This is a genomic window from Parasaccharibacter sp. TMW 2.1888 (assembly GCF_023167265.1).
Lineage (GTDB): Bacteria > Pseudomonadota > Alphaproteobacteria > Acetobacterales > Acetobacteraceae > Bombella > Bombella apis.
Genome location: NZ_CP030979.1, coordinates 1,596,082 through 1,653,752, shown reverse-complemented (window position 1 = coordinate 1,653,752; position 57,671 = coordinate 1,596,082). Strand labels below are relative to the sequence as shown.

Annotated in this window: 50 protein-coding genes and 1 pseudogene (2 of these 51 only partly in view); 18 read left to right on the top strand and 33 right to left on the bottom strand. The window is 60.7% G+C overall.

Features of this window, described 5'->3' with window-relative positions; translation table 11 throughout:
- The 6 genes from era to rpoZ form a co-directional block, all read right to left on the bottom strand.
- Nucleotides 1-287 carry the start of a GTPase Era gene (gene era / locus DTQ13_RS07490; RefSeq protein ID WP_052349102.1) on the bottom strand. It extends 640 nt beyond the left edge of the window, so 287 of the gene's 927 nt are visible here — the first part of the coding sequence; it begins with the start codon at nt 285-287; its stop codon lies beyond the left edge, outside the window.
- Nucleotides 280-1,032, bottom strand: a complete 753-nt coding sequence (gene rnc, locus DTQ13_RS07485) for a ribonuclease III (RefSeq protein ID WP_154981595.1) — start codon at nt 1,030-1,032, stop codon at nt 280-282. The genes era and rnc overlap by 8 nt, the downstream gene beginning before the upstream one ends.
- Complete coding sequence (lepB, locus tag DTQ13_RS07480) at nt 1,029-1,871, bottom strand: signal peptidase I (protein WP_248460463.1); 843 nt, start codon at nt 1,869-1,871, stop codon at nt 1,029-1,031. Before lepB ends, rnc begins: the two co-directional genes overlap by 4 nt.
- A gap of 123 nt (nt 1,872-1,994) precedes the next feature.
- A complete protein-coding gene (acpS, locus tag DTQ13_RS07475; RefSeq protein WP_081563005.1) occupies nt 1,995-2,399 on the bottom strand; it encodes a holo-ACP synthase in 405 nt (134 codons plus the stop codon).
- Between the two features lie 4 nt (nt 2,400-2,403).
- The gene (locus DTQ13_RS07470) at nt 2,404-4,725 is read right to left on the bottom strand and encodes a bifunctional (p)ppGpp synthetase/guanosine-3',5'-bis(diphosphate) 3'-pyrophosphohydrolase (protein WP_081563004.1); all 2,322 of its coding nucleotides are present in this window, start codon (nt 4,723-4,725) and stop codon (nt 2,404-2,406) included.
- A 108-nt stretch (nt 4,726-4,833) separates the two neighbouring features.
- On the bottom strand, nt 4,834-5,199 hold the full coding sequence (rpoZ, locus tag DTQ13_RS07465; RefSeq protein ID WP_043560688.1) for a DNA-directed RNA polymerase subunit omega: 366 nt from the start codon (nt 5,197-5,199) through the stop codon (nt 4,834-4,836).
- 340 nt (nt 5,200-5,539) lie between these two features.
- On the opposite strand from rpoZ, the gene DTQ13_RS07460 reads away from it, so the two are divergent.
- From DTQ13_RS07460 to DTQ13_RS07450, 3 genes are all read left to right on the top strand, one after another.
- Complete coding sequence (locus DTQ13_RS07460) at nt 5,540-6,145, top strand: NYN domain-containing protein (RefSeq protein ID WP_043560690.1); 606 nt, start codon at nt 5,540-5,542, stop codon at nt 6,143-6,145.
- Nucleotides 6,146-6,285: 140 nt separating this feature from the next.
- Nucleotides 6,286-7,161 (top strand): NAD(P)-dependent oxidoreductase, encoded by an 876-nt coding sequence (locus DTQ13_RS07455; RefSeq protein ID WP_248460462.1) that lies wholly within the window; start codon nt 6,286-6,288, stop codon nt 7,159-7,161.
- A 167-nt stretch (nt 7,162-7,328) separates the two neighbouring features.
- On the top strand, nt 7,329-7,937 hold the full coding sequence (locus DTQ13_RS07450; RefSeq protein WP_043560695.1) for a superoxide dismutase: 609 nt from the start codon (nt 7,329-7,331) through the stop codon (nt 7,935-7,937).
- A 105-nt stretch (nt 7,938-8,042) separates the two neighbouring features.
- Here DTQ13_RS07450 and yajC read toward each other — a convergent pair whose 3' ends face one another.
- On the bottom strand, nt 8,043-8,399 hold the full coding sequence (gene yajC / locus DTQ13_RS07445; protein WP_043561439.1) for a preprotein translocase subunit YajC: 357 nt from the start codon (nt 8,397-8,399) through the stop codon (nt 8,043-8,045).
- Between the two features lie 85 nt (nt 8,400-8,484).
- Between yajC and DTQ13_RS07440 the strand changes: the two genes are divergently transcribed.
- Nucleotides 8,485-9,360: an ATP-binding protein gene (locus DTQ13_RS07440; protein ID WP_248460461.1), complete on the top strand. Its 876-nt coding sequence runs from the start codon at nt 8,485-8,487 to the stop codon at nt 9,358-9,360.
- A 56-nt stretch (nt 9,361-9,416) separates the two neighbouring features.
- Here DTQ13_RS07440 and DTQ13_RS07435 read toward each other — a convergent pair whose 3' ends face one another.
- Nucleotides 9,417-11,954 (bottom strand): TonB-dependent receptor, encoded by a 2,538-nt coding sequence (locus DTQ13_RS07435; RefSeq protein WP_248460459.1) that lies wholly within the window; start codon nt 11,952-11,954, stop codon nt 9,417-9,419.
- Between the two features lie 218 nt (nt 11,955-12,172).
- Between DTQ13_RS07435 and mutT the strand changes: the two genes are divergently transcribed.
- A complete protein-coding gene (gene mutT, locus DTQ13_RS07430) occupies nt 12,173-12,592 on the top strand; it encodes an 8-oxo-dGTP diphosphatase MutT (protein ID WP_043560701.1) in 420 nt (139 codons plus the stop codon).
- A 63-nt stretch (nt 12,593-12,655) separates the two neighbouring features.
- Here the strand turns inward: mutT and DTQ13_RS07425 are convergent, their stop codons facing one another.
- Complete coding sequence (locus DTQ13_RS07425) at nt 12,656-13,549, bottom strand: SMP-30/gluconolactonase/LRE family protein (protein WP_248460457.1); 894 nt, start codon at nt 13,547-13,549, stop codon at nt 12,656-12,658.
- A gap of 138 nt (nt 13,550-13,687) precedes the next feature.
- On the opposite strand from DTQ13_RS07425, the gene DTQ13_RS07420 reads away from it, so the two are divergent.
- Nucleotides 13,688-14,449, top strand: coding sequence for a molybdopterin-binding protein (locus tag DTQ13_RS07420; protein WP_248460456.1), 762 nt, complete (start codon nt 13,688-13,690; stop codon nt 14,447-14,449).
- 59 nt (nt 14,450-14,508) lie between these two features.
- Here DTQ13_RS07420 and DTQ13_RS07415 read toward each other — a convergent pair whose 3' ends face one another.
- From DTQ13_RS07415 to DTQ13_RS07405, 3 genes are all read right to left on the bottom strand, one after another.
- Nucleotides 14,509-15,477: an acetyl-CoA carboxylase carboxyltransferase subunit alpha gene (locus DTQ13_RS07415; protein WP_043560709.1), complete on the bottom strand. Its 969-nt coding sequence runs from the start codon at nt 15,475-15,477 to the stop codon at nt 14,509-14,511.
- Nucleotides 15,478-15,558: 81 nt separating this feature from the next.
- Nucleotides 15,559-16,512, bottom strand: coding sequence for a tyrosine recombinase (locus DTQ13_RS07410; protein ID WP_248460455.1), 954 nt, complete (start codon nt 16,510-16,512; stop codon nt 15,559-15,561).
- A gap of 12 nt (nt 16,513-16,524) precedes the next feature.
- Nucleotides 16,525-16,731 (bottom strand): hypothetical protein, encoded by a 207-nt coding sequence (locus DTQ13_RS07405; RefSeq protein ID WP_043560710.1) that lies wholly within the window; start codon nt 16,729-16,731, stop codon nt 16,525-16,527.
- Nucleotides 16,732-16,882: 151 nt separating this feature from the next.
- On the opposite strand from DTQ13_RS07405, the gene aroB reads away from it, so the two are divergent.
- The 6 genes from aroB to DTQ13_RS07375 all read left to right on the top strand — a co-directional run bounded on the left by aroB (nt 16,883) and on the right by DTQ13_RS07375 (nt 25,250).
- Nucleotides 16,883-18,559, top strand: a complete 1,677-nt coding sequence (gene aroB, locus DTQ13_RS07400; protein WP_248460454.1) for a 3-dehydroquinate synthase — start codon at nt 16,883-16,885, stop codon at nt 18,557-18,559.
- Nucleotides 18,560-18,770: 211 nt separating this feature from the next.
- A complete protein-coding gene (locus DTQ13_RS07395; protein ID WP_043560711.1) occupies nt 18,771-19,928 on the top strand; it encodes an OmpA family protein in 1,158 nt (385 codons plus the stop codon).
- A 215-nt stretch (nt 19,929-20,143) separates the two neighbouring features.
- A complete protein-coding gene (locus DTQ13_RS07390; RefSeq protein ID WP_166651622.1) occupies nt 20,144-20,560 on the top strand; it encodes a GtrA family protein in 417 nt (138 codons plus the stop codon).
- 143 nt (nt 20,561-20,703) lie between these two features.
- Complete coding sequence (gene alaS / locus DTQ13_RS07385; protein ID WP_248460453.1) at nt 20,704-23,343, top strand: alanine--tRNA ligase; 2,640 nt, start codon at nt 20,704-20,706, stop codon at nt 23,341-23,343.
- 280 nt (nt 23,344-23,623) lie between these two features.
- On the top strand, nt 23,624-24,316 hold the full coding sequence (locus DTQ13_RS07380) for a carbonic anhydrase (protein WP_043560716.1): 693 nt from the start codon (nt 23,624-23,626) through the stop codon (nt 24,314-24,316).
- Complete coding sequence (locus DTQ13_RS07375; protein WP_248460452.1) at nt 24,309-25,250, top strand: endonuclease/exonuclease/phosphatase family protein; 942 nt, start codon at nt 24,309-24,311, stop codon at nt 25,248-25,250. Before DTQ13_RS07380 ends, DTQ13_RS07375 begins: the two co-directional genes overlap by 8 nt.
- Before the next feature lie 64 nt (nt 25,251-25,314).
- Here the strand turns inward: DTQ13_RS07375 and DTQ13_RS07370 are convergent, their stop codons facing one another.
- Together DTQ13_RS07370 and rpsD are read right to left on the bottom strand one after the other, a co-directional pair.
- Nucleotides 25,315-26,856: a peptide chain release factor 3 gene (locus tag DTQ13_RS07370; RefSeq protein ID WP_248460451.1), complete on the bottom strand. Its 1,542-nt coding sequence runs from the start codon at nt 26,854-26,856 to the stop codon at nt 25,315-25,317.
- Between the two features lie 90 nt (nt 26,857-26,946).
- Nucleotides 26,947-27,564: a 30S ribosomal protein S4 gene (gene rpsD / locus DTQ13_RS07365; protein WP_043560719.1), complete on the bottom strand. Its 618-nt coding sequence runs from the start codon at nt 27,562-27,564 to the stop codon at nt 26,947-26,949.
- Nucleotides 27,565-27,894: 330 nt separating this feature from the next.
- On the opposite strand from rpsD, the gene DTQ13_RS07360 reads away from it, so the two are divergent.
- Nucleotides 27,895-29,097, top strand: coding sequence for an MFS transporter (locus tag DTQ13_RS07360; RefSeq protein ID WP_248460449.1), 1,203 nt, complete (start codon nt 27,895-27,897; stop codon nt 29,095-29,097).
- Between the two features lie 16 nt (nt 29,098-29,113).
- On the opposite strand, the gene DTQ13_RS07355 is transcribed toward DTQ13_RS07360, so the two are convergent.
- From DTQ13_RS07355 to DTQ13_RS07335, 5 genes are all read right to left on the bottom strand, one after another.
- Nucleotides 29,114-30,811 (bottom strand): TolC family protein, encoded by a 1,698-nt coding sequence (locus tag DTQ13_RS07355; RefSeq protein WP_052349106.1) that lies wholly within the window; start codon nt 30,809-30,811, stop codon nt 29,114-29,116.
- Nucleotides 30,811-32,673 (bottom strand): FUSC family protein, encoded by a 1,863-nt coding sequence (locus DTQ13_RS07350; protein WP_248460448.1) that lies wholly within the window; start codon nt 32,671-32,673, stop codon nt 30,811-30,813. Before DTQ13_RS07350 ends, DTQ13_RS07355 begins: the two co-directional genes overlap by 1 nt.
- On the bottom strand, nt 32,666-33,718 hold the full coding sequence (gene mdtN, locus DTQ13_RS07345; RefSeq protein WP_043560724.1) for a multidrug transporter subunit MdtN: 1,053 nt from the start codon (nt 33,716-33,718) through the stop codon (nt 32,666-32,668). The genes DTQ13_RS07350 and mdtN overlap by 8 nt, the downstream gene beginning before the upstream one ends.
- 15 nt (nt 33,719-33,733) lie before the next feature.
- Nucleotides 33,734-34,030, bottom strand: coding sequence for a YtcA family lipoprotein (locus DTQ13_RS07340; RefSeq protein ID WP_081562994.1), 297 nt, complete (start codon nt 34,028-34,030; stop codon nt 33,734-33,736).
- Nucleotides 34,031-34,302: 272 nt separating this feature from the next.
- Complete coding sequence (locus DTQ13_RS07335) at nt 34,303-35,700, bottom strand: MATE family efflux transporter (RefSeq protein WP_248460447.1); 1,398 nt, start codon at nt 35,698-35,700, stop codon at nt 34,303-34,305.
- Nucleotides 35,701-35,792: 92 nt separating this feature from the next.
- Between DTQ13_RS07335 and cysS the strand changes: the two genes are divergently transcribed.
- The 3 genes from cysS to DTQ13_RS07320 all read left to right on the top strand — a co-directional run bounded on the left by cysS (nt 35,793) and on the right by DTQ13_RS07320 (nt 39,028).
- Nucleotides 35,793-37,181, top strand: coding sequence for a cysteine--tRNA ligase (cysS, locus tag DTQ13_RS07330; RefSeq protein WP_248460446.1), 1,389 nt, complete (start codon nt 35,793-35,795; stop codon nt 37,179-37,181).
- A gap of 8 nt (nt 37,182-37,189) precedes the next feature.
- The gene (locus DTQ13_RS07325) at nt 37,190-37,972 is read left to right on the top strand and encodes an RNA methyltransferase (protein WP_248460445.1); all 783 of its coding nucleotides are present in this window, start codon (nt 37,190-37,192) and stop codon (nt 37,970-37,972) included.
- A 72-nt stretch (nt 37,973-38,044) separates the two neighbouring features.
- A complete protein-coding gene (locus tag DTQ13_RS07320; RefSeq protein ID WP_103765385.1) occupies nt 38,045-39,028 on the top strand; it encodes an ion channel in 984 nt (327 codons plus the stop codon).
- A gap of 27 nt (nt 39,029-39,055) precedes the next feature.
- Here DTQ13_RS07320 and gltX read toward each other — a convergent pair whose 3' ends face one another.
- The 4 genes from gltX to DTQ13_RS07300 all read right to left on the bottom strand — a co-directional run bounded on the left by gltX (nt 39,056) and on the right by DTQ13_RS07300 (nt 43,619).
- Complete coding sequence (gene gltX / locus DTQ13_RS07315; protein ID WP_248460443.1) at nt 39,056-40,393, bottom strand: glutamate--tRNA ligase; 1,338 nt, start codon at nt 40,391-40,393, stop codon at nt 39,056-39,058.
- A gap of 60 nt (nt 40,394-40,453) precedes the next feature.
- Entirely contained in the window at nt 40,454-40,897 is a 444-nt protein-coding gene (locus DTQ13_RS07310; protein WP_248461242.1) for a hypothetical protein, read from the bottom strand.
- 107 nt (nt 40,898-41,004) lie between these two features.
- Nucleotides 41,005-42,180, bottom strand: a complete 1,176-nt coding sequence (locus DTQ13_RS07305) for a nicotinate phosphoribosyltransferase (protein WP_043560740.1) — start codon at nt 42,178-42,180, stop codon at nt 41,005-41,007.
- Nucleotides 42,181-42,239: 59 nt separating this feature from the next.
- Nucleotides 42,240-43,619: a class II 3-deoxy-7-phosphoheptulonate synthase gene (locus DTQ13_RS07300; RefSeq protein ID WP_043560743.1), complete on the bottom strand. Its 1,380-nt coding sequence runs from the start codon at nt 43,617-43,619 to the stop codon at nt 42,240-42,242.
- A gap of 286 nt (nt 43,620-43,905) precedes the next feature.
- On the opposite strand from DTQ13_RS07300, the gene DTQ13_RS07295 reads away from it, so the two are divergent.
- Nucleotides 43,906-44,352, top strand: coding sequence for a hypothetical protein (locus DTQ13_RS07295; protein ID WP_043560745.1), 447 nt, complete (start codon nt 43,906-43,908; stop codon nt 44,350-44,352).
- 76 nt (nt 44,353-44,428) lie between these two features.
- Here the strand turns inward: DTQ13_RS07295 and DTQ13_RS07290 are convergent, their stop codons facing one another.
- The 3 genes from DTQ13_RS07290 to DTQ13_RS07280 form a co-directional block, all read right to left on the bottom strand.
- Nucleotides 44,429-46,522, bottom strand: coding sequence for an FUSC family protein (locus tag DTQ13_RS07290; RefSeq protein ID WP_086431122.1), 2,094 nt, complete (start codon nt 46,520-46,522; stop codon nt 44,429-44,431).
- Between the two features lie 28 nt (nt 46,523-46,550).
- Nucleotides 46,551-47,942, bottom strand: a complete 1,392-nt coding sequence (gene gorA, locus DTQ13_RS07285) for a glutathione-disulfide reductase (RefSeq protein ID WP_248460442.1) — start codon at nt 47,940-47,942, stop codon at nt 46,551-46,553.
- A 203-nt stretch (nt 47,943-48,145) separates the two neighbouring features.
- A complete protein-coding gene (locus DTQ13_RS07280; protein WP_081562988.1) occupies nt 48,146-49,039 on the bottom strand; it encodes a ferredoxin--NADP reductase in 894 nt (297 codons plus the stop codon).
- A gap of 194 nt (nt 49,040-49,233) precedes the next feature.
- Between DTQ13_RS07280 and DTQ13_RS07275 the strand changes: the two are divergent.
- A pseudogene (locus DTQ13_RS07275) lies at nt 49,234-51,722 on the top strand (helicase-related protein).
- 69 nt (nt 51,723-51,791) lie between these two features.
- Here the strand turns inward: DTQ13_RS07275 and DTQ13_RS07270 are convergent.
- The 7 genes from DTQ13_RS07270 to DTQ13_RS07240 all read right to left on the bottom strand — a co-directional run.
- Nucleotides 51,792-52,898, bottom strand: a complete 1,107-nt coding sequence (locus DTQ13_RS07270) for a hypothetical protein (protein WP_248460441.1) — start codon at nt 52,896-52,898, stop codon at nt 51,792-51,794.
- Nucleotides 52,899-53,092: 194 nt separating this feature from the next.
- Nucleotides 53,093-54,358, bottom strand: a complete 1,266-nt coding sequence (gene serS, locus DTQ13_RS07265; protein WP_248460440.1) for a serine--tRNA ligase — start codon at nt 54,356-54,358, stop codon at nt 53,093-53,095.
- Between the two features lie 79 nt (nt 54,359-54,437).
- Nucleotides 54,438-55,220, bottom strand: coding sequence for a twin-arginine translocase subunit TatC (tatC, locus tag DTQ13_RS07260; RefSeq protein WP_043561487.1), 783 nt, complete (start codon nt 55,218-55,220; stop codon nt 54,438-54,440).
- A 112-nt stretch (nt 55,221-55,332) separates the two neighbouring features.
- Nucleotides 55,333-55,956 carry a Sec-independent protein translocase protein TatB gene (gene tatB, locus DTQ13_RS07255; RefSeq protein ID WP_248460439.1) on the bottom strand — a complete coding sequence of 208 codons (624 nt, stop codon included), beginning with the start codon at nt 55,954-55,956 and terminating at the stop codon, nt 55,333-55,335.
- A gap of 16 nt (nt 55,957-55,972) precedes the next feature.
- Nucleotides 55,973-56,605, bottom strand: coding sequence for an SMC-Scp complex subunit ScpB (gene scpB, locus DTQ13_RS07250; RefSeq protein ID WP_081562985.1), 633 nt, complete (start codon nt 56,603-56,605; stop codon nt 55,973-55,975).
- The gene (locus DTQ13_RS07245; RefSeq protein ID WP_081562984.1) at nt 56,598-57,359 is read right to left on the bottom strand and encodes a ScpA family protein; all 762 of its coding nucleotides are present in this window, start codon (nt 57,357-57,359) and stop codon (nt 56,598-56,600) included. Before DTQ13_RS07245 ends, scpB begins: the two co-directional genes overlap by 8 nt.
- A gap of 18 nt (nt 57,360-57,377) precedes the next feature.
- Nucleotides 57,378-57,671: the final stretch of an SPOR domain-containing protein gene (locus DTQ13_RS07240; RefSeq protein WP_052349121.1), read on the bottom strand. The gene runs 885 nt beyond the window's last position; only the last 294 of its 1,179 coding nucleotides appear in the window; the start codon falls outside the window, past its right edge; its stop codon occupies nt 57,378-57,380.

Below are 57,671 nucleotides of genomic sequence, written 5' to 3'. Positions count from 1 at the left end.
GCATCCTGCGACCCGCTCCAGGCAGCATTGACCATCGCCTGGTCCAGCCGTCGGCGGGGCTTGAAGATGCCCGGCAGGTCCACAAACACGATCTGCGCCGCATCCCGCATCACAATGCCAAGCGTACGGAACCGTGTCGTCTGCGCCTTGGGGCTGACGATGGACAGCTTGGCCCCAGCCATGCGGTTCAGCAGGGTGGATTTTCCTGCATTGGGAGCCCCGACAAGAGCAACAAAACCGCAGCGTGTCTCTCCGCCCGTGGCGGTCTTTTCTGTATCCTCAGGCACGTTCTGTCTCCTGCCCCATCTTCTTCAGCAAATCTGTCGCCGCCGCACTTTCAGCCAGCCGCTTGCTGCCTGCACGGCCAACACCCACCTGCCCCAGTGCCCGGACCTCCACACGGAAGATCGGTGCATGGGACGGCCCATCAGCGGCGGTCAGTTCATAATGCGGCAAGGCCTCGCCACGCCCCAGCAGAAACTCCTGAAGCAGCGTTTTCGGCTCCTTGTGGGGCTGTCCACTCTTCTCGATGTCCCTGTCCCAGAGGCGACGGACCACATGCCGGGCCGGGTCCAGCCCGGCATCCAGATAGAGTGCGCCCAGCAGGGCTTCCATCGCATCGGCCAGAACGCTGGCCAGAACACGTATGCCGGCACTTTCCTCATGCTGGGCAATCTGTATCGCCTCGGAAAGCTCAATCCCTTCCGCAATCCGGGCCAGAACAGGACGGGAGACCAGATGGGCGTGGCGGGCCCCCAGAGCGCCTTCCTGCTCCTCCGGATAGCGCTCAAAGAGCCATTCCGCCATCAGCAGGCCAAGCACCCTGTCCCCCACGAACTCCAGACGCTCGTTGGACCCCTGCCCCCGTGGCGTTTTCCCCGAAGGATGCCCCTTCTGCCGCCCCCGGTTCCGTCCCTGCCGCCGTGGCACGGCGGACCGGTGGGTCAAAGCCTCATGCAGAAGTGCGGGGTCAGCAAAACGGTGTTCCAGCTTCGCCTCGACATGGCGGACAGCCTCATCACGTGTCATCATTCGTCAATACCACGCAGGAAACGGCCCCAGCGTATCTCTGTCGGCCAATACCAGAACTGCCAGGCCGGATGCCGCATATCAACGGAGAACAGCACCATCTTTGCCCGTCCGACCAGATTGATCACAGGCACGAACCCCAGATCATGACCGCCGCTATCCGTCAGATAATCACGCCCGGCCGGGACAGCACAGGCACCGCTCTCATGCCCTCCCTGAAAGCGGCTGTCCGAACTGTCATCCCGGTCATCCCCCATGGCAAACAGGCAGCCCTCTGGCACGGTATATTCAGGCGTATTGTTGGCAAGGTCATCATCCCGCATCTTCAGGATATCATGCGGTACCGTCTTGCCATCCTCCCGGGGCAGCATTTCCCGATAACGGGTCCCAGACAGCACATAGCCCCGCTCATCCATCACGCTGTAATGCCCCCGGTCCTCCCGCAGCACTTCCTGACCATTGATGAAGAGATGCCCCTGTTCCATGCGGATGCGATCCCCGGGCAGGCCGACAATCCGCTTGATGTAATCGACTGACGTATCCTTGGTGAACCGGAACACCGCCACATCCCCACGGTGCGGCATGGAAGCGAACACACGCCCCGAAATGAACGGCGGCGAGAACGGAAAAGAATACCGGGAATAACCGTAGCTCATCTTGGAGACCGCCACAAAATCCCCGACCTGAAGGGTCGGGATCATGGAGGCAGACGGAATATTGAACGGTTCGACCAGCAGTGAACGTACGGCAACCACCAGAATGAGCCATAGAAGAATCTGTCTTATGGAGGCCAGAAGGCTTTCCGGCTTTTCTGTCTGTTCTTCCTGTCTGTCTTCGTTCATGGTCCCTGTTCATCCTGTTCTGGCAAGAAGCAGGCAGACTGCCCTGCCCGTTTCTGCCATAGCCTGCCTGACCCGCCGGGTCATGCGTTAATTCCATCCTGACGATATTTCAAGCCGCCAAGACTAAAGGGCAACAGCCTGTATCAGCACCTGTGCCATGGCCATGGGCGGCTCATCACTCAGGCTCAACAGCAATTCGGCCCGATGCCCTGCTGGCAGGCGCTGGTCCAGAAGGGTCGCCGCTGCGCCCGAAAGGCTGAGCACAGGAGCCCCCAGATCATTCCGCCCCACGGAAATATCCTGAAGCTGCACCCCCTGGGCAAAGCCTGTCCCCAAAGCCTTGGCGCAGGCCTCCTTCGCTGCCCAGCGTTTAGCACAGGCCCCTGCCCGGGCCGCCCCCCGCAATGCCTGCACATACTGACGCTCCTCCAGCGTGAACACACGCTCCAGAAACGCATCCCCATGGCGGGCCAGGGCCCGTTCGATCCGCCCGATGGAGCAGAGATCAACCCCGATCCCCAGAATCATGAGGTCATCCCTTTGTCCGTTCGGCCTGAAGAACACCCTTCTCGGCCCGGAACCCTGCCAGAACCGTTGCCAGATGCCCCTTGCTCCGCACCTCGAGGTCCACCAGAATTTCCATGAAATCCAACTGGCGGTTCACGATCCGCAGATTGATCACGCTGGCCTCGTGCCGTGTGGCCAGGTTGGTCAGCGCTGCCAGAACAGCCGGGTCATTTCCCGCCACGACGGAAAGGCGGGCCGTGTAACGGGGGGCATCCCGCCCTGTCCGCCCAAGGGCCTCCTCACTCCATGAGATTTCAAGAAAGCGCTCGGGCATGTCCGAAAACATGCTGAGATTGTGGCATTTGCGCCGATGTACGGTCACTCCCTTGCCCTGGGCAATGATGCCCACGATGCGGTCCCCCGGCAAAGGACGGCAGCAACCCGCAAAGTGCAGTTCAATACCCCGCCCGACACCATTGACCAACGTGCCCTCATAACTGGAAGGCCGTCTTGGCGGCAGGGGCTTCTGGTCCAGCCTTCCCTCCAGCCGGGGGGACAGGCCGGGCACGATACGGGGCACCTGCCCCTGACGGGACAGCTCCGGATAGGCCGCCCCTACAACATCCCTCGGGTCCAGCTGCCCGGCCCCGACGCTGCCATACAGCTCATCAAGGCTGTTCTGCTTCAGCGTGCCAAGAAGGCCCTCCAGCACTTTCTCCGACCCATCAACACCTTTCTGGCGGAACGCACGGGCAACAGCACCACGGCCATTCTCAACGTTGTTCTGCCGCTGCTGGAGGGCCACGAAGCGCCGCACACGGGCACGGGCCTTGCCCGTGACGACAAACCGCTCCCATGACGGGGACGGCGTGCCCCCCCGTGCCGTCATGATGTCGATCTGGTCGCCATTCTCCAGAACATGCTTCAGCGGGACAAGACGCCCATTGACCTTGGCCCCCACACACCGGTCCCCGACCTGACTGTGTACGGCATAGGCAAAATCCACCGGCGTAGCCCCACGAGGCAGGGAAATGAGCTGTCCCTTGGGGGTGAAGCAGAAGACCTGATCCTGATAGAGTTCGAGCTTGGTATTCTCCAGAAACTCGTCCGGCCCCTGACTGTCCTCCAGAATGTCCAGCAGGTCCTGCACCCAACGCAGCTTGCGGGTATAGGCCCCGAATGTTTCCGAAAGAACGGCCGTCTCATGCTCGCTGGGGCTGCTGCCATCCTTGTAGCTCCAGTGGGAGGCCACGCCATTCTCTGCCAGATCGTGCATCTCCGGTGTGCGTATCTGCACCTCGATCTTCTGGCTGTGCGGCCGATAGAGCGTCACCCCTGTATGCAGGGACTGGTAGCCGTTCGTCTTGGGGGTGGAGATGTAGTCCTTGAAGCGTCCGGCAATCATGGGGTAGGCCCCGTGCACCGCCCCCAGCGCCGCATAGCAGGCCTCTCTCGTGGGCACGAGAATGCGGAACGCCATGATGTCGGAAAGCTGCTCGAAAGCAACATTCCGCCGCTTCATCTTTTCCCAGATGGAATAGGGGGATTTTTCCCGCCCGATGACGGTCGCCCCCTCCACCCCGGCTTCCTTGCAGAGTGTGGCCAGCTCGCAGCGTATCTGCTCGATCATGTCCGCACCCTGCCCACGCAGGTAATTCAGCCGGGCCCGGATGGTGGCATCAGCCTCCGGCTCCAGATTGACAAAGGCAATATCCTGGAGTTCCGTCTTCACCCGGTCCATGCCGATGCGTTCGGCCAGAGGGGCGTAGATGTCCAGTGTTTCCCTGGCGATACGCTGCCGCCGGTCTGTCCGCTGGACATAATGCAGCGTCCGCATGTTGTGCAGCCGGTCCGCCAGCTTGACAATGAGCACACGGATGTCCCGCGACATGGCGAGCACCAGCTTGCGGAAATTCTCCGCCTGCTTGGTCCTGTCGGACTGAAGCTCCAGCCGTGTCAGCTTGGTCACGCCATCAACGATGGCCGCTACATCCTTGCCAAAGCGCCCTGCCAGCATCTCCAGAGAGATGCCCGTATCCTCCACGGTATCATGCAGGAAACCCACCATGATGGACACGGGGTCCATACGGAACCCGGCCAGTATGTTGGCCACGGCAATCGGATGGGTGATGTAAGGATCACCATTGTCCCGGCACTGGCCCTCATGGGCTTTGGCGGCCAGATCGTAGGCCTCCTGCATCAGGGCCAGATCAGCATGGGGATCGTAACAGCGGACCCGCTCCAGCAGGCCGCTTATGGAGGGGTGAAAATCCTGCAAGAGAGCGTCCCCGGCACCAGCCACCGTCTCCGCCGGGAGATCGGTGGAAAGCAGCGTTTCATCAGCCATGGATCAGCCCCCATTCTTCACTGATGGAAGAACCTGCATCCCATCCCCGCCCGAAGGCGAAGAAAAGGGGGCCCTTCCCCAGGGCGCACACCTCAGTTCCTGAAAGGCTTAGCGACGCCCCCGGCCGGAGCCGGCTTCATCAGCTGCCATGTTGGCAGCTTCCTCTTCCGCAGATACATCCTGAAGACCGAAAATGTTCTGGTCTGTCGGGATGAGGTCCATCACTTCCTCATCGGAAGGCTCGACTTCCGGCTGGTTGCTCATGGAGCGGACAATGCCGTTCTTCAGCCCCTCGAGGCTCACATGATCCTCGGCGATCTCACGCAGGGCAACAACGGTATTCTTGTCATTATCCCGCGGAACCTGCATCTCCTCCCCGCGGGAAAGACCACGGGCCCGCTGGGCGGCCAGCAGCACCAGGTCAAAACGGTTCGGAACCTTCTCGATGCAGTCCTCTACGGTCACACGTGCCATAAAACCGGCGCTCCCCACTCACATGCTGAAATGGCCCCTGCAAACGGGCCGGACAGCCCCACCTGCCGAAACAGGCAGCCTGTCCCATTGCTATCTCACAATCTGGACTTTTGTTACCACAAAGGCCTTTATTGACGCAACGCAAAGCTGTAAGAGGGAAGCAGGAGGCTGTCCTGCTTTCTCCACCCGACATGCCTTCCATCATCAAATCTGGTGCTGAGTCCGCCATACATACGGAACAGGGAAACAATCAAAGGGCAGCCCTGCCCGAGACTGACAGGACATTTCTTGATCAACACTCCCCGCACCCAAGACTAACCCAAGACCATATGTGAGCCATATGTCCAACCTTCTCCTACGCAAAAACGATCGCACATCACTTTTCATCAACGGGGCCAGCCTGCACCACGCCGCACGCAACCTGGGGTTCGAGGTCGATTTCCTCGCCCTGCGGGATCTTTTCGAACAGCAGTGTTCCTTCCAGCGGGCCTTCTATTATGCGGCCATGCCGGAGACGGAAGATTACTCCCCCCTCCGCCCGCTGACAGACTGGCTGGCCTATAACGGCTATCATCTGGTCACCAAGACGGCACGGGAATTCACCAACCAGTCCGGCCAACGCCGCGTAAAGGGCAACATGAATGTCGAGCTGGCCGTGGACCTGATCGAACAGGCCCCCCGGCTGGACCATATCGTGATCGTCAGCGGGGATTCCGACCTGCGCCGTGCCGTGGAGGCCGTGCAGTCCCGTGGCGTGCGGGTCACGGTCATTTCCTCCGTCAAGACGACACCACCGATGATTGGTGACGACCTGCGCCGCCAGACAGACCACTTCGTGGAACTGGCTGACATTGCTCACCACTTCACCCGCCGCAATGCGGACAACCGGTCCCGTCCCCCCATCCGCCACCCGGCCGATGCAGAAGATTACGACGACGAGGAATGATCCTTTTCCAACCCCGCTCCGGCGGGGTTTTTTCATGGCGGCTTTCCATCACGCTTCCACCATCCCTCTTTAATCCTTACCCGCCCCGGTCCATCTCCCCCGTAAAGACTGACTCAACAAACCCTGGAAGGAACCCGCCCATGTCCATCAAGACCATCGGCTTCATCGGTTATGGTGCCATGGCGTCCCTCATGGGACGCAATCTGGTCCAGGCCGGATATGATGTCATCGCCCACACGCCATCAGGCCGGAGCAACGGGGCCGAGGCGGATGTCCCCATGCTGGCCTCTCCCCGCCTCGTGGCGGAAAGGAGCGACGCCATCATCATCTGTGTCCCGAATGACGAGGCGGAGAACACGGCCCTGCATGGTCCGGATGGCCTCCTGGCGGGACTGCGGAGCGGGCAGCTCGTGCTGGACACCTCCACCGTCTCACCGGAACAGGCCGACCACCTCGCAGCCCTGCTGGGTGAGCGCAATGTCGCCGTGCTGGACACCCCCATGTCAGGCAGCACGCCGGAAGCCGAAAAAGGGGCCCTCATCATGCTGGTGGGAGGCCCGGAAGAAACCGTAACGCTCGCCCGCCCCATTCTGGACCACATCGGCCGCATCACCATCCATGCCGGTCCGGCCGGGAGCGCAGCCCGGCTGAAGCTCGTCGTCAACGGCATCATGGGGGGCACGCTGAACATCATTGCTGAAGGGATCGCCTATGGCCTGGCCGCTGGCGTGGAGCGCAACGTCCTTTTCGATGCCCTTCAGGAACTGGCCGTCATCAGCCCCCATCACAAGCGCAAGATCGGCATGGGCAAGGCAGGGCATTTCCCCTCACAGTTTCCAACCCGCCTGATGAGCAAAGACATGGGCCTGCTGGTGGAGGCCGCCCGCCGCTGTGGCGTCCCGATGCACGGCATGGCGGCAGCCTCCCAGAATCTGGCCGCCTCCAATCGGAATCATGCTGATGACGATTACTCCGCCCTGATTGCCCGGATGGAACGGGAGGCTGCCAACCACTGAAAGGTACCCAGCGGTCCTTCTTCCCACTATTGGGACTGTTTTACTCTTTTTTTTAAGACACTCCGCCCCACACACCTTGACGTTGCCGCCCGGCAACCATAGCTAGAGGGGGTCATGAATTGGCAGGAGGGATGCCTCCTGCCCCTCATATGTCAAGGAAGATTCACATGGCTTTTGAACTCCCAAAACTCCCCTATGCCGAAAACGCCCTGGCCGATGCCGGCATGTGCCAGGAAACACTGGAGCTGCACCACGGCAAGCACCATCAGGCCTATGTCACAGCCCTGAACGGCTTCGTCGAGAGCAAGCCGGAACTGGCAGGCAAGGCCCTTGAAGAAATCATTGCCCTGTCTCACGCTGATTCCTCCCTGGCCCCGGTCTTCAACAATGCCGGCCAGCACTGGAACCACTGCATCTTCTGGAACTGCCTCTCCCCCAACGGCGGCCGCATCCCCGGTGCGCTGGAGAAGAAACTGACCGAGGATTTCGGCTCCGTTGATGCCTTCAAGGCCGCTTTCAAGCAGGCTGCCACGACACAGTTCGGGTCTGGCTGGGCATGGCTGGTTCTGGGCTCCGATGGCAAGCTCAAGGTTACCAAGACGGCCAATGCCGCCAATCCGCTCTCCGAGGATGAGGGGCGTACGCTGCTGGGGCTGGATGTGTGGGAGCACTCCTACTATCTGGACTTCCGCAACCGTCGTCCGGACTACGTCACCAACTTCCTCGACCGTCTCGCCAACTACGAGTACGCCGAGAGCTGCCTGAAGGGTGCCTGATCGTCCGGCCCACCCGACATGAGAAAGGCCCTGCCACGGTTCATCGTGGCAGGGCCTTTTCTTTATGGTGCCAGCTGGGCATGAAACCCGCTGAGGAACGTTCCCTTACGCCTCGTTGGCAGGCTTGCCCTCACGCCGCAGGATGGTCGTGATCGTACTGCGGATGACCTTCACCTTCACGCCCTGTGCGATTTCCACATCCACTTCCTGCGAATCATCACGGGTGTTCTGTACCGTCCCCACGATGCCACCTGCCGTGACAATCCGGTCACCACGACGCAGGCTGTTCTGCTCCTCCCGCAGTTCACGCTGGCGCTTCTGCTGTGGGCGGATCAGGAAGAAATAGAAGACCACAAAGATCAGCACGAAAGGTGCATACTGCACAAGCGCTGCCGAACTGAAGGCGCCGCCATTGGTACCGGCATCAGCGGCATAAGCCGTGGAAAAAAGAATATTGTGCATAGGTGGTGTTGGTTCCATCTTGATGAGATAATTGCGGACCATATCGTGCCAGACCGTCACGTCAAGCTCATTACACAGGAAGACCATGCCAGCAACCGCTCTTCTCCCTCTCCTGACCCGCATTGCCGAAAGTCTGGAACGCATGGCTCCTCCACCAGCAAACCCTGCCATGCTGGATGACCCCACGCAGGACAGCTTCATCTGGCAGGGCGGGAGCGGCCATCTGCTGCCCATCCCCCACATGCAGGCCGTCCCGCTGAAGCTGCTGAAGGGCATTGACCGGCAGATCAGGCAGGTCATGGGCAACACACGCTTCTTTGCCCACGGACTGGCAGCCAACAACGTGATGCTCTGGGGTGCCAGAGGCATGGGCAAGTCCTCGCTCGTCAAGGCCTGTCTTCTGGCCGTCAATGAGGAACAGCGCAGGAACGGCCACCCCCCGCTGGCCCTGATCGAGATTCCACGGGATGACCTCGCCACCCTGCCGCAGCTTCTGGCCCTGCTGCGCCGCACCTCCCGCCGGGTCATCCTGTTCTGTGACGATCTCTCCTTCGAGACGCAGGATGCGGATTACAAGTCCCTGAAATCGGTCCTGGATGGGGGCATCGCCGGACGGCCTGACAATGTGCTGGTCTATGCCACCTCCAACCGCCGCCACCTCATGCCGCAGAACATGATCGAGAATGAAGCGGGGGATGCCATCAACCCGGGCGAGGCCATCGAGGAGAAAGTGTCCCTCTCCGACCGGTTCGGCCTGTGGATCGGCCTCTATGGTGCTTCCCAGCCCCATTATCTCAGCATCATCGATGCCTATGCGGAGGAGAGGCAGCTCCCCATCGCCAGGGAGGAGCTGCACCGGCGTGCCCTGCAATGGGCCATGCAGCGGGGCAGCCGCTCCGGCCGGGTCGCCTCGCAGTTCATCACCGCCCTGAGTGCCGAACTGACCGAAGAAGCCCGCTGAACAGCAGAACGGCCCGCCTGAAACCAGAGCGGGCCGTTCTTCATGCTGCGGACCAGTCAGAAGGCTGCACTGATCGTTCCGAAATATTCCCGTGTCGCCCCGCGCTCCAGGGACTGGTAATCCCCCACGGGCGGGTTGTTGTTCTCACCCATCATGGCGATATATTTGTTGTTGAACAGGTTGTAGACGTTGAAGCTGACCGTCAGGTCCCGCACGCCTGCCAGTTTCCTGAACGTATAAGTCACCCCCGTATTGGCCAGCCAGTAGCTGCCGATTGAGGTGTCGTTCATGAAGCTGTAATACCGCCTGCCAAAATAGTTGGCATCAAAATGTGCATTCAGCCCACGCCATGTATAGGCGATGGAAGCCTTGTACATCCATGCCGGGTAATTGACGATGTTCTTGCCCTTCAGCGGATAATAGGTCCCGGCACTGGAGGTCACGTTCCGGTCATAGGTGCCCTTGTTGTAACTGAGCGTATTGGTGATGATCAGCCCCGGCAGGGGACGGACGGACACGCTGCCATTGGCCCCCGTCATGGAGATGCGCCCGAAATCGAATTCTTCAGAAATCGGATTGAACATCGTTCCCCGTGCCCCAGCCAGAAGCTCGTGCATCAGGGTGGAGTGATAGACGGTCGCATCCAGCTGCACGATGGAGGACGTGAAACGATACCCCCCCATGTAGGTCCAGGCCCGGGCCGGTTTGGTCTGCGCCTTCTGCCGCAGGAACTCCTGCTGGTTGGGCACGGAGAAGAGCGAGTTGGCCACACCCGTGCCGGAGACCTCATAGGCCCGCATGTTCTTGGAGACGTCGATGTAGAACTCGTTCTGCCGGTTCAGACGCCAGTCCAGATTGAAATGGGGCAGGAAAGCTCCCGTGGCATGAAGGGAGCCGGAGGGCAGGCCACCGGCATCCAGAGCCGCCCATGAGTCGTCATTCTCATGCCCGCCACCGGATGTCTGGGAGATCAGGGAGCGGAAGCCCGCTGTCAGCATCAATCCCTTGAGGATGGTGTAGGTGTCCTGAAGGTGGGTCTGCACCACATTGGTACGCCATCTGAAATTATAGACCCGGTCGGCCGGCCCATACACATTGTAAGGCCCGACCGCCTTGACGGGCGCACCCGCCCCCAGCTCCGGCTCCAGATAATTGTAAAGCCCGGCGGTCTGGTTGTTGTTCTCGTACCAGACACCCGTATTGATCCTGTGATGCCTCCAGCGATAGTCCAGACTGCTGTTGATGCCGAAACGCTGCTGGCTGTTCTTCCAGACTTCCTGATAGAGCGGCACGCCATTCGGCGTGGCGACCTGAAGGTCCGGGTCCTCCGAAGCGGCGGATGCGGCAGCCGTGTAGCTGTAATTGCCGGACTGGGCGTGACCATAGGCCGTGGTATGCCATGTCAGATGGTCCGTCAGGGCAAGATCAAGATTCAGGCCACCCAGAAAGTTGGTCTCATGCTGCCCACCGTCATAATAGGGCATCTGACAGGCATTCACCTGCCCGTTGGACCCCGGATAGGCCATGAAATTGTTCGGGCTGTTATTGCACTGCTGCGCCCACTGATAGGCCCTGCCGTAATCCGGGTAGAGATGCGGGACACGCCAGCCCAGATTGTTGATCATCCCCAATGAGAGGTCCGGATAGTTCTGCTGCTGAAGGTCCGTCCAGTCGAAGAAGGCCGAAACCCTGCTGCGCTCGCCAAGCGGCTGCACCAGCTTGGCATTGACCTGCTGAAGGAACTGGTCCCCCTTCCCCTCCCACATGCCTTCATCCGTACGGGCGTAGGAGGTGTAGAATTTCGTACCGGAGTCATTCAGACGGCCGGAATCAAACCGGGCATAGGTGCGGTAAGACCCGTAACTGCCAAAAGCCTGGCTGACCTTGCCCCCCAGCCTGTCGGACGGATCGCTGGAGGTGAAACGGATGGTCCCGCCCAGCGTGTTGGTGGATGGCACATCCACGCCACCCCCACCCTGCGACATCGTCATGCTGCCGATGTCATCAGGAATGATGGCCGAGGCAAGACTCAGACCATTGACGGACTGGTAGGTCTGGTCATTCAGGGGAATGCCATCCAGCGTCACGCCCAGCTGGTTCATGAAAAAGCCACGGACGTACAGATTCGCCCCGAAACTGTCGATTCCGAACGGGTCCGTGGAGGTGAAGCTCACGCCCGGCATACGGTCCAGTGCCTTGTAGGGGCTGGTCCCGGGCACATATTCCTTCATCACGCTTTTCGGTACGACCAGCTCCGCCGCCCGGCTGACGTGCGAGGCGTGGACGGACAGGCTCTGCACCCCATGAGCAGACACATATTTCGGCCTGTGATGGCTGGCCGCCTTCACACGCCCTGCACCAGTCCCTGCCGCTGCTGCCTGGTTTCCACCCTTGCCTGTCATATCCCGGCGACTGCCATGCCGGTGCCCCGTCAGGGTGTGCCCACCATGCTGTGCGGCAGAAACACCTGCCGTTTTACCAGCGGAACTCACCGGAGTTGATGAACGGGTCTGGGCAAAGGCAGTTCCACTCCCCATTCCCAGAAAAATGGCAGCAGAGGACAGAAGAAGATGGCGGCGCAATGCGTCTGGCACTCCCAACAATATTGGCACACAATAAAAAGCCCATGTCAGGGTTGTCTCCCTGTCAGGGCAGCTATCAACTCATGTTATGGTGGACTTCCTACAGAGCAGCAGCCTCTGCCGCAAAGGTTATGACGTTTTTTTAACGTTTCCTCTTTCCCCTGTGACATAAAAGGCGCATTTTCAACTGGCATCCCATACAACAGGACATTCTGGATACGGAGCCTCTGATGACCTCACCTTTCCGTCCCCACACTCTGCTTGTCGTGGCAGCCATCCTCATCCAGCCGGATGGCTCTGTCCTGCTGGCACAGCGGCCGGAGGGAAAAACATTTGCCGGACTGTGGGAATTTCCCGGTGGAAAGGTGGAAGTACCCGAATCCCCGGAAACCGCCCTGGCACGGGAGCTCCATGAAGAGCTGGGCATTACCGTTCAACCCGACCGCCTGGAACCCTTCACGTTTGTCAGTGAAGACTGTGCTACCTTCCACCTGCTCATGACGCTCTATCTTGTCCGGGAGTGGGAGAATGACCCTGTCGGGCGGGAAGGCCAGACACTGGCATGGGTGCCTGCCTCAAGGTTGGATGAATACCCCATGCCCAAGGCCGATGCCCCTCTTGTTCCCCGTATTCAGGCCCTGCTGGGCTGACATGGACGAAAGGGGCCCTCGAAAGCCCCTTTCCCGGCAGGTCTACCCTCAACAGACGAAGGATCAGATACCTTCCAGCACGAAACTGTGCTGCGGATTGCCCGGAACGTCCGTCCGGAACGCAAAAATGCCACCAGCCTGCGGCTGGGCTGCCAGCTCCTCGGGGTCCAACCCCTTACAGGCTGTCGTCACGAACACGGTCCTGTAATCATCCCCACCAAACGCCACCTTCGTGACATTGGCTACCGGCAGGGCAATCGGGTCCATCATGGTGCCATCCGGGCGGAAGCGGGTGATCTGTCCCCCTGCCCATGTCCCGCACCAGAGATTGCCCTCGCTGTCCGTCACAACCCCATCTGGATACCCTTTGGTGAAAGTGGCAAAAATGCGCTTGCCTGTCAGGCGGCCATCTGCTGCGACATCAAAGGCGTAGATACGCTGCCGGGGACTGTCGCAGGCATAAAGCACCCGACCACAAGGTGACAGGGCCGGACCGTTGGAAACGGTATAACCACTATCCCAATGTGAGATATCCAGCTGGCCGTTCCTGTGGTCAACCCGGTAGAGAGACCCGCTCTCCCGACTTTCCCCGTCATCCATCGTACCAAACCAGATGCGCCCCCGCTGATCGACACAGCCATCATTCAGCCGGTTCCCCTCATCGTCCGGCTCGATGACGCAGGCCCGCTCGAAATAGCCTTTTTTCACATCAAACCGATGCAGACCATCCGGCAGACCGGCCAGAAATGTCCCGTCACTGACAGGCAGAAGAAAACCCGTACGATTGGGAGCATCCCAGCCTGACAGGGAGCCATCCGTCAGGCTGTACCGATGAATGCGGTGGCTCACAATATCGACAAAATAGAAAGAATTTTCTGCCTTGATCCAGACCGGCCCCTCCCCCAGCACTGCTCGAAACTCTGACAGGCACACGGGCTTATGGTGTTCCAGCTTCACAGGCATCTCTCCCTTTCTAAAAGGCCATACCCTCCCATATAATGAAGAAGGTTCAATTTCCACACCCCCGGATGCCACGCCCGAGGGCCCCAAGCCCGCAGAAAAACAATGCGGCCAGCACCAAGGTATTACAGGCTCATGGCTCCCCGTACTGCATGTTTTCTTGTCATCGGCAATGAAATCCTTTCAGGCCGCACGCAGGACGCCAACATCCGTGTCCTGGCCCAGGCCCTGAATGGCCGAGGCATCCGGCTTCTTGAGGTCCGGGTCATTCCCGACATCCCGGAACACATCATAACCACCATCAATGACTGCCGGGCCCGATTCGATCTTCTCTTCACCAGCGGCGGCATCGGCCCCACCCATGACGACATTACCGCTGCATGTGTGGCCGAGGCCTTTGGGGTCCCCCTGACATGCCATGAAGAGAGCTTCCACCAGCTGGAAGCCCTCTTCCCGGCGGGAGAATTCAACAAGGCCAGACAGCGCATGGCATGGCTGCCCAAAGGCGCAACGCCCATAGAAAACAGAGTGTCCACAGCACCCGGGTTCTCGTTGGGCAATGTCCATGTCATGGCCGGAGTCCCCCGCATCTTTCAAGCCATGGTGGGCTGGCTCATGCCACGTCTTGAGGGCGGAGCTCCACTGACCAGTGCCAGCTGGTACAGTTACAATGTCTATGAAGGCGATCTTGCCGAGGCACTCACGGCCATCCAGCATGACTTCCCTACACTGGATATCGGCTCCTACCCGTTTGACGAAGGAACGAAACGGGGTGTGGCCCTTGTTGCAAAAGGCTATGACGCTGAGGCTGTCACCTTGGCTGGGGCGGCCCTGCGCACCCTTCTTGCCAGCCTGGGCTTCACCCCCCTGGAGGGAGATCCTCCACGAGGAGCCTGAAAAAAAGCCGCCTAAAAAGGCGGCTTTCCCAAAAACTCCATATCAGTCAGGCGGAACGGTCAGCCTACCCGTGTCATTTCCAGATAACGCTCCCGACGCCGGGCCAGCAGCTCTTCCTTTGAGAGCCCCTGGACGGAGGCCAGTTCTGCAGCAATGGCCTCACCCACGCGATTGATGGCTTCAGCAGGAAGACGCTGGGCGCCCCCCACCGGCTCATCAATCACATGGTCGATCAGGCCAAGTTTTTTCAGATCCTGCGCCGTCAGACGAAGCGCTTCGGCAGCGGCTGGCGCCATCTTGGGGTCACGCCAGAGAATGGAAGCGGCCGCCTCGGGAGAGATGACAGAATAAATGGCATGTTCCAGCATCAGAACACGATCGCCTGCGGCAATGGCAATGGCACCACCAGACCCGCCCTCGCCGATCACCGTAGCGATCAGCGGAACCTTGACCTGAAGGCAGGTATCAATCGCCCGGGCAATCGCCTCTGCCTGCCCGCGGGCCTCGGCATCAATCCCCGGCCACGCACCGGCCGTATCCACGAATGTCAGAATCGGCAGGCCAAAACGCTCTGCCATGCGCATCAGACGCTGGGCCTTGCGATACCCTTCCGGTCGGGCCATGCCAAAATTGTGACGGAGACGACTCTCCGTATCAGAACCACGCTCGGTCCCGATGACCACGACCGGCTGCCCACGGAAACGGGCCAGCCCCCCTACAAGAGCCTGATCATCCCCAAAAACACGGTCCCCGGCGAGCGGGGTATAATCCGTCATCAGCGACTGGATGTAATCCAGCGCATGAGGCCGCTGTGCGTGACGGGCCACCTGCACTTTCTGGAGAGGGGTCAGCTTGCTGTAAAGCGTGCGGAGCTGCTTGTCCGCTTTCTCCGCAAGGCGGGCTGTCTCCTCATCAATGTTCAGACCATCCAGACCAGCGCCATCCTCCTGGCGACCAACCTGACGAAGTTCACCGATCTTGGTCTCAAGCTCGGCAACCGATTTTTCGAAATCTAGGAACTGGCGCATGTTCTGCCCGATAGCACGCAAACAGGACGCAAGACAGCCCTAAATTGACACGAAGCAGGAAAACTCTGCCGGAGCCGGCTATCACCCCCGCTTTCCCGCCTCCCCGCTCTGCCTGTCCTGCCCCAGGGGATGATGCTGGCGGACAACTTCTTTCAGCCGCTCCGTCATGACCTGCGTGTAAATCTGGGTCGTCGTGATATCGGCATGTCCCAGCAGCACCTGAAGCGCCCGCAGGTCCGCCCCCCTGTTGAGCAGGTGGGTCGCAAAGGAATGACGCAGCACGTGTGGGCTGACACGCAGGGGATCCAGCCCGGCCTTGAGCGCACAGGCATGAAGTATCTTGTCGAATCCCTGCCTTGTCAGTGGCTTCCGGGGATTGCGCCCCGGGAACAGCCACGGGCTGTCCAGCACGGCATCATAGGCCAGCAGCGCCTCTGCCGCTTCCCTGGCTGCGCTGGAGAAAGGCACGAGCCTTTCCCGCCCGCCCTTGCCCCGCACGGGCAGCATGCCGCCTCTCTGCCGGACACAGCCCGCTGGCAGGCTCAGAAGCTCGCTGATGCGCAGGCCTGTCGTGTACAGCATCTCCAGCGCCACACGGGAGAGAAGGTCCCGGCGCAGATCCGCATGGCCGCAGGTGCCCTTTTCCAGAAGTCGCCTGACCTCATCCTCACTCAATGGATGAGGCAGACCACTCTGATAGCGGGGAGATGCCTGCCCGGCGGTCAGCTCGTCCGCCCGCACGCCCATCTGGAGCATGAAACGGGCAAACTGCCGAAAGCAGGAAAGACGGCGGGCCTGTGTCCGGGCGGAAATGCCACGGCGCCCCTGATCGGCAAAATAGGCCTGTACACTGCCCCGGGATACATCTGCCAACGACAGGGGCGCACACCAGCAGGCAAAATCTTCCAGATCAGCCCGATAGGCCGCTCTCGTCTGCTCTGCTACTCCCCGTTCTGCCACGATGGCCTCAAGAAACGCCTCTATCAGGGCAGCAGATTCTGCAGGGCAGCGCCGGACCTCCCGCCCGTCCGTCATGAGGGCCGCTCCTCAATGCCCTCCAACAGGTGGAAGCTCCGGCAGGCCCGGGGCCGCCTTCTGGGCAGAGGTGGCAGGGGACACGGCCTGCGGTGTCAGGTCACGATGCACCATCACCGGTGCCGGGGGCTGCGTATCGTGAGCCGTCAGGACGTACCCACCCCCCACCAACACCACAAGAACCAGCAGGACCAGCACCAGACGGGCAACGGTTTTCATAAGACGGCTCCATGTCAAAGGATACGTCCCGTTTATAGAAGGATCATCCCGTTTTAAAAACCCTCTTCTCTTCCACCGGAGACACACCCTCCCAGAGACATGGGCGATGAGAGACCTACCCCACCTCTCTCACCCGTGATAGAGGGACAGCATGTCCCCTTCCTTGCACGCCCCGCAGCCAGCCAGACCACCGTTCCGCATCATTGTCCTTGTCGGCCTCATGGGGGCCGGAAAAACGACTCTGGGACGGATGCTGGCCCAGCATTATGGCATCCCCTTCATCGATACCGATGCCGAGATCGAAAAAGCCTCCCGCCAGAGCATCCCGGAAATCTTCGCCCACCATGGCGAAGCCCATTTCCGTGCCGGGGAACATCGGGTCATACGCCGCCTCCTGAAGAACGGCCCCTGCATTCTGGCCACCGGTGGTGGCGCCTGGATGCATCCGCAGACCCGTGCCCTCATCCACGAGGCAGCAGATGTCTGTGCTGTCTGGCTGCATGTCCCCATGGCTGTCCTGCTCAGACGCCTGCTCAACAACCGTGGAAGCCGCCCCCTCCTCGCCCAGGGCGACCCGGCGGCCACCCTGCGTCAGCTCGCCACCGTGCGGTATCCGCGCTATGCCGAGGCAGACATCATTATCGACTGTGGAGATGAAAGCGTGGAACAGGCCACCCGGACCATTACTGATACCCTTGCCAATACGAGTCTGCCCCATCATGTCCCGGTTGCTCTCGCCGGCCACAGTTATGAGGTTCTCATCGGCCGTGAGCTGCTGGCGCAGGCGGGCCTGCGGGTAAAGCCCCATCTGCCCAATGGCCACGCCATCATCCTGACCGACGAGACAGTTGCCACCCATCATCTGGCCACGCTGGAACGCAGTTTCCGTGAGGTCGGCATCCGCTTTCACACCATCATCGTGCCTCCGGGAGAGGGCAGCAAATCTCTCGCCCGTTTTGAAGCCGTCATGGAAGAAATGCTCGAACGGGGCATCGAGCGTGGCACCACCGTCATTGCCCTGGGTGGGGGGGTCATTGGTGACCTTGCCGGATTTGTGGCGGCTACGGCGCTGCGCGGAATTCCCTTCATCCAGATTCCTACAACATTGCTGGCACAGGTGGACAGTTCTGTCGGAGGTAAAACGGGAATCAATGCCCGGGCCGGAAAGAATCTCATCGGAGCCTTCTGGCAGCCCCGGCTCGTGCTGGCCGATACGGAAACGCTGGCCACTCTCCCCCGCCGCCAGCTCGTGGCGGGTTATGCAGAAATCGTCAAGGCAGGCCTCATCGCTGATGCCGAACTGTTTGCCTGGTGCGAAGCCAATGGTCAGGCCGTTCTGGAGGGAGAGCCCGGGAAGCTGGGTGAAGCTGTCCGCCGGGCCTGTGCCTTCAAGGCCGGAGTCGTACAGGACGATGAACGGGAGCAGGCAGGATCAGGCGGTCGGGCCCTGCTCAATCTGGGCCACACCTTCGCCCATGCCTTTGAAGCCGAGTTCCATTATGACGGCCGCCTCCTGCATGGGGAAGCCGTCTCCATCGGCCTGCACATGGCCCTGGCACTGTCCGTCAGGATGGGGCTTGCCCCCGAGGATGACCTGGCACGGCTTGACACCCATCTCCACGCCCTGGGAATGCCCGCCGGTGCAGCAGACCTGCCCCACGGCCTCAGTACGGAAACCCTGCTGAACCACATGGGCCGGGACAAGAAGTTGCGCGACGGGAAGATCACCTTCGTTCTGCTCCGCGGAATCGGCATGGCTTTCACCTGCCGTGATGTCGCCATGGATGATGTCCGGGCCCTGCTTCTGGCTGAAGGTTTTGCCCCCTGATACCGCCACATTCCAGCCTTTATTCCGATAATGTGTTGTATTGGTCACAGTGCATGTTCCATCGCAAACGCAGGGCGGAAAACCTCTTAACTTCCTACCAGCTTTCCATTACATCTCGGTTATCGGCCGCGCTGGCTCCATACGGTGATCGTTCCGACGCCCGCCAACCGTAATGGCCGTAAGTATACAGAATTAAGGACTGAGGAAGTAAATGCGTATTCGTAATGCACTTCTCGCCATGACCTCAATGGTGGCCCTGCCGTCATTTGCCATGGCCAGCACGATCACCGGCCCGTATGTCGACATGGCAGGCGGTTACAACCTGGTTCAGCACCAGCAGTTCCGTCAGGGTAACCCTGGCACCTCCCACGGTCGTGGCATCGGTGGCAACGCCCACTCCGGCACCGGCTTCAATGGCTACCTCTCCACTGGTTACGGCTTCGGTAACGGTCTGCGCCTCGAAATCGAGGGCACCTACAACCAGACCCACATCACCCGTCTGGGTGGCGCCTTTGCCGCTGGTGGCAACCGCAAGGCCCACGGCAAGAGCGAAGGCTGGGGCGGGTTCGCCAACGTGCTGTATGACATCGATCTCGGCATGTTCGGCCTGAACGATGTTCCGGTTACACCGTTCGTCGGTATCGGTGCTGGTTACATGTGGCAGCGTTACCGCAAGGTCTACAACCGCAGCACCGGTCGTCCTGACCCGAACTTCAACAACACCCAGGGTGGTTTCGCTGCTCAGTTCATCGCTGGTGCCGCTTACGACATCCCGGGCGTTCCGGGCCTGGCTCTGACCACGCAGTATCGCTTCATGGGCCAGACGGGTTCCATGAGCGGCGTGACCAGCGGCCGTCAGTACCTGCACAACAACAACGAGAACCATGGCAAGGGTGACCGCGTAAGCTTCAACACGCGCTACACGCACCAGTTCATGCTCGGCCTGCGTTATGCCTTCAACAATGCTCCGCCGCCGCCGCCGCCAGCTCCGCATGTTGTCGTTCCGCCGCCGGCTCAGGCTGCCCGTACTTACCTCGTCTTCTTTGACTGGGATAAGTCCAACCTGACAGGCCGCGCCCGCGACATCGTTGCCCAGGCTGCCCAGGCTTCCACACACGTGCAGACGACACGCATCGAAGTTAACGGTTACACCGATAACTCCGCTGCTCATCCGGGTCCGCGCGGTGAGAAGTACAACATGGGTCTGTCCCTCCGTCGTGCAAACAGCGTCAAGGCTGAGCTGATCCGTCTGGGCGTTCCGGCTACGGCCATCGACATCCACGGTTACGGCGATGCCAACCCGCTGGTGGCAACTGCCAAGAACACGCGTGAGCCGCAGAACCGTCGCGTTGAGATCATCCTGAAGTAATCTTCAGAGCTGATTTTCAGCCCGGGCCTTACGGTCACGGAAAAAGGGTGCCTTCGGGCACCCTTTTTTTATGGCCCGTTCCTCCTGTGCAATCTTTCACAAGAAAAGATTTACCTCTCCCCTGTGAAGCTGTGTTAGGGTCCCCTCCACCTCTGCAACAATCCTTATGGTTTTCCAGCTGAAAAATGCTTGAACAGTTCATTCCCAGAAGCCTGATGAAGTTCCTTCCTCTCATGCAGCGCTTCTTCTATTTCGGAGTTGTGGGAGCTGTCGGCTTTCTCGTGGACTGGGCAAGCCTCTCCCTTTTCCGCCATGTTGTCGGGCTCCGTGCTGCCGCCCTGCTCGCTTATGTCATTGCCTCAAGCAACAACTGGATTCTGAACCGTTACTGGACATTCCGGGACTGTTGCCGCAAACGCCACAAGGTGCATCATCAATGGGGGCGCTTTGTACTGGCCAATCTTCCCGGTTTCATCATCAACCGTGGGATCGTGCTGGCCCTCTTCAGCCTTTGGCCGCTGACACGGCATTACACCGTCATTGCTCTGCTCTGCGGGACAGCAGGCGGCATGTTCATCAATTTTGCCCTCTGCCATCACTTCGTCTTTCACAAGAAGACCCCCCAGTCATAAAGCCCCATTCCCCGGCTGGTGGTCTTCTTTTCCTGCACGCTTCCCTGCATCTCCTCCATAGGACCTCCATTTCCAAAAGCCAGAAAATCGGCTAGAAAACAGGAACCATCCTTTCTTTCTCCGGAACCCGGACCTACAGACTCATGATCAGTACCAACGATATCCGCGCACAATTCCTTCAGTATTTTGAATCCCACGGGCACCGCATCCTTCCGTCTGCCTCTCTGGTTCCGCAGAATGATCCGTCCCTGCTCTTCACCAATGCGGGGATGGTGCCTTTCAAGAACGTTTTTACCGGGCAGGAGACCCTGCCTTTCAAGCGGGCCACAACAGCCCAGAAGGTCGTCCGTGCCGGTGGCAAACATAATGATCTGGACAATGTCGGTTACACGGCACGTCATCACACATTCTTTGAAATGATGGGGAATTTCAGCTTTGGAGATTACTTCAAGGCTGAGGTCATCGAATTTGCCTGGACGCTGCTGACCAAAGGCTTCGGCATCCCGGCCGAGAAGCTGCTCGTCACCGTCTATGCGGACGATCATGAGGCCGCTTCCCTATGGAAGAAGATCGCTGGCCTCTCGGATGACAAGATCATCCCCATCGCCACGTCCGACAATTTCTGGCGTATGGGTGATACCGGCCCCTGCGGTCCGTCCTCCGAAATCTTCTACGATCATGGCCCGTCCGTGGCCGGTGGCCCTCCAGGCAGCCCTGATGAAGACGGCGACCGGTTCGTCGAGATATGGAACCTCGTCTTCATGCAGTTCTTTGAAGAAGGCGAAGGCAAGCGGACCAATCTTCCCCACCCTTCCATTGATACCGGCATGGGGCTGGAGCGTTTCGCCGCTGTCATGCAGGGCAAGAAGGACAATTACGACACGGACACGATCCGTGCCCTCATCGAGGCCTCTGCCGACCTGCTGAAACAGGATGCGGATGGACGCTTCAAGACAAGCCATCGTGTGGTGGCCGACCATCTGCGGTCCACCGCCTTCCTCATCTCCGATGGTGTTCTGCCCTCCCGTGAGGGACGTGGCTATGTGCTGCGCCGCATCATGCGCCGTGCCATGCGTCACCTCCACCTGATGGGGGCGAAGGAGCCGGTCTTCTACCGTCTGCTGCCTGCCCTCATCCAGCAGATGGGCCATGCCTATCCTGAGCTGAACCAGCACAAGGCCCTCATCACCGAAACCATGAAGGGTGAGGAAGAACGCTTCTCCGCCCTTCTGGGCCGTGGCATGGCCCTGCTGGAAGACGAGATGGGCCGCCTCTCCAGCAACGGTCATCTGCCCGGTGACGTGGCCTTCAAGCTCTATGACACGTTCGGCTTCCCGCTGGACCTGACGCAGGACGTGCTGCGTGAGCGTGGCCACAAGGTCGATGAGGCCGGTTTTGAAAGTGCCATGGCCGAGCAGCGCCAGCGTGCCCGTGCCGCCTGGGTTGGCTCCGGTGACAGTGCCGTGGAGACCGTCTGGTTCGATGCCCGTGACCGCTTCGGCAGCACGGAGTTCCTCGGCTATGTGAGCGAGGCTGCCGATGCCCAGGTGCAGGCCGTCTTCCGTGGCAGCGATGAGCTTGCCGAAGCCAAAGCCGGTGACGAAGTCGCCATCCTGCTCAACCAGTCCCCCTTCTATGGAGAAAGCGGCGGACAGGTTGGCGATCATGGTACGCTGACAGCCCCGGGCCTGCGGATCGAAATCACTGACACGCAGAAGAAGAACGGCTCCCTGATCGTCCATTATGGCCGCATCGTGGAAGGCACGCTCAGGCCGGGCATGGATGTTCATGCCGAGATCGATCACGCCCGCCGCACCGCCGTGCGGGGGCATCACTCCGCAACACATCTGCTGCATGAGGCCCTGCGCCGCCATATCGGTGAGCATGTCACCCAGAAGGGCAGCCTGAACACGCCGGACCGTCTGCGCTTCGACATCAGCCAGCCCCGCCCTCTGACGGAGGATGAGCTGAAGACCATCGAGGCCGAGGTGAATGCCCGCATCCGCCAGAACAGCCCGGTCGAAACCCGCCTGATGACGCAGGAACAGGCCATTGAAAGCGGCGCCATGGCCCTCTTCGGTGAGAAATACGGCGATGAAGTCCGTGTCGTCTTCATGGGCAATGAGGATGAGAAAAACCGTCAGGCCTATTCCATCGAACTCTGCGGCGGTACGCATGTGACCCGTCTGGGTGAGATCGGCCTGTTCCGCATCGTCTCCGAAAGTGGCGTCTCCTCTGGCGTCCGCCGTATCGAGGCTGTCTGCGGGGCTGCGGCCGAGCAGACCATCCGCACCAGTGAGGAACGGCTGGCCGAAATGGCTGCCCTCCTGAAGGTCACGCCTGCCGAGGCTCCGGCCCGTCTTGCCGCCCTGCTGGAAGAACGCAAGACCCTCAATGCGCAGATTTCCTCCCTCCAGCACAAGCTGGCCACGGGGGAAGGGTCTGCCTCCAGCGAGACCATCAATGGCGTCACTCTGGCGGCCCGCTTCCTTGAGGATGTCAGCCCCAAGGACCTCAAGGGGCTGGCTGATGGCCTGCTGAAGCAGATCTCCTCCGGCGTGGTGGCCCTGATCTCCGGCGCCAATGACCGGGGCAGCATCGTCATCGCCGTCAGCAAGGACCTTACGGACCGCTTCGATGCCGTGAAGCTGGCCCGGGAAGCCTCCGCCCTGATGGGCGGCAAAGGCGGCGGTGGCCGCCCTGACATGGCGCAGGCTGGTGGCTCCGAACCGGCTGCCGATGCCGTATTCGCCATGCTGCGCAAGACACTGGCCGAAGGCTGAGACCTGCGAGACCTCTTTTCTGACGAAAAGAACTACCCAGAAGAGAGCGTCAGGCCTGTTATGGAGGGCCTGACGCTTTTTTCTTGCAGATGATCCTGCTCTGGCCTTGCCCGCCCAGGTCATGAAAGACATTTCATGAATCAGGAGGGGCTTTCGTCTGGACGCTTCTTAAAAAGATTTTTAATATATGGCCTATGGGCACCGTGACCTGCCTCGCCCATAGTGGGCTCGCCAGGGCTTTGCCCCGCATGATGCGTCTTTGATCAGGAAACATAACGCTATGGTCTTCCACCGTAACACTCTTCTGGAACTCCTTGATGGCGTCCGCACCTTTGAAGAAGAGGTGTATCCGGAAAAAAAGGATCTCTTCCAGAGTCTGGCTTACGATCAGAACCCACCAACGCTATTCATCACCTGCGCCGACAGCCGCATCAGCCCGAGCCTGATCACCCAGACAGAACCGGGTGAGCTGTTCCTCATCCGCAATGTCGGCAACATCGTTCCGGCCTATGGCAACATGGTCGGGGCCGTGGCTTCCGCCATCGAATACGCCGTCGGAGCTCTAGGGGTAAAAAACATCATCATCTGTGGCCACTCCAACTGCGGGGCCATGTCCGCCCTCATCAATCTGACCACAAACCCGGAAAAGCTGGCCGACATGCCAACCGTCCGCCGCTGGCTGCACAATGCCGAGGCCGCTGCTGCCACCATCGGCGATCTGCGGGCTGAAGATGTTGGCCCCAAAGATGTCCGCGATCTGGCTGAGGCCAATGTCCGCCTTCAGCTCACCCATCTGAAGACACACCCGATCGTTGCCAAGGCTCTGTCCCGTAACGAGCTGAACGTACAAGGCTGGTACTACGACATCCAGAATGGACGCATGTACATTCTCCACGAGAATAACAAGACGGAATATTCCGTTGAAGAGGCCATCGCCCTTCTCAAGGAAACCGGCACAGCCAACCATGCCTGACAGCGTGCCCTTTCTGGCACCGGAGAGCCGTCTGTCCCCCGGGGCAGGCGGTTTTTCATGCCACGCCCTGTCCCTTGCACTCTCTCTGCTGTGCAGCCTCATCCTGCTGCTGTCCCCAGCACAGGCTTCGGAAAGCCTGAAGCTGACCAGCTGGAACATGGACTGGCTCACCCTCCGCCCTGCCAGTGACCATACCCTGCCCCCTGATGCCCCCACACGCACGGCTGCAGACTTCGCAGCCCTGCGTCATCAGGCACACCGTCTCCACAGTGACATCCTCGCTTTTGAAGAAGTGGACAGTCTTGCGGCGGCCCAGCTTGTTTTCCCTCAGGACGAGTATGACCTCTACATCACGCCAGACCCTATTCCCCAGAAGGTCGGGCTGGCGATCCGGCGGACGGCCGGCCTGAGCGTCACCGTCAATCCCGAGATCACGGCTCTCAATATCCCGCAGCCGGGGCATCATCACCCCCTCCGGGGCGGCATGGATGTCACCCTCCGCAAAGGAGCCTCCAGCCTGAGACTGCTCATCGTCCATCTGAAGACCGGATGCTGGGCACAGCCTCTTGCTGCCAGAAAACGTGCCTGTTCCCTACTCTATCAACAATTCCATGTCATCGAGGACTGGATACTGGACAGGGTGGATGACGGGACGCCCTTTGCCATTCTGGGAGATTTCAACCGCCGCCTGACACCGGCTGACCCTCTCATGCAAAATCTCCAGAACGACGCCAGCCTGACCCTCACCACGGCGGGCTTTACCAGCCCCTGCCGCCGCAGTGGTGACCTGTTCATCGATCACATCCTGCTCGGCAATCAGGCCCGGGAGTGGTTCATTCCGGGAAGTCTCCGTGTCATGCTCCTGCGCAATGTGGCACAAGGGCTGACCCTTTCAGACCACTGTCCTGTCTCCGTGCAGATCAGGCTGCCCTGAAAACAGAAAAGCCCGGGACGGTCTCCCGCCCGGGCCTTTCCTCATGTTTCGGGCAGGAAGAACTTCAGGCCGTTCCAGACATCCCGATCTGCTTGATGTCATGGAAACTGAGAGCCTCATTCATCTCGATAGCCCGGTTCATCATGAAGCCAGAACCGGCAAGGAAGACTGGATCACCATCCAGATCATCAGCCATCGCACTCCGGTTGAGGGCCACAAACTGCTCCAGGGCAGCTTTATCGCCCGTGACCCAACGGGCAAGCGTGAAAGGCGTGCTCTCAAAACCGACCGGCACGTTATATTCCGCCTGAAGGCGGGACTGCAGCACGTCCAGCTGGAGGGTCCCCACCACGCCCACGATTGGCGGGGCTCCATCCTGCGGGCGGAACAGCTGGACGACCCCCTCTTCCGCCAGCTCCACGAGGGCCTGACGCAGCTTCTTCGCCTTCATGGCATCATCCAGCCGCACACGACGCAGGATTTCCGGGGCAAAATGCGGAACCCCCGTGAAGCGCAGGTCTTCACCATCCGTCAACGTATCACCAATGCGAAGTGTCCCATGGTTGGGAATCCCCACCACGTCCCCGGCAAAGGCTTCCTCCACCAGCTGCCGGTCCTGCGCAAAGAAAAACTGTGGCGTATGAAGGGCGAACTGCTTGCCGATACGCACATGCTTCAGACGCATCCCACGGGTCAGCTTCCCTGAACAGACACGGGCAAAAGCCATGCGATCCCGGTGATTGGGGTCCATATTGGCCTGAATCTTGAAAATCAGGGCCGTGACATTCTCTTCCGTCGCCTGCACATCCCGTGTCTCAGAGGGCTGGGCACGGGGCGGCGGCCCATAGGCAGCCAGAGCATCCAGAAGGTCCGTCACCCCAATCTCTTTCATGGCTGAACCGAAAAAAACGGGTGTCAGATGTCCTTCATCGAAAAATTCCTTCTCGAAAGGAGGAAGGGCCACCTCGGCCAGTTCTACTTCTTCCCGCATCTGGGCCAGCCGCTCATCATCCTCGGGCAGCTCTTCCTTCAGGTGCAAGGACTTCGTACGAAGGTCATAAATACCGGCAAATTTCGCCGCACGCCCGACCGGCCATGTCGCCGGGGAGACGTCCAGAGCCAGCGCATTGGAGATTTCATCCAGCAGGGCAAAACAGTCCTGCGCCTCACGGTCCATCTTGTTGATGAAGGTGACGATGGGAATATCCCGCAGACGGCAGATCTCGAACAGCTTGCGGGTCCGGGCCTCGATGCCCTTGGCGGCATCAATCACCATCACGGCGCAGTCCACCGCTGTCAACGTGCGGTAGGTATCCTCGGAGAAGTCCTCATGGCCCGGCGTGTCCAGCAGGTTGAAGACACATCCACCATAATTGAAGGTCATCACCGAGGTGACGACCGAAATGCCACGGTCCTTCTCGATGCTCATCCAGTCCGACCGTGTCCGCCGCCGCTCTCCCTTGGCCCGGACATTCCCGGCCATCTGGATGGCCCCACCTGCCCGCAGGATGCGCTCTGTCAGCGTGGTCTTACCGGCATCAGGATGGGAAATGATGGCAAAAGTGCGCCGCCGGGGAATCTCCGCAGCGATGGTAGGGTCGGACATATCAGCCTTCCTGGGAAGAGAGCGTAAGAAACGGCAAACGCCGGACGGTAAAACCGCCCGGCGCCTCCATATACAGCCAGTAGCCGTATCTTAGCGGGAGTAGAACTCGACCACCAGATTCGGTTCCATCTGCACCGGGTAAGGCACATCGGAGAGCTGCGGAACACGGATGAAGGTACCCTTCATCTGGCGATGATCCACCTCGATGTATTCCGGCACATCACGCTCGGCACTCTGGACGGAATCCAGAACGATGGCGAGCTGCTTGGACTTCTCACGCACCTCGATCACATCGCCTTCCTTCACCAGATAGGAGGGGATATTGACGCGCTTGCCGTTGACCAGCACATGACCGTGGCTGACGAACTGACGGGCAGCGAACGGCGTCATGGCGAATTTCAGACGGTAGATGACGGCATCCAGACGACGCTCCAGCAGGCCGATCAGGTTCTCAGAGGTATCACCCTTGCGGCGCACGGCCTCGTCATAATAGCGGCGGAACTGCTTCTCGCTGATGTTGCCATAATAGCCCTTCAGCTTCTGCTTGGCCATCAGCTGCACGGAGTAGTCAGACGGCTTCTGACGGCGGCGCTGACCATGCTGACCCGGGCCATATTCACGACGGTTGACCGGGGACTTGGCACGGCCCCACAGGTTGACGCCGAGGCGGCGGTTGATCTTGTACTTGCTCTCAAGACGTTTTGACATCGGTTAAACCCGTATTCTCTCAGACCGGCGGCTCTGTGCGACAGCCCTTTGTTGCACCGGTAGGTTCCCCTCCCCCATCACGGGGTACTTGGAGAACGGAACAGCCTGCGAACCTCATGGAACAGTGCGCCACAGCACGCATCATCCCGGCCAGACCATCCAACATTCCCGGCAATGGCACTGCCGTTACACGAGGCAGGACAGAGTGTCAAGAAATCCGACCATGTGGGAAGGTCGTACGCCATGCCTGAACGGCAAGAAGAAATTGGAAAAAACAGGCCATATCCCGTATATCCTTGTCATCCCCAATCAGACTGGAGCACTCCCTTTATGGAGCAGACCGAAACGGTTACAGGCCCACGCCTGACCCCGCCTCATGGCGTCGCCCCGGCCATTGCAGCCCTCATGCTCGGGACCTTTACCATTGGCACGGGAGAATTCGGAATGATGGGCATCCTGCCTGCCTTCTCCCATGCCCTTGACATTTCCATCGGGCAGGCCAGCGCCGTCATCTCCGCCTATGCTCTTGGCGTGGTAGTGGGTGCCCCCATCATGGCCATCGCCGGAGCCCGCCTGCCCCGCCGGACAGTCCTGCTGCTTCTGCTCTCCCTGTTCTGCATCGGCAATATCGGCACCATCCTCTTTACCTCACTCCTGCCCATCGAGGTCATGCGCTTCATCACAGGGCTGCCCCATGGGGCCTATTTCGGTATCGCTGCCCTGACGGGTGCCTCCATGGTCGAACGGACCCGGCGGGGACGGGCCATCAGCATGGTCCTGTCCGGCATCATGATCTCCACCGTCATAGGCGCCCCACTCAGCACGTTCCTCTCCCAATATGTTCCGTGGGAAGTGATTTATGGAGCCCTGTCCGTTCTGGGGCTGATCTGCGTGGCCGGGGTAGCCTTTTTCATCCCCGCTGACCGCCCGCAGAACAACATCAATGCCCGTTCCGAGCTGTCCGCCTTCAGGAACCCCCACGTCCTGCTGACCCTGCTGACCGGGGCCATCGGTTTCGGCGGCATGTTCGCCGTCTATACCTTCCTGACCTCCGGGCTGGGACAGGTGACGCATCTCAGCCCCTGGATGGTCACGCTCTATCAGGTCATCTGGGGATGCGGAATGGTCGCCGGCAATGCCTTCGGCGGGGCCATGATTGACAGGAACCTGAACCGCACGACCATTTTCAGCCTGATTGCCAGCGTTGTCTTCATGCTGGCCTTCTGGCTGCTGCTTCCCTCCAGCACTGCCATGCTGGTTGTCTGCTTCTTCCTGCCTGCTGCCACGATCATCCTCAGTCCTGCCATGCAGGCCCGTCTCATGGATGTTGCCGGAGATGCCCAGACGCTGGCAGCCTCGCTGAATCACTCGGCCTTCAACATCGCCAACGCTCTGGGGGCATCCCTGGGTGCCATGCTGGTAGAGCACGGCCTGGGCATCAGCGCCGTTGGCTGGGGCGGGGCCATCCTCTCAGCCAGCGGGCTGCTGATCTACCTCGTCACGCTCCAGGTCGCCCGCCTTCACAAGCCATGAAAAAACGGCAGGCCCCTCAGCCGGGGGCCTGACCGCTGGAGACCGGCACAGCCGGAGCTGCTTCTTCCAATGAACCTTCAATATTGGACAGAACACTGCTGCTGCCCAGCGTACCAGCCGCATAAGCCAATGATGCGGCTGCACTCAACATGCCGTAATAGCTGTCCGAAACGGACAGGCGGGCATTGAGCAGCGTATTCTGGAGCTCCAGCATCCGGGTCATCGTACCATCACCCGAACGGTAGGCTGTAAGGGCGGCATCAAAGCCGGTCTGGCTGGCCTTCTGGAGGCTCAGTGCCGCCTGATAGGCCGTGATGCCCGTATGCAGCATGGCCTCTGCACTCACGATCGTCCGGACAGCATTGTTCTGCGTGTCCTGCAGCGCAGCACGGGCACTGTCTTCCCGCTCATGCGCCTGCCGCAGACGATTGCGACGCAGCCCGCCATCATAGATCGGCACGGAAATACCTGCCGTGATGAGACCCCCGAATGTATGCACACGATCGTTGATCGAGTTCACATTGACAAGCGGCAGATTGCGAAAATGCAGGTCATCAAAGTTGTACCCGACATTGCCACTCATGAAAATCTGCGGCCTGTAGCTGGCACGGGCGCCTTCCACCGCACTCTGGGCGGCACGCAGGCTCGTATAGGCTGCCAGGACATCCGGCCGACGGGCCACAGCCTCATGCACCATCTCATCACTCAGGCGGATATCCTCAACGCGGATGTTCCTCCCGCTGTCCGTCTGCACATGCAGTGGCTGGGATGGATTCACGCCCACGGCAGCCAGCAGCTCCAGCCGGTATGTCTCCACATCCCCTTCCGTTCTGGCCAGCACCAGCTCGGCTTCCGCCACGGCCTGCTCGGCCTGTGACGTATCAATGACCGTCCCTTCCCCGTTTCTCAGGTTGGCATCTGCGGCCCGGGCAATCGCATGGGCATTCTCAAGAGACTGGCGCACAAGCGCCACATTGTTCAGAGCAGCCGCATAACGGTAATAAGCCAGAGCCACCTTGTGGATGACCTTCTGGTGTTCACCAGTAAAGAGGATGTTCTGCCCAATGCTCTTCTGGGTCGCTTCCTCCATCACGGCACGACGTTTGCCGAAGTCGAACAGCAACCATTCCAGCCCGACCTGCTGACGTTCCAGTGTGCCCTGAAGGCGGGTATTCAGACTCGCATGCTGGCCTGCCACCCGGAAGCGGTTGTGTGGCTCCAGCAGGCCATACCCCCCCATGGCTACGGCTGTCAGATGCGGCAGATAGGCCGAGCGGGCAATGCCCGTCTCTGCCGCACTGACCCGTGCTGCATCCCAGGCCTGACGTGTAGAGGGGTTGATGGACTGGGCCATGTCGATCAGATCGGCCAGATCGTAGGAATGATCCACCTGCACGGTGCCCAGTGCAGCAGGCTGCGGCAGGACACGGTCCGATGCGAGGCGGTACCCCGCAGGCATTTTCAGGACACGTCCCCCCTTCTGGCCCGGTGCCCCTTTTTCATGCCCCTCGATGATATGACCATTCACATCAACCGGTGCATTCCATGGCTGGTTGGGGGCAGGCGGCATATTCCGCATGGCCGTTGTCTGGCAACCACTCAACGCACTGCTGCAGAGAAGGGCACTACAGACCAGCACGGCCCTGCGCCATACCTTCCCCGGCTGCTGCATTTTTTTACGCTCCATGACCTGTTTCCACTCAAAACCATCCATCAGAGACCTCCTCCTTCCTTAAGGGAAGCGGTCTCTCCCCCCTTCAGTATCTGCCCCAGACGAAGAGACTGTTTCTGCTGGCTGGCAGCAATATCCCCGAACAGACACCCGGCACTCATGGCCGCACGCCGCAGGAACAGCATGTACTGCCTCATGCGATGTTTTGTCGGACGCATGGCGGCCGGTTCTATCATGACCTGCCGCAGCTGGCTCATGGCCCCACTGGCCGTTTCCTGTATCCGTGCCGCCTGAAGCATGCGCTGGTCGTGATTCCAGTCCGTGATATCCTGCGCCAGCAGGCCATCAAGCGCCTTGAGCTTTTGCAGGGCCCCACCCATCGCACTGTGTGGCCAGAACATGGTATGCACGACATATGTGATGGCCAGACCGATCAAGATACCGATGATACGGTCACGGGGCACCGTCAGATCCGTCGTTGGCGCATATTTGGCAAGATCAGCCAGCGTGAAGGTCACGATGATCTGCAACCCAAGGTAGGAAATGCGCTGGTCGCCGGCCTTGACCCATGCCCCGATGAAAATGACCACACCCATGACCAGCATGATCTCGGCTATGTCCGTCATGTGTGGCATGAGCCATACGATGGTGCCCATGGCCATGAAACAGCCTATCAGAGCCCCGACAATACGCAGCCGCTGTTTGTCCAGCACAGCCCCCATCGTCGGCAGGGACACGATGAAGCAGGTGATGATGCACGTATGCACCCCCGGCCAGTTCAGCATCTTGTATGTGATGATGGAGAGGCAGACAGAGACGGTCCCCTTGACGGCAAAGCGGACATGCTCCGGGTCCGTAAAGGCACCAGGAAGGAAAAAGCCCGATTTCTTTTTCGGTGCGGCATTTCCGGACTGGCTGGAAGGCAGCTGCACGTCCTCGGCTGTCAGGGGCTGGTCCAGACTGTTCAGCAGGCGCTCCATCTCCTGGGCGATATCACCTGAGCAGACCTGATCCGTGCCCGTTTCGGCCGGGCGGCCACCTGTTTCAAAACACTCCGCCGCTTCTTCCAGCCGCTTGGCCAGATACGCACAATCCTCCATGGAAATGGGGGCGTTGGGCTTCAGGCAGCGTTCAACAAATTGCAGGATGCCAAAACTGTTCAGAGCTGCCCGGCGCAGGTAGGACAGGTCTTCCGGGCTCCAGCGCTGTTCCGCAGTGGCAGCACCGAGCATGCCGAACATGCCGCTGACCCCCTCACCCACGGTATCCATGACAGCATCCTGCCAGGCCTGAGGGATGCCGCGCCCCTCGCCCCGCCGTCCCAGACATTTCGCCGACAGGCGCAGCCGCTCGATGATCTGGTCCGTGAGGACATGCTCTGGAGACGGAGAAAGACAGCTCCCCACAAAGGCCATCATGCCGGCGATGATGAGAAACACACGCCATGCCGACAGAACAAGACGGGCGATACTGTCACCACTCTGCACATTGTCCAGCGCCACCAGCATGTAGGAAAGGATCAACCCGCCAATGACACTGATCATGCCAAGGATGGTTGTCGTGCTGAGGAAGAAAAAGACGAAGCTGAGAACAAGGTTGAAAATGAGCGTTGCCAGAAAATTGTTGATTGTCGTGGCAACCCCCACATAGAGAGCCCCCGTCACACCGGAAAAGAAGATGATGTACATGACGGAGATCTTCATGTTCGCCACCCTGTTCCCCTGCCACAACGCCCCCAGGGTGAGCGTGAGCAGGGTCAACATGGGCAGCTGCCATATCTCACCTATGAGGACGAGCGCCATGCATACGATGGCGGTCCGCAAGGCCAGCGCCGTGCGCCCACGGGTTGGCCTTACGGCCAACCGCCAGAGACGCATGAAGGCGTCCAGATAGGGTTTAACCATGACAGGCAGCACCATGGAGAATTTCCACGTTGGCTGTTGCCCCCAGTCTCATCAGATGTTCAGGAGCATGTTCGATCCTGATGCGCACAGGGAAGCGCTGGGCAATATGCACCCAGTCCATCTGCCGCTCGACAGACGGCACACCACGTTCGCTTTCCCTCATGTAATCGGTCGTCACACCCCGGCCAATGCTCTCGACAACCCCGTGGATGGCATGGCTGCGATCAATCATGGAATACACGGTGGCGCAGTCACCCGGACGGACCGGCTTCAGGTTGATTTCCCGGATTGGGGCAATGGCATACCACTCATCCTTGGAAACCAGCGTAAACAGGTTCTCGTTGGCAGCCAGCACCTCGCCTTCCCGAACATTCAGACTCGTCACATAGCCATCTATGTTGGCCGTCACACGGGTCTGACGCAGCTCATAGCGGGCATGTTCCACCGCCACGGATGCTTCCTGCAACATGGCCTCGGCGTGTTTGACATCACCGACAGCCACCTGGCTGGCCTGCTGTTCGTGCTGGGCTTCTGCCAGGGCATCCACGGCAGAGTTGAACTTTGTCACGGCCTGGTCATAGACCTGCCATGACACATAATGCTGCTCGGCCAATGGCTTGAGACGGGTCACCGTACGCCAGGCAAGGTCCTTCTCATCCTCGGCCTGGTGCCGCTTGCGCTCGTTGGTTGCCGCATTGGCCATGCGGACGGCCAGAGCACGGCGGGCATCGTTCAGGTCGGCCTGTGCCTGTGTTTCACTGGCCTCAGCCTTGTGCAGGGCAATCTCATAGGGCTCGGGATCAATCTGGTACAGCAGATCCCCCTTGTGGACGACCTGATTCTCCCGGACAGAAAGAGTCTGGAGGCGCCCACCCACCAGAGCGGCCACATGTACGCTTTCCGTATAGATGACAGCACTATCACTGTTGGGATGCTGGCCTGACCGGTGATCCACATACAGGACACCGAGGAGAGCACATAACAGCGTGGCTGCTGCAATCACGCTCCCCACCGGGAAGCGGCCTTTAATCCGTTCTTTTTTCATGAAACCGCCCCTGAATTACCCGTAGAGAAGAAGCCAGCCGACAAGCCCTATCATCGTGCCCATGGAAAGGTAGGTGACCAGATGATACCGCAACAGGCCATCAATATGCAGGATCAGAAAGACCAGCCGCAGCAGGGCGGCGGACACCGCACCGATGAACAGGCAGATGAGCCAGGCCGGAAAATACGCACCGGCCAGAGGAAAACTCGGTGCCCCGATCCCGGCACAACCCTGCAAGGGCACCATGAGCAGGGCCAGCCCCCACCTTGGGGCTCCATGAGCCCTGAAAGAAAATACTCCGGGCAGCTTCATGCACGCTCCTGTTTCCAGCTACGGGGACAACACACAGCCCTGAAGGGCCTGCCCCCGTACATACGGAAACACCTGCCCTCACAAAGCATCTGACCAACCAGACCACTCATCTTTTTTACACATCGAAGCGCCCGACGATACGGGAGCATGACCCCTTTTTTCAAACGAATTGAGACAACCAGCATCTCAATCCCTATAAAGTAACATTTAACAACCTGAAAAATGTTTCAGATTACCTATCCTCCCGCAGGGTCTTCCCGCAAGTGACCTTTTTAAGGCCGTGCATCCCCCGTCCTGTACAGCAGAAGGTAAAGCCGTGCCCCAAGGGCAAAGGCCGTCACACCCAGCCCGGCCGCAAGGCCGATCCATAGCCCCTCCACACCATAGCCCTGGTGGAAAGCCAGCCAGTACCCCAGACCGATCCCCACGACACCATAACTCACGATACTGATCACCATCGGAACAAAGGTATCCCCACAGCCCCGCAACGCCCCGTTGCAGACAGCCTGCACCCCGTCGACAATCTGGAAAATTCCGGCAATCTTCAGCAGCAGGACGGTAGTGGCGAACGTACCGGCATCCGGTGGTCCACCAGTATAATAGAGGCGGGCGATCCAACCCGGCAGCAGCATGAGGACAAGGCCCGTCAGAATGGTCCAGGCCAGCACCAGCAACAGGGCACCGCTGGAAGCCCGACAGGCTTCTGCCCTCTTCCGGGCCCCCCGCCAGTAAGCCACCCGTACGTTCGCCGCCTGCCCGATGGCCAGACACACCATGAAAAGCAAAGAAATCGTGTTCAGTGCAACCTGATGCGCTGCAAGGCTGCGTGTCCCCAATCGCCCCGCATTGAGAGTCGTGATCTGGAACAGCAGCAGCTCGGAGGCTGCCGTGACCATCATGGGCAGACCCAGCACCAGCAGTTCCCTGAAGAGCGGCCAGTGGACCCTCGCAGGCTTCAGCAGGTGCCGGAGCTGTGGCCGCCCGAGACAGAGAAGCAGCAGGACGAGGCTCATGGCCCAGCCCGTCAGCATCGTGGCATGAGCGGATCCGAACAGCCCATAGGCTGGCAGGCCGGACCAGCCATGAATCAGGGCCGCATTGAGCACCCCATTGCACAGGGCCATGGCTGGCATCGTCCACAACAGCAGGGATTCCGCTCCCAGGGATGGCAGAGCCACACGACACAGGCCAAGCAGAACCAGATTGGGCCACAGGGCATAGAGCAGCACATTGATGAACTGCCCTCCCTGCCTGGTCACCATCTCCGGCTCCCCCATCAGGCTGAAAATACCGCTGGAACAGAGAAGAAGGAGCAGACAGGGAATAAACGCCACCATGCCCAGCACGACCCCTGCACTGATGATGCTGCGCCTGTCATGCCCGCCCCCATGGCCATGCTCCACACCACCACGGGCATGGGACAGCAACACGCCGACTCCACCAAGCACGGCCTGAAAGGAGATCATCGTCGTGAAAAAGAAATTGTTGGAAATTCCCCCGATGGCGACTGCATCCACCCCCAGGCTGCCCAGCAGAACGGTATCCGTCACCGCCATGGCCATCTCCGAAAGCTGGGACAGCGCAAGAGGCAGACCAACCTGCACAAGAGTGCGGATATGGGTCGGCATCCCCACAATCTGGGGGCCCTGTTTCATACGTGATGCAGACATGAGACCGTCTCTATCGCATATAAAGCAAAGTGCAAATTCTAAAAATAAATTCCCCTGTTGCACCAAACGCATCTCTGTCGCATTGAACAGACATGAGCACGCAGAAGAGCAATACAGCCCCCATCTCCCCCCGGCCCGGCCTGAGGCTTCACAACAGCCATCAGCGCACCACTGTTCCCTTCACCCCCGATGATGCCAGCAATGTCCGCCTCTATTTCTGCGGGCCAACCGTGTATGACCGGGTCCATCTCGGCAATCTGCGCTCCATGCTGAGTGCAGACGTGCTTGTCCGGCTGCTCAAGGCGCTCTACCCACAGGTTACCTACGTTCGCAACATTACCGACATTGACGACAAGATCATCCAGCGGGCACGGGAGAATGATGAAGACATCTCCCATCTGACAGAACGGACCACGAAAGACTTCCACGACGATCTTGCTGCCCTGAACATCCTGCCTCCCACTGTGGAACCCAGAGCCACCCAGCACATTCCCGACATGCTGGAGATGATCGGCCGCCTCATCACGCAGGGCCATGCCTATGAGACGGAGGGGCATGTTCTCTTCGACGTCACATCATTCCCCAGTTACGGGGCCCTGTCGGGCCGCTCGCTGGAGGACATGCTGGCCGGTGCCCGGGTGGACGTGGCCGACTACAAACGCAACCCTGGCGATTTCGTCCTCTGGAAACCTTCCCGCAACGATGAGCCGGGCTGGGACAGCCCATATGGCCGTGGCCGCCCCGGCTGGCACATTGAATGCTCTGCCATGGCAGAACGCTATCTCGGGGAGAGTTTCGACATTCACGGCGGTGGAAACGACCTGCTTTTTCCCCACCACGAGAATGAACGGGCACAATCCCTCTGCTGCTATCCGCATGGCCATTTCGCCCGGCACTGGGTCCATACCGGGATGCTGCTCTCCAATGGTGAGAAGATGTCCAAATCCCTGGGCAACTTCCATACCATCCATGAAGTGCTGGAGCGTACTCCAGCCGAGGCCCTGCGGCTGCTCTTTCTTGGCTCCCATTACCGCTCCACGCTGGACTTCACATGGGAGAAGCTGGACGAAGCCCGCCGCATCATGGACCGATTCTACCGGGCGCTGGAGAAAACGCCACCAGCCAGCACGGACAGCATTCCGGCCGACATTCTGGAAGCCCTGTGTGACGACCTCAACACGCCGCTGGCCCTCAGCGCTCTCCACCGTTACGCCGATGCTGCGCTGGAAGGCCAGCAGAGTGCTGCGAACCACCTCTGGGCCGGCGGGCAGCTGCTTGGGCTGTTCACCATGAAACCGGCAGACTGGTTCCAGGGAGGGACAGACCTTGACCCCGCCACCATTGAAGCCCTGATTGAAAAACGTCTGGCCGCCCGCAAGGCCCGTGACTTTGCACTAGCCGACCAGATACGCAACGACCTGGCAGAACAGGGCATCCTTCTGGAAGATGGACCTGCCGGCACAACATGGCGGAAAGGATAAGTCATCCCATGACAGGCCGTAATGGTGGAGCTGATCTGGCTCCGCCCGCTCCCTTTGACCCCGTCGTCATCCTTGTCCGCCCGCAGCTGGCTGAAAATATCGGGACCACCGCCCGGGCCATGGCCAATGGCGGGCTGTTCCATCTCCGCCTCGTGGCCCCCCGTGACGGCTGGCCGCAGCCCCGGGCCTGGTATGCCTCCTCCGGTGCCGACCGCATCCTTGAAGAGGCCACGGTCTTCGAGACGGTGGATGACGCCATCGCCGACCTCCACCGTGTTTTTGCCACCTGTCCACGCCCCCGCCACATCATCAAACCGGTCATGACAGCCCGTGGAGCAGCAGCAGAACTGCGGGCCACCAGCAGCCGGAAGCTGAAAAGCGGCATCCTCTTCGGTCCCGAACGGGCAGGGCTGGACAATGAGGACATGGCCCGGGCGGACACACTCATCCGCTATCCGCTCAATCCCCGCTTCATGTCGCTGAATCTGGCCCAGGCGGTGCTGGTCATGGCCTATGAGTGGTACCTGACCGAGGATACCGTGCCGGAACAGTATCTCATGACCAACGAGACGCATGTGGCAACCAAGGGCGAGGTGGAAAATTTCATGACCCACCTGCTGCGGGATCTCGATGAGTGCGGTTTCCTCCACCACAAGCAGAAAAGGCCGGGCATGATCCGCAACCTGCGCCATCTTTTCGCCCGTGGAGAGGTAACGGAACAGGAACTGCGGACACTGCATGGTGTCGTCAGCGAACTCTCACGGGCCCGGAAAATCCGCCATATGAAATGACCCGTCCCAGCCTGCCCGGCCAGATTCCGGGCAGGCAGCATCCCCATCCCTCCATCCTGCCATAGGCTCCCCATGCATCTGAAACTGCCAGAAACCCTGCTCCACCAGCATAAGACGGCACCACAGACACCGGGTCTGAGCCTTCTCTCGCAGGACAACATCCTGAACATCGTCACGCGCAGGAAAACAAAGGGCCGCCTGCTGGGAGACATGTATCACAACTGTCTGACCATGGGGTGGCTGCCCTTCTTTGCCACGATGACAGCCGCCTATCTGCTGCTCAACCTGCTGTTCAGCGTCGGTTTCTATCTCGTGCCGCATGGGCTGAGCAACGTGCACAGTGGAAATTTCTGGGGAGACTTCTTCTTCAGCGCCCAGACCCTCTCCACAGTCGGATATGGATATATCTATCCCCAGAGCCCAGCGGCCAATGCACTCGCCACGTTCGAGATGCTGGTGGGGGTCATCTCGACCGCCATCATCACCGGGCTTGTCTTCGCCCGTTTTTCACGCCCGCAGGCCAGGGTCCTGTTCAGCAGCATCGTCACGATCTTCCAGGAGGGGGAGAATCTCAAACTCAATTTCCGGCTGGGAAACCTGCGCAATACACCGTTGATGAATACCAGCGTGGAGGCCATTCTGGCCCGTACGCGATGCGACGAAAATGGCCATACCTCGCTCCAGCTGGAAATACTGCCACTGGTTTACAACCATTTCCCGGTTTTTCCGGTCAGCCTCTCCTTCACCCACCACATCACGGAAAGCAGTCCACTCCACGGGCTGGACAAAGCCACCCTTGAGGAACAACAGGCCCGCATTTTCCTCATCTTCAATGCCACCGATCCCGTTTCAGCGCAGGATGTCTTCGCCCACCATACCTACATGGCACAGGACATGCTCTACGGGGCACGCTTCGTCAGCCTTCTGAGAGCCTCCGGACAGGGCCTGATGGAAGTGGATTTCAGCCTCTTCCACACGACATCTCCAGACCCGCTGCCCGCCAGGGATGAGGAGCCCATCACCGTGACAGATGAGACCTCTGCCGGGACAGACTGACAGGCAGCCCGCCCCGGTCTCATCAGGTCAATGCTGCATGGCATCCTGCAGACGGTGCAGGACCCGCTCCCGCCCCATGAGCGGCAGAAGGGCTGCCAGTTCAGGCCCGGCATCCTCGCCTGTCAGGGCCAGACGCAGGGGCAGGAAGAGCCTCTTCCCCTTGCGGCCGGTTTCACTCTTCAGCACGTCAGTCCAACGCTTCCAGACCGTCCCATCCCACGGTCCTTCCGGCAGGAGACGGGCTGCTTCCTGAAGAAACCCTGCCTCTTCAGGCTGGGACGGAGCCACGATGTCCCCCTTCACGACAGACCACCAGTGAGCGATCTCCACGGCCAGATCAATATTGCCCCGGATGGCCAGCCAGAAGGCCTCATCGGCCCCTTCCGGCAGGTGGGGCCGTATCTCTTCATAGGACATGCCATGCAGGACACGGCGGTTCAGCCCCAGCAGCTGCGGAACATCGAACCGGGCCGCTGACCGGGACACATGGCCGATGTCATAGCCGCGCACGATCTCATCCATGCTGGAGGCGGCCTGCGGGTCATCCGAACTGCCCAGACGGGCCAGATAGGCCACGAGGGCACGGGGCTCGATCCCGTCATTACGCAGTGTGGAAAGGGCCAGCCCGCCCAGACGCTTGGACAGCTTGCCACCATCCTGCCCCAGCAGCAGCGGCAGATGCCCGAAGGTGAAACGTCCCTCCTTCGCCCCAAGGGCCTCGGCGAGGTCAAGCTGCACGCCCGTGTTGGTCACATGGTCCTCACCCCGCAGGATGTGGGTGATGCCCATGTCCAGATCATCAATCACCGAGGCCAGCGTGTAGAGGATGCTGCCATCCGCCCGCACCAGAACAGGATCGGAAACGGCGGTCAGCTTCACATGGCAGTCCCCCATCACGAGGTCAGTCCAGCGACGGGTGGCCCCGCTCAGCTTGAAACGCCAGTACGGCACCTTGCCGTTGGCCTCTGCCCGGGCACGCTGCTCGGCCGTCATTTTCAGCATGCCACGGTCATAGAGCGGCGGCTTGCCGGCCCGCAGACGCTGCTCCCGCTTGTATTTCAGCTCCAGCTCACTCTCAAAGCAGGGATAGAGCCGCCCCGTTTCCTTGAGGTGCTCGATCACCTCCTCATACCGGGCAAGACGTTCCGACTGGCGGGCGTACTCGTCCCAGTCCAGCCCCAGCCAGGTCAGGTCCCGGCGGATGGCTTCCTCATAGGCACTGTTGCCACGCTGCGTATCCGTATCATCCATCCGCAGCAGGAACCGGCCACCATGCCGACGGGCGAACAGCCAGTTCGCCACGGCAAGACGGGCATTGCCAACATGAAGATGCCCTGTTGGTGAAGGGGCAAAACGTACTTTCATACCGTACTCTGTTCTCACTCTCTCATGGGACGCATGGCTGCAGGACCGGTTCCCGGTCCCTTACTGCTGCCCGTCCTGACGGCGGCGGATGACCTCCGCCACGAAGGCCTCATCATCATCCTGACCGTCCTCATCAGGCGGTCCGGCCAGCTCCTCGTCACTCACGAGGCGGCGGGGGTCCAGTGCCCGCCAGTCACGTTCCATCGGCGTGGCCGGGCTGGAAACGAAATCATCCAGTTCCGTGCTGGACTTCCATCCGTCTTCCCCAGCATCCACGACCTCGGCATTCTCGCCAAAAGCAAACCAGCTCTGCAACACATCCCGATCCGCCGCACCGGGGACACGGCACCGCTCGATGCTGTCCCGCACATAGGCCCGGGCAAAGGCGTTGGCATGGGCGAGGTCGAAGAAGCCCTTCACCTCTTCCACCACATCATCGTCACCCTCACTGGCGCCGGACTGATCCAGAATACGGACAACCCAACCGGCTTCATCCTGCTTCATGGTTGCCTCGGCCTCTGCCTGCACGGCTTCCTCAGTACTCTGCCCGCTTTCTCCGCCCCGGATTCCATTGATGAAAGCCCGTCTGGCTTCTTTATCCTCGTCATTCATCATCCGGCCCTTTCCTGAATTTTCTGAAGAAGGAACTCACGCCCGATCTTCACCCTCGGCTCACCGTCGTAGGAAACGATGTCAGCCGTGGCGTAGGTTTCTGACCAACGATCCGGCAGGAACGACCCCGTCCCCACAATGTCGATCGGTGCAGAAGCATCATGCATGGCCATGCATTTGGAAATACCGAACCCGGACGAAACGACAATTTTCACCTTCGGAAAACCTGCCTCATCCAACGCTTCCCGCATCCGCCAGATGGCGGCCGCAGAAACGCCCGTCCCTACCAGATAGCGCAGCTCCTTTTCCGACCGGTAGCGGCGGATGGTGCCTGGCGTGTTCCGCTCCAGCACCTCATAGGAACGCTGCGGGTCCAGCCCTTCGAGGAAGCGCCCTCCGTGCGTGTCCAGCCGCACACTCAACTCACCTGCGGCGGCCCTTTCCGGAAAGCGGCGACAGACTTCCAGCATGTCCGTCACTTCCTGCCCAAAATAGTCCACCAGCACAGTCAAAGGTTCATCAGGGAAACGCTCCACATACATTTCCGCCGCCCGCAGGGTAGACCCGGCATAACCGATGAAGGCATGAGGCATGGTCCCCAATCCACGCTCCTGCCCGAAAAAACGGGCCGTGGCATGGTTGGCATTGCCGATGAAGCCCACGGCCCCTTCCGCCTGTGCCGCCCGTGACCCCACGGCAGCAGCATAGGCCATCAGCTCCTGCATCTCACCACCGGCACAGTGACGGGCATCCATCGCCAGAAAAGGCACCTTCGGCAGGGCAAGGGCCATCTGGTAGGCGTTATGAGCTGCCACGCAGGCAGCACCCGTCTTCTGGAGCAGCAACGTCTCCAACGGCGCCAGCGCAACAAGCGACCCTGTCAGATAGAAGAGCGGATCCCCTGCTCCGACCCATGTACCTTCTGGATGCACCTCCGTGATCCTGACGGAAAAACCCTGATGACGGGCGACATTCTGCACCCATTGCAGGGCCAGCCCATAGGCCGCCACGACTGGACGGCGGACGAACACGGCATAGGTGACCTCACAATCGCCAAACTGGCTGACGATGTCCCGCATCCGCAGGAAATAGGCATCCGTCCGTCCCTCGATCTGCGGCGCATCCAACGCCTCCTGCGGGCTGCGGGCCTGCTCGAGAGTCTGTTTCCAACTCATCACGCTGTCTCCCCTGACAGAACTGGGCCGATCCTGCGCTTACGGCCGGGCGGACACCTTCAGCGTTTTCCGAAAATACGCTTCAGCCGGTCTGAAAGCTGAAAGGCGATCTCCAGAGACTGCTCGGCATTCAGCCGCGGGTCACAGAATGTCGTGTACCGGGTCGGCAGATCGGCATCCGTCAGACACCGGGGACCACCCGTACATTCCGTCACGTCGCTGCCGGTCATCTCAAGATGGATACCACCGGGCACCACACCGGCCTGCTCGAACACATCAAGGAAGCCCATGATCTCGTCCAGAACATGCTCGAAAGCACGGGTCTTGTATTTGTTGGACGACGTGGTGGTGTTGCCGTGCATGGGGTCACATATCCATGTCACGGTCCGGCCTGTCCTGCGCACGGCCTCCAGCAGCGGGGGCAGGAGCTCACGCACCTTGCTGTGACCCATGCGGGAAATGAGCGTGATGCGGCCTGCTTCATCCTGCGGATTAAGGATTTCCAGAAGTTTCTGAAGGTCCTCAATGGTCGTGGTCGGCCCGACCTTGATGCCGATCGGGTTGTCCACCCCACGCAGGAACTCCACATGCGCCCCCTCCGGCTGGCGGGTACGGTCGCCAATCCAGAGGAAATGGGCCGACAGGCCATAATGGCGGCCTGTCACCTCATCCACACGGGCCAGAGCCTGCTCATACGGCAGGAGCAGGGCCTCATGAGAGGTATAGAACTCCACCTCGTCGTAATGCGGGGCATTGTCCTCCACGCCACAGGCTTTCATGAAGGCCAGCGTATCCTCCACCTGGGAGGCCAGCTGCTCATAACGCTCACCCTGCGGGGAGTTGCGGACATAGTCCAGATTCCAGCGATGGATGTCATGCAGATTGGCAAACCCGCCCCGGGAATAGGCCCGCAGCAGGTTCAGCACGCCTGCCGCCTGAAAATAGCCCATCTCCATACGGGCCGGGTCCGGCCTGCGGGCCTCGGCAGTGAATTCCGGACTATTGACATTGTCACCACGGTAGCAGGGCAGCTCCACGCCATCCCGCTTCTCCACATCGGAAGAACGGGGCTTGGCATACTGCCCGGCCATGCGCCCGATCTTCACGACCGGAACCTTGGCGGAGAAGGTCAGGATGGCAGCCATCTGCAACAGGACACGGAACGTATCCCGGATGATGTCCCCGGTGAACTCCCCGAAACTTTCGGCACAAGGCCCTCCCTGAAGAACGAAGGCCTCCCCGCGGGAGGCAGCCGCCAGACGCTCTTTCAGGCGGCGGGCCTCCCCGCCAAAAACGAGCGGCGGATAGCGATGCAGACGTTCTTCCACTGCGGCAAGGGCTGCCCCATCCTCATAGGTCGGGGCCTGACGGATCGGACGCAGGCGCCAGCTGGCCGGTGACCATTGTGTCGTGCTGCTGTGCCCGTCTGACTGCTGCATCTTGTTCTCCTGCGACAAGGGAAGCGACCCTGCTCATGGGATGGGCCGCCCGTAACGTAATGGTTGGAGCTGTCATTCCAGTGGGTGATTTTATGACCGAAATGCCCGCTGAATGGTAGAGGAGGCCGCAAAATATTCAACCCGGCTCCTTTCGCCCATGCGGCCATGCCATGACCGCCCTGCGGTTCCTTCATCATTTTACCCTGAAAAGACTTGATCATCCCGCCGCCTGAAAGGATATATGGGGGAAGGAAGTACTTCCCATCTACGCAGGAACAGAACACACATGGCTTCGCCTTTTCATTCAGTCTCCAGATGCCTGACAGCCGTGACGGCTGCCCTCGGTCTTGCGGCTCTTGTTCCGGCTGCTATGCCGGGTGCCATGGCCCAGACGGTCCACTTCAGCACCCCCTATCAGGACAACCCCGCCACTACCTCCTCAAAACAGGCTGCCCAGCAGGCACAGAAAAACGCCGTGAAAGGTGGTGAGCACTTCCGTGCCCGGGGGCATCGTCCGCCGCCGCCGGGCTATCAGGATGTTCCCTCCACGGAGTTCGAAAATGGCCCGGACCCGGAGCACGAGGCCCATCTCCGCTCCAACCGTGATGCTGTCACGGGCAGCAATCTCGGCAAATTCGGCAGCTCCTATCAGGATACCAACCCCATCCAGAGTGGCCAGGTGGGTGACGCTACCGGCAATGGCTGGGTCGCCCCGCGCGGCAATGGTTTCTGAGGGGAAAAGCGACCTGTAAACGGTCAGCCCGCCCCCGGAAAAGCCCCGTCTCCCCACTGGGAGACGGGGCTTTTTTTCATCCTGCCCCCAGTACCTGCCCTGCTGCGGCGCCATACCCCCTGAGAAAGAACGTCCGGCTTGTCTGATACTCAAAGCGGATGATCCTGAGGCAGCCTATCCCGGCAGCAAGGTCCCGCCGGCGGGACAGCCCTCTACTGCCATGGAAGACAGTTTCCAGATGGGCCTGTTCCTGCGTGAACTCTTCCACCGTCATCGGGTTGCTTTCCTGCCCCTGTTCAGTCAGATGGATGATGTCCCGGACCATATGCTCCCCGGCGGCCAGGGCACTTGGGGGCAGACGCCCGAGCGCAACAAGGTCCCGCAGGGTCAACAGGTTCCGCCCGACCGTCATGACGGCCAGCGTGCCACGAATCATGCTGTCAACCTCATCCTGCGGGATCTGGCCCGCAAAACGGATGATCTGCTCCATCCGCAGGGTTGTCTCGTTGGTCCAGAGCCGTTGGGTCTGGGCCCGTCCCCGCAGGGGCTCTTTCAGCTTCTGAATCTCCTTGACCAGCTGCCGCCGCAACTGTGCCCATGCCTGTGTCACGGAGAAAGGCAGAACCGTGCGGAACACCTGCACACCGCTCCACAAGGCAAGCAACAGGGCAAGTGACTGGTTGAACCATGTCACCTCATCCACCCTGGCCTGATTGTCCAGAGTTAGAACCCACGGAAAGAAATTGACATAGGACGCTGCAACCCCTGCCAGAGCGGGTATACGCAGTGCCAGCCCCCCGAGGAACATCAGCACGGCAACCGGTATGGCGAAAACGGCATAGTCCGACGTGATGGGCATGACCAGGAAAACCGGAATGATGCTGGCCAGTACGGAGCAGACAGCCCCATAGAAGAAATATTTGCTGATCAGGATCATGTTGTTCATGATTGCGAACCGGGCGCACACCACGCTGAGCAGGCTCATGTAAGCCCCCCCATAGGACCATGCCGTCACCTCCCAGACAAAGGCGCCGATCAATATGGCCACGGCAGCCCGGATGGCGTTGATGGTTGCAAGCCGCCCATCCGCCTGACGTTTTATGCGATGGCGTTTCAGGGCGGGCAGTTTCCGCAGACCTGCATAGTGGGACTCCACCGCCGAGCGGAAATCAATGAGCATGATCTCCACCCCTACCCCAACAATACCCTGCTGGAGAGCATCCTCATCATCCCGGGAGAGGCAGCGTTCCAGCTCGTCATGATTTTCCTGGAGCATGGTTTCAAGCTGGCCCAGCCCAGCCATGACATGAGCCGTGTCCTGCCTGAGCAGGGCTGCGATGCCATCCAGCTCCCCGGCGACACGTTCCAGGCCGGCTGCCAGCCGGGCCGGTATGTGCGGTGCTGATGCAAGACGGGAGCGGACCCCCACCCCACGGGCCAGCACGAAGGACACACGCTCCAGCGTCACATAGGCCTGATCCGCCTCTTCGCCTGCATGACGGGAATCAATACGGATGAATTCAAGCTGATCATTGAACCCCTGCAACGAGCCAAGAATGCGGGTCATCTCCGCCACACCCTTCTCGTCCTGACGCAGGATGAGGGCCAGAGCCGCGGCTGTCTGGCTGAGCAGGGCAGCCATACGCTGCTGGAGGTCCGTACGGGCCACCCGGTCTGCCCCCGGCACGGTGACCATTCCTGCCACCATTTCACACACCACACCCAGCAGGATGTAAGACCCGCGGGCCATGGCAATATAGAAGACCTGATCGGGATGTTCCGAAGCACCGACAGCAATGATGGCCCCGGTATAACCGGCCAGAACCATGGCATAACCCCGGAAATTCTCCAGCATGCAGGCCATGCCGGTACACCAGCCAACCCAGCCGGCCAGCAACACAAAGAAAATCCACGGATGCTGCGGGGCTACCGCTATCAGGCTGATGCCTCCCACCATGCCCAGCAGGGTTCCGGCAATGCGCCAGCGCCCTTTGGAAAGGCTCATCCCACGGGAATTCTGCGCCACGATCCAGACCGTCATGGCAGCCCACTGGGGCGATCCCATCTCCATCCAGAAGGCGATGGCAAGCGCCACAAGCGAGGCGATGGTCGTCCGCAGGGAGAACAGAACGGCACTCAGGGTATTCGGCTGTAACTTGAGCCAGTTCATGATCCGCCCTGCCCTCCTGCCAGCCCGTTCAGTGGCGGTCCACCAGACGGGTGGGCGTCCTCATCGTCACGAACTCCTCTGCCGTGCTGGGGTGCAGGGCCACGGTCTGGTCCAGCTGCTTCTTTGTCAGCTTCGCCGTCACGGCAATGGCCAGCATCTGGATGATCTCAGGAGCATCCGGCCCGACCATGTGGGCACCCAGCACCACATCACTGTGGCGGTCCACCACCAGCTTCATCAGTATCTTCCCCGCCCGTTTGGGCAGCGTCTGCCGCATGGGGGTGAAGCGGGACGTATAGATGGCAAGATCATGCGTTTTGGCTGCCTCTTCCTCGCTCATCCCCACGACACCCACGGGGGATGAGAAGAAGACGGCCTTCGGCAGGGTCTCGAAGGACCATGTCCGCCCCTGCGGATTGAAGAGCTGCTCGGCCAGCATGTGACCTTCCGCAATGGCAGTAGGGGTCAGGTTGTACTGATCCCTGACATCCCCGATGGCATAGATGGAGGGCACATTGGTCCTGCCATCCACCCCCGCCACGACATGTCCTTTCTCCACCGCCACACCTGCGGCATCCAGCCCCAGGGAATCCACGGCAGCCCGGCGCCCCGTAGCCATGATGACCGCATCGACCTCGTAAGAGGCCCCGTCATCCATCACCAGACGGACGGCCCTGCCGCCACCAATATCCTCCAGACGGACCGGCGAGGTGCCCGGATGCTGGGTGATGCCATGCAGGTCGATCAGCTCCCTGAGATGCGTACGGACTTCCTCATCAAATCCACGCAGTGGCAGGGGCTGGCGGTAGAACAGGTCCACCTGCGAGCCCATGCCCGCCAGAATCCCGGCGAATTCCACCCCGATATAACCGCCGCCAATGATGGCAACCCTCTGGGGCCGCTCGGGCAGATGGAACAGCTCATCAGAGGTAATGACCAGCTCAGCACCCGGAATATCCAGCCGCACGGGGGTGGAGCCGGGTGCCAGCACGATCTTCCTGGCCCGGATGCGCTGGACCGGAGCCTCCGGTGCCAGAACGGACGGGCCGATCTCCAGCGTATTGGCATCCAGCAGCCGGGCATCACCCGTGTAGAGGTCGATCCCGGCCTTCTCCAGCATGGAGACATAAATGCCATTCAGCCGCTCGATTTCCCGGTCCTTGGCGGCAAGGAAGCCGTACCAGTCAAAGGAGGACGGGCGCTGCACATCCCAGCCGAACGCCGGGGCATCCTCGATCATCCGGCCCGTTTCGGCTGCATAGACCATCAGCTTCTTGGGAACACAGCCCAGATTGACACAGGTACCACCCCAATGTCTGCGCTCGGCAATGCCCACACGGGCACCATTCTGGGCTGCAATGCGGGCGCAGCGCACCCCGCCCGACCCCGCACCGATCACAAAGAGATCATAATCCTGCATAACGTTCCTCCCACCTCTCCCCCTTCAGCCAGGGGAAACAGGCCCTGATTATCGCCACACCTGCATGACCCGTTTCCACCAGATAGCAGAACGGGCAGGCCCGAGGGGCTTCACCGATGCGTGAGGGGCCCCGCCACACATCGCCTACTCATACCCGCTCGAACCTGCCCGCTTACGGGTCCGCTGATTTTACAGCCTCGCCTTTACCGCTCGGCAAAAGCCTTTTCGACCACATAGGAGCCCTGACGGCTCATGTTGCCTTCCTCAAAGCCACGCTCTTCCAGCAGCTTCTGGGTATCGGCCAGCATCTCCGGGGACCCGCAGATCATCACGCGGTCATGCTCGGGGTCCAGCTCGTCAATGTTCAGGTCACGGAAGATGCGCCCGTTATTGATCAGGGCCGTGATGCGCTCCTGCACGGGGAACTCCTCACGGGTGACAGCCGGATAATATTTCAGCTTGGCGGCCACATCCTCACCGAGGAACTCATGTTTGGGCAGGATGTTCGTGATGTAATCACGATAGGCCAGCTCGCCACGCTCACGCACCGTATGGGTGAGGATCACGTTCTCATAACGGTCATAGGCGTCCGGGTCCTTGATGAGGCTCAGGAACGGCGCAAGACCTGTCCCGGTGGAGAGGAAATACAGATTGCGGCCCGGCTTCAGGTTGTCCAGCAGCAGGGTCCCCACCGGCTTGCGGCCGATCAGCACCGTGTCACCCACCTTGACGTGACGCAGGCGGGAGGTCAGCGGGCCATTCTCCACGGCAATGGAGAGGAACTCCATCTGGTCCTCATAGTTGGCGGAAGCAAGAGAATAGGCACGCAGCAGCGGCTTGCCCTCCACCTCGATGCCAATCATCGCAAACTGGCCGTTGGAGAAACGCAGGCCAGGGTCACGAGTCGTTGTAAAGCTGAAAAGGCGGTTCGTCCAGTGATGGACCTGCTGGACCTTGGCCGGATAGAGGTGACCATATTCCTTGGTCGGTTCGGCAAGGCGATACTGGCCCTCATGCCCTTCAAAGGGGACAAGGCCGGTCAACGGCTCATCAATCACGGGTGTGGGGGCGGATTCAGCGGGGTAAGGCGTGCTCATGATCCGTCGTCATCTCCAGAAATGCAAAAATCACATCATGTTCAGTCAACAGGGCACGGCACCACCCGGAGACCGGGGGCACCGACCGGCATGTTCGACAACATGCCTTTCTTTTACCCGATTGTCACCAGAAACGGGACGCCATGCCCCCTTTTCTCTTGACTTCCCGGCCCTGCCCTCCTGAAAACACCTGCATGACAGACAGTTCCCAGCCCCACGATCCCTCCTCCTTCACCCCCGCCTCCCCGGCAGAGCGTGCCCTCGAACAGGCTGAATCTGCCTTTGGGGCGCACCTGGCCATCACCCCACGGGAACGGGCCTCCCTCCTGCGGCAGGTCGCCCGCCGGCTGGGAGCCGACAAGACGGAGATCAACGAGGCCGAGCTGCTCCATGCGCTCTGCCAGGTCCGCCGCCGCAGCTGGGCCAGTGGCATGATGAACCGTGCCCATCGCAACGGAGATGTCTGGGTCCGCAAGGCCGATGTCCTTCTGGCGGCCGAACGCATCAGCGATCCGCTGATTGACGAGAACGGCCAGAACGCCGTGCTGGAAAGCGTGCTGGAAGAACGCTGGCGGGACATGGCAGACACCCCCCTGCGGGTGCTGGACGACATGCGGGCGGACTTTGCCGATGTCGGCACCTTCCTCTCCGGCACGCAGATTGAACGGCTCTCCCACAGCATCGCCCGGGCCTTTGGTGGCGTGGACCTTGGCTTCGAGGATGAGATGATCCTTGAGGAGGAACGCCGGGCACGGGAGCAGGAAGATATCCGGGCCAGGGCCGAAGCCCGCCGGGCACGGGAACTCCAGAAGATCAGGGACTGGGAAGCCACCCTTGTCGGCTTCGAGAAGGTTCCCGCCCTGCTGCACTGCTCCCGCCGGGAAGCCCTGCGCTGGATCGCCGAGAACCGCATCCCCGTCGCCAAGCGGGACATGCAGCCGGACGGGCTGGAGATTTTCCATTTCGACCCGGCAGAGCTGAAAAAATGCCGCCCCCTGCTCAACAGCTGGCGACGTGGCACGGGCCAGAAGGAGAGTGACGGCTATGATGACAGCCCGCAGGCCCGCAAGGGCAATGCGGCCATCGCCCGTGTCGCCGCACTGGACCGCTTCGCCGCCCATTTCCGCACTGCCCGTGCGCTGAAACGCCGCATCACGCTGGTGACCGGCCCTACCAATTCCGGCAAGTCCCACACGGCACTGGAGGCCCTCGCCCAGGCAGAGAGCGGTCTGGCCCTCGCCCCCTGCGGCTGCTGGCCCATGAATTCCGGGAAGCCATGCTCAGCCGGGGTGTTCCGGCCTCACTGACAACCGGAGAAGAACGCATCATCGACCCCACGGCCCGCCATCTGGCCGCCACGGTGGAGATGTGCCCCTTCAGCAACCCTGTTGACGTAGCCATCATCGATGAGGCCCAGATGCTCAGCGACCCGGACCGGGGAGCGGCGTGGACGGCCGCCATCATGGGCGTTCCGGCACGGCACGTCTTCATCCTCGGAGCGGCGGACTGCATCCCGCTCGTCAAGCGCATTGCCGAACTCTGCAATGACCCGGTGGATGAGATCCATCTGGAGCGCAAAAGCCCGCTCCGCCCCGCCGGAACACTGGCCCTGACGGACCTGCGGGCCGGTGATGCCCTCATCGCCTTTTCCCGCCGGGACGTGCTGGACCTCCGGGCCGAACTGATGGCCCATAACCGCCGGGTCGCCGTCATCTATGGTGCCCTAAGCCCGGAAGTCCGCCGGGCCGAGGCCGCCCGCTTCAACCGGGGTGAAGCAGACATCCTCATCGCGACGGATGCCATCGGCATGGGCCTCAACCTCTCCATCCGCCGGGTGGTGTTCAGCACGCTGCGCAAATATGACGGACGGCAGACACGCAACCTTGTCTCGCAGGAAGTCAAACAGATCGGTGGACGGGCAGGCCGTTTCGGCAAGCATGAGGAAGGACTGGTCTGCGTGCTGGAAGGGGCAGGCCGCCCCAGCTTCATCCGCCAGATGCTGGACGCTCCGCCGGAACCCACGCTGGAACTCCGTCCCCTCGTCCAGCCCGATGCGGACATCGTGCAGGCCGTTGCGCAGGAAATGGGATCAGACAGCCTTTACGGCGTGCTGACCCGCATCAAGCGGGCCGTCCTCCGCCCCGATGACCCAAATTACCGTCTGGCCGACATGGAGCAGGCTCTGGAAATTGCCGCCGCACTGGAAGGCGTGGACGGGCTGGACCTCTCCACCCGCTGGACCTACGCCATGTGCCCGATCAACACACGGGACAACGGCATCCCCCGCCTTGTGGAATGGGCCGCCCTCCATGCCCGTGGGCAGCGCATCTTCCCCCCCGGCACGGGCCGCCTCCCCGCTGCGGCCACGGCCGGGCGGGAAGAGCTGGAACGGGCCGAGAAACGCCATCGTCGCCTTGTCACATGGCGGTGGCTGGCCATGCGCTTCCCGGAGAACTATCCGGAACTCATCGTTGCCGAACGCAATGCCGCCATTCTTGATGAATGGATCGAACAGGTTCTCCGCACCCAGAGCCGGATGCGTGAATCCTCCCGCCGTCATCAGGGCCGCCGGACTGGCCCTCCCGGGCGGCAGGAAAACCATGGTCGGCCCAAAGGACCACGAGGCAAGGCTGGTGGAGGTTTCGGAAAGAACAAACCACACAAACGGCGCAGGAAGGAATAATCCACCACAAAAAACGGGCGGGCCTTTCACAAGGCACGCCCGTTCCTGTTTCAGGTCAGCCAGTCAGCCTCAGCGGCTGGGAATGGTGACCATGGCCCCCTTGGCAGAAGCTGTCTCTGCAATGGCATGAATGAACTGGAGCATCGAAAAAGCCAGCTTGCTGGCCAGGTCATCCTTGGCAATCCAGTACCATGATCCCTCATACTCGACGGACGTGTAAGCCTGCTCGTTGCTGGGTTTCTCCGGACTGCAATGAATGATGATGGCCGGCTGCGGTTCGTTCGGACCACGGACCACGGACGGAGCCGTGATCCCCTTGTCCACCATCTTCTGCGGCACTTCCATCGTGCTCGCAACGTCTTCCCAGATCGACAGCATGGAACGTGTCACCATCGCCACCTGGCCCGGATGATCCGCCGTACGGCCATAGATGACCTCAGCCTGCTCACAGCCCGGCGGAAGCTGGAGAGCCTGCCGCACCTGCCCCTGAAGCTCGGTAATCTCCGGCGCACTGCTGTGGGGCAGCAGGATGAAGGTCCGTTCTGGCTGAGCGGGTTGCGTCTTGGTCGCCGGTGTCGGCGCAATGCTCCGGATACTCAGCGCATTGCCTGCCTGGAGTTTCCGCAGTGCCCGCAGCAGATAGGTGAAACGGATGGAAGCTTCCTTGCCTTCCGTCCCGGCAATCGTGCTGGTCGTGTTGCTGGCTGGACCGATGGACTGCATCGTCATCTGCAACAGCGTATCGACCGGCAGACCGCTGGAAATCAGCGGCAGAAGCGTCTGCGGTGAGATGGGCCGCAGGATGTTGACCGAGAACTGCATCCCGGAAACCGGCTGATACGTCACCGTCGGGCTGTCACTATAGGAATAGCCCAGCGAGCCGCCCAGTGTTCCCCCGGCACCCTGAATCCAGGGCGTACCGCTGATGTTCGCACTGGTATTCGTCTCTGCCGTATAGGCCGAGATGATCTGTGTCGGTTCGATCAATGTAGGTGACAGGGAATAGCGGAGCTGCACGATGTTGAAGAGCATCTCCTGATTCTGCTGCCGACTCATCTCCTTCTCATAATCCAGCCGGTCGCGCCGCATGTTGTGTGGCCCGATAGATGATGAGCAGGCAGACAGGGCCAATGTACCCACAGCAAAGGCACATCCCAGAGAACGAAGCAGTGTCATGAGTTATCCTGAAAAACAAAATATGCCAGAGCGTCCATGCCGCCTGCACATGATCAAGTCCACGACATCTATCACAGGCCCCCGCCACTGACCAGCAAGCAGGCTCATGACTCAATGGAAATATTTTTCAGGCCTCAAACACCATCAGGCAATCATCCCTATCCCAGCCGATACGGATGATCCCTCCTGCTTTTTCAGGCCCGGATGACGTCCAGACCACCCATGTAGTGGCGCAGAACCTCCGGCACCCTGATGCTGCCATCTTCCTGCTGGTGGACTTCCATCAGGGCGATCATGACCCGGCCCACAGCAAGGCCGGAGCCGTTGAGGGTATGGACGAAAACCGTCGTCTTCTCCCGGCGCATCCGGGCATTCATGCGGCGGGCCTGAAAATCCCTCGTGTTGGAGCAGGACGACACCTCACGCCATGCCTGCTGCCCCGGCAGCCAGGCTTCCAGATCGTACGTCTTTGCCGCACCAAAGCCCGTATCCCCGGCACAGAGCAGCACCCGGCGGAAGGGCAGGCCCAGCCTTTCCAGCACCGCTTCGGCAGCACGGGTCATGCGCTCATGCTCCGCCTCGCTCTCCTCCGGTGCCACGACGGACACAAGCTCACATTTGGTGAACTGGTGCTGACGGAGCATCCCCCGCACGTCCCGCCCTGCCGACCCGGCCTCGGACCGGAAACAGGTGGAAAGGGTCGTCATGCGGCGTGGCAGGCTCTCGGCGGGCAGGATGTCCCCCATGACGGAGGCCGTCAGCGGCACTTCACCGGTCGGGATCAGCCAGCGGCCATCATCGGTATGGAAGGAATCCTCGGCAAATTTCGGCAGCTTGTCCGTGCCATACATGGCTGCATCATTGACGAGCAGAGGGACAGTCACTTCCTCATAACCGAATTCACCCGTATGGGTATCCAGCATGAACTGCCCCAGTGCCCGCTCCAGCCGGGCCAGGGCGCCCCGCAGCATCACGAAACGGGACCCGGCGATCTTTCCCGCAGAAGGGAAGTCCATCAGGCCCAGAGCCTCGCCCAGCTCGAAATGCTGCTTCGCCTCGAAAGCGAAGGACGGCACCTCCCCCCGCTGATGCACGACCACATTGTCGTTTTCATCCCGGCCATCAGGCACGTTTGCATCCAGCTGATTCGGCAGCTGCTGGAGCACATCATCGATACGCTTCTGTATCTCATTGGCACGGGCTTCCAGAGTGGCGATCTGGTCCCGAAGGGCAGCACCACGAGCCTCAATCCCAGCCGTATCCTCACCTTTGCGCTTGGCCTGTCCGATTTCCTTGGCCAGCCCTTTTCTCTGCCCCTGTGCCTCCTGCAACTCGGCCAGGGCGGCACGACGCCGCTCATCCTCCTCCACGAGGGATTCAGCCACGGCGGGCAGGCCACGACGGGCAAGGGCGGCATCAAAAGCGGCGGGGTCTGCACGTAGGGCTTTGAGATCATGCATGGGTCGGGATACTCCGCTGGGTCTCTACAACTGTCAGGGTCTGTCTATACCAGTTTCCCCTGCCGGGGAAATGTCGCCTTCAGGCGGCGTCCCCACGCTCGGGCAGGGCCTCATCATCGTCATCGGCCGTAACCGGCTTCGGCTCGACCATGCGGGCGGCAAGGATGGACACCTCGTACAGCCCGACCAGCGGTATGGCCAGCCCAAGCATGGTGATGGCATCCGGCGGGGCGATGACCGCCGCAATGGCGAAGGCACCTACATAGGCATAACGGCGGATGCGCCGCAGCAGGGCCGTACCCACCAGTCCGGCCCGGACCAGAAGGGTCAGCACCACAGGCAGCTCGAAACAGATGCCAAAGGCCATGATCATCTTCGTGACCAGATTCAGATATTCCGACACGCGGGCCTGAAGTTCAATCCCCATCTGGTTCTCACCACCAAGCTGCTGGAAGGACAGGAAGAACTTCCACGCAAACGGAAAGACCAGATAATAGGCCAGCGCCGCCCCGGCCAGAAACAGCAGCGGCGTGGCGATCAGGAACGGGGCGAACGCCTTCTTCTCATTGCGGTACAGACCCGGCGCAATGAATATCCATGCCTGGATGGCCATCATGGGAAAAGACAGGAAGAACGCCCCGAACACGGCCACACGCACATAGGTGAAGAAAGCCTCGTACAGGGCGGTATAGATGAGATGCGGCTGCTCGCCCTTCTGCCGCATGATGCTGGCCAGAGGCGCCGCCAGAAACCGGTATATCTCGCCGGAAAAATGATAGCAGACGAGAAAGGCCACCACAAAGGTTGCCAGAGACCAGATGAGCCGCCGCCGCAGTTCCATCAGATGATCAAGCAGGGGCATGGGCGTATCACCGGCCACGCTGCGCTCCTGCCCCGACACCGTTCCGCCCCCCGGCACCCCAGCAGGCTGCTCCACCTTCTGGGCGGGTGTCCGTGCCGTATCACCGGATGTCTCAGGCTGAACCATGCTGCGGCTCTCCTTTCATGCTCTCAGAGGGCTGGGCTGCTGTCAGGATGGCCGCACGACGACCATTATGCAGGGCAATCTCCGGCGGAAGAAATGCCGGACGGTGCCAATAACGGGATTCCTCGATCAACCGCAGGGCTGTTGTCGGAGGAAGGATGGCCGGGGCACGCTCCAGCGCTTCCGCCTGTGCCTGCATACGGGCGTTATGAGGCTGGGTGGGGGGAACATGGGACCGGGAGCCCCCCAACTCCTCACTGCCCGGTGCGGGCGGTGGTGGAGGAGGTGGTGGTGGCGGTGGAGGCGCCATGGGCATCCCTTCCTGCCGCCCAACATCCAGCTGCCTGTCCAGCGAGCGGTCCGGGTCAATGGCCCTGCGCAGCTGCTCCCGTGGGCTGAACTGCCTGATCTCCCGCAGCTGGTCCCTCGCCTCGCTGAGATCCGCCTCCTTGACCATCTCATCAATATGCTGCTGGAACTCTGCCCCCAACCGACGGATGCCCTTTATGGCTCTGGACAGGGTCCGCATGGCTACCGGAAGGTCCTTGGGGCCGATGCAGACGAGGGCCACGATCACCAGAAGGGCAATTTCTGTCCAGCTCAGGTCGAACATCGGTGGCCATCTCCCCTCATGAAGGCTGTATGGTGTCTTCTAGCCCAGTTCCCGCCCCATCGGAAGAAGGCTCGAAAAGCAATTCCTCCCTACGGGGCAGGTCTGCAAGGCTTGCAAGGCCAAACAGTTTCAGGAACTGGGGCGTCGTTCCCCACAGTACGGGACGGCCCGGTACCTCCTTGCGACCCTTGGGCGTGATCAGCCCTTCCTCCAGCAATGTATCAAGAATGCTCTGCCCCAGCCGGACCCCGCGGATCGTCTCGATCTCCACCCGGGTGCAGGGCTGGTGATAGGCCACGATGGCCAGAGCCTCCAGTGTCCCCTGGCTCAGCCGTCTCGGCCGCTCGATCACCCGTGCCAGAGCCGGGCCGAACATGGCTCTCGTCCGAAACTGCCAGCCACCGGAAATGGCCTGAAGCTCCACCGCATGGCCCCTGTACCGCTGGGCTACCCCATCCAGCACGGCACCCGGACTGTCGGCCTGTGCCTCCAGCCCCTGCTCCCGCAGAAGCCCCACAATGCTGCTGGCCGTCACCGGCCCTGCACTGGCAAAAAGCAGAGCCTCCACGAGGCTTACAGCTCTGGCAAACTCATCCTGCCCGGCCATGTCCGGCGGGAGCTCCTGAAAGGCTGGCCCTCTCTCATTCATGCCCGGTCTCCTCTCTTTCCCGCCATTCAATAGTGCCGAAGGCCCTGTCCTGCCGCAGCTCCAGCCTGCCGCCACGAGCCATTTCCAGCCCGGCCATCAGGGCACCGGCCAAAGCAGCCCGCTTCTCCAGCGCTCCACCTTCCATCAGCTCTGGCAGAACATCTGTCAGGGACTGCCAGCCTGCCACCCGCCTGCGCCCCAGCAGGCGAGCCAGAGCCTCCCGCGCCTGCTGGGCACTCCAGTACCGTGCCACACGGGGGGAATAGGTCCGCTTGCGCCCTCCCCGCCGCCGTGCCGCCAGATAGGCCAGAACAAGGGATGGCACATCCCCCTTCAGCGGTGCCATTTCAATCCGTGTGTGATTTTCCGCCTCGGCCCGGGCGAAAACATCCCGTCCCAGCCGTGGCTGTTCCTCCAGCCAGGCGGCCGCCCGGTGCATCTGCTCCAGGTCGATCAACCGCTCATGCAGCTGGCCCGCAGCATCCTCCGCTTCATCATCCTGCTCGGCCGAGGGCAGAAGAAGGCGGGACTTCAGCCACGCCAGCCAGGCTGCCATGACGAGCCAGTCCGCCGCAATTTCCAGCCGCAACGCCGCCGCCCCCTGCCGGGCCCGCTCCACAACCTCCAGATACTGCTCACTGAGCTGGAGAATGGAAATCTGCTGGAGGTCCACCTTCTGGGAACGTGCAAGGTCAAGCAGAAGGTCCAGCGGTCCCTCGAATCCCTCCAGCACGAGATGCAATGCGTCACTCACTGGCTGATGCTGCCACGATCAGTTCGTCGCCACGGCGCAGGCCTGTGCCTGTGCATGCAGCCGGACACAGAGCTGGCGTGCCGCCGCCCTGTCTTCGAACCCGCCTATGCGCAGCCGAATGAAGGTTTTCCCGTCCCGTTCCACCTTCCGGTAGACCGGATCATACCCTCCCAGAAGGTCGGGCAGCCTGTGGCGCAGGCGGCTCCATTCCTGCCGGGCCTGATCCTCACTGGCCAGAGCAGCAAGCTGGACCTCATACCGCCCTGCCGCACCTGTTTCAGCAGCCTTTCTGCGAGGTCCCTCAGAAGACAC

What these genes read in the sequence shown, in the direction of transcription:
- rnc (WP_154981595.1), bottom strand. Translation starts at nt 1,032, where the DNA reads ATGATGACACGTGATGAGGCTGTCCGCCATGTCGAGGCGAAGCTGGAA.
- lepB (WP_248460463.1), bottom strand. Translation starts at nt 1,871, where the DNA reads ATGAACGAAGACAGACAGGAAGAACAGACAGAAAAGCCGGAAAGCCTT.
- acpS (WP_081563005.1), bottom strand. Translation starts at nt 2,399, where the DNA reads ATGATTCTGGGGATCGGGGTTGATCTCTGCTCCATCGGGCGGATCGAA.
- DTQ13_RS07470 (WP_081563004.1), bottom strand. Translation starts at nt 4,725, where the DNA reads ATGGCTGATGAAACGCTGCTTTCCACCGATCTCCCGGCGGAGACGGTG.
- rpoZ (WP_043560688.1), bottom strand. Translation starts at nt 5,199, where the DNA reads ATGGCACGTGTGACCGTAGAGGACTGCATCGAGAAGGTTCCGAACCGT.
- DTQ13_RS07460 (WP_043560690.1), top strand. Translation starts at nt 5,540, where the DNA reads ATGTCCAACCTTCTCCTACGCAAAAACGATCGCACATCACTTTTCATC.
- DTQ13_RS07455 (WP_248460462.1), top strand. Translation starts at nt 6,286, where the DNA reads ATGTCCATCAAGACCATCGGCTTCATCGGTTATGGTGCCATGGCGTCC.
- DTQ13_RS07450 (WP_043560695.1), top strand. Translation starts at nt 7,329, where the DNA reads ATGGCTTTTGAACTCCCAAAACTCCCCTATGCCGAAAACGCCCTGGCC.
- yajC (WP_043561439.1), bottom strand. Translation starts at nt 8,399, where the DNA reads ATGCACAATATTCTTTTTTCCACGGCTTATGCCGCTGATGCCGGTACC.
- DTQ13_RS07440 (WP_248460461.1), top strand. Translation starts at nt 8,485, where the DNA reads ATGCCAGCAACCGCTCTTCTCCCTCTCCTGACCCGCATTGCCGAAAGT.
- mutT (WP_043560701.1), top strand. Translation starts at nt 12,173, where the DNA reads ATGACCTCACCTTTCCGTCCCCACACTCTGCTTGTCGTGGCAGCCATC.
- DTQ13_RS07420 (WP_248460456.1), top strand. Translation starts at nt 13,688, where the DNA reads ATGGCTCCCCGTACTGCATGTTTTCTTGTCATCGGCAATGAAATCCTT.
- DTQ13_RS07415 (WP_043560709.1), bottom strand. Translation starts at nt 15,477, where the DNA reads ATGCGCCAGTTCCTAGATTTCGAAAAATCGGTTGCCGAGCTTGAGACC.
- DTQ13_RS07410 (WP_248460455.1), bottom strand. Translation starts at nt 16,512, where the DNA reads ATGACGGACGGGCGGGAGGTCCGGCGCTGCCCTGCAGAATCTGCTGCC.
- DTQ13_RS07405 (WP_043560710.1), bottom strand. Translation starts at nt 16,731, where the DNA reads ATGAAAACCGTTGCCCGTCTGGTGCTGGTCCTGCTGGTTCTTGTGGTG.
- aroB (WP_248460454.1), top strand. Translation starts at nt 16,883, where the DNA reads ATGTCCCCTTCCTTGCACGCCCCGCAGCCAGCCAGACCACCGTTCCGC.
- DTQ13_RS07395 (WP_043560711.1), top strand. Translation starts at nt 18,771, where the DNA reads ATGCGTATTCGTAATGCACTTCTCGCCATGACCTCAATGGTGGCCCTG.
- DTQ13_RS07390 (WP_166651622.1), top strand. Translation starts at nt 20,144, where the DNA reads ATGAAGTTCCTTCCTCTCATGCAGCGCTTCTTCTATTTCGGAGTTGTG.
- alaS (WP_248460453.1), top strand. Translation starts at nt 20,704, where the DNA reads ATGATCAGTACCAACGATATCCGCGCACAATTCCTTCAGTATTTTGAA.
- DTQ13_RS07380 (WP_043560716.1), top strand. Translation starts at nt 23,624, where the DNA reads ATGGTCTTCCACCGTAACACTCTTCTGGAACTCCTTGATGGCGTCCGC.
- DTQ13_RS07375 (WP_248460452.1), top strand. Translation starts at nt 24,309, where the DNA reads ATGCCTGACAGCGTGCCCTTTCTGGCACCGGAGAGCCGTCTGTCCCCC.
- DTQ13_RS07370 (WP_248460451.1), bottom strand. Translation starts at nt 26,856, where the DNA reads ATGTCCGACCCTACCATCGCTGCGGAGATTCCCCGGCGGCGCACTTTT.
- rpsD (WP_043560719.1), bottom strand. Translation starts at nt 27,564, where the DNA reads ATGTCAAAACGTCTTGAGAGCAAGTACAAGATCAACCGCCGCCTCGGC.
- DTQ13_RS07360 (WP_248460449.1), top strand. Translation starts at nt 27,895, where the DNA reads ATGGAGCAGACCGAAACGGTTACAGGCCCACGCCTGACCCCGCCTCAT.
- DTQ13_RS07355 (WP_052349106.1), bottom strand. Translation starts at nt 30,811, where the DNA reads ATGGATGGTTTTGAGTGGAAACAGGTCATGGAGCGTAAAAAAATGCAG.
- DTQ13_RS07350 (WP_248460448.1), bottom strand. Translation starts at nt 32,673, where the DNA reads ATGGTTAAACCCTATCTGGACGCCTTCATGCGTCTCTGGCGGTTGGCC.
- mdtN (WP_043560724.1), bottom strand. Translation starts at nt 33,718, where the DNA reads ATGAAAAAAGAACGGATTAAAGGCCGCTTCCCGGTGGGGAGCGTGATT.
- DTQ13_RS07340 (WP_081562994.1), bottom strand. Translation starts at nt 34,030, where the DNA reads ATGAAGCTGCCCGGAGTATTTTCTTTCAGGGCTCATGGAGCCCCAAGG.
- DTQ13_RS07335 (WP_248460447.1), bottom strand. Translation starts at nt 35,700, where the DNA reads ATGTCTGCATCACGTATGAAACAGGGCCCCCAGATTGTGGGGATGCCG.
- cysS (WP_248460446.1), top strand. Translation starts at nt 35,793, where the DNA reads ATGAGCACGCAGAAGAGCAATACAGCCCCCATCTCCCCCCGGCCCGGC.
- DTQ13_RS07325 (WP_248460445.1), top strand. Translation starts at nt 37,190, where the DNA reads ATGACAGGCCGTAATGGTGGAGCTGATCTGGCTCCGCCCGCTCCCTTT.
- DTQ13_RS07320 (WP_103765385.1), top strand. Translation starts at nt 38,045, where the DNA reads ATGCATCTGAAACTGCCAGAAACCCTGCTCCACCAGCATAAGACGGCA.
- gltX (WP_248460443.1), bottom strand. Translation starts at nt 40,393, where the DNA reads ATGAAAGTACGTTTTGCCCCTTCACCAACAGGGCATCTTCATGTTGGC.
- DTQ13_RS07310 (WP_248461242.1), bottom strand. Translation starts at nt 40,897, where the DNA reads ATGAAGCAGGATGAAGCCGGTTGGGTTGTCCGTATTCTGGATCAGTCC.
- DTQ13_RS07305 (WP_043560740.1), bottom strand. Translation starts at nt 42,180, where the DNA reads ATGAGTTGGAAACAGACTCTCGAGCAGGCCCGCAGCCCGCAGGAGGCG.
- DTQ13_RS07300 (WP_043560743.1), bottom strand. Translation starts at nt 43,619, where the DNA reads ATGCAGCAGTCAGACGGGCACAGCAGCACGACACAATGGTCACCGGCC.
- DTQ13_RS07295 (WP_043560745.1), top strand. Translation starts at nt 43,906, where the DNA reads ATGGCTTCGCCTTTTCATTCAGTCTCCAGATGCCTGACAGCCGTGACG.
- DTQ13_RS07290 (WP_086431122.1), bottom strand. Translation starts at nt 46,522, where the DNA reads ATGAACTGGCTCAAGTTACAGCCGAATACCCTGAGTGCCGTTCTGTTC.
- gorA (WP_248460442.1), bottom strand. Translation starts at nt 47,942, where the DNA reads ATGCAGGATTATGATCTCTTTGTGATCGGTGCGGGGTCGGGCGGGGTG.
- DTQ13_RS07280 (WP_081562988.1), bottom strand. Translation starts at nt 49,039, where the DNA reads ATGAGCACGCCTTACCCCGCTGAATCCGCCCCCACACCCGTGATTGAT.
- DTQ13_RS07270 (WP_248460441.1), bottom strand. Translation starts at nt 52,898, where the DNA reads ATGACACTGCTTCGTTCTCTGGGATGTGCCTTTGCTGTGGGTACATTG.
- serS (WP_248460440.1), bottom strand. Translation starts at nt 54,358, where the DNA reads ATGCATGATCTCAAAGCCCTACGTGCAGACCCCGCCGCTTTTGATGCC.
- tatC (WP_043561487.1), bottom strand. Translation starts at nt 55,220, where the DNA reads ATGCCCCTGCTTGATCATCTGATGGAACTGCGGCGGCGGCTCATCTGG.
- tatB (WP_248460439.1), bottom strand. Translation starts at nt 55,956, where the DNA reads ATGTTCGACCTGAGCTGGACAGAAATTGCCCTTCTGGTGATCGTGGCC.
- scpB (WP_081562985.1), bottom strand. Translation starts at nt 56,605, where the DNA reads ATGAATGAGAGAGGGCCAGCCTTTCAGGAGCTCCCGCCGGACATGGCC.